The following is a 53,338-nucleotide window of genomic DNA, read 5'->3' as shown; positions in this document are numbered from 1 at the left end:
TAGTTAATGCTGTTGAAGTTTCACGGCCGTCCTGCATCTTACTTACCTTTTATATTTTCCTGTGTAAGAAGATCATAGGCAGATGCTATGAGTCAAGTCTGGCTGTAGGAAAAATCCTACTCCTGTGACTGGTCTCTTTGTTTGGGGGGTGAAAAAACTAAAGTAAGTTTGAGTAAGGTGTTTTAAGGGCGCAAGGGAGTGTCAGTAAGGCAGAATGAGGTATTTGCCCGGTTAAATGTTTATAATCGGCGCCTGAATGTTTAAGCGGAAATGTGATGTCGTGATGTTTGCCAAGTATGAGTTGGAATGTGTAACTGTGAAGGGTGTTGTTTTAATAATGATGCTTGTGTTTAGTGCAGGTCTCACCGGTTGTACTGCCAGTGACTGGATTCACGCCGCAGGTGGCGTGATGCAAGCTCAGGATGCGTACGATAAAAAAGCACGCGGTGACAGAATCAAAAGAGCCAATTCCGCTGCCGCGCGAGTCAGGCCTTAACTGGCAAATTTTCTGGCTGCAATCACACACATGATTACCGCCGCAGTCACACCAAACATGTCCATGCTGACGGTTTCATGCAGCAGTGTGGCGGCCAGCGCCAAACCAAAAAAAGGCTGCAGCAGCTGAAGCTGGCCCACTGCGGCGATTCCACCCTGGGCCAGCCCCCGGTACCAGAAGACAAAACCGATCAACATGCTGAACACAGAAATGTAAGCCAGGCCGGACCAGGCCGGGGCGCTGATGCCTGTGAACGAGGAGGGCGCCCATAACCATGCGAGGGGGGCCATCAGCGGTAGCGAGAGTACCAGCGCCCATGAGATCACCTGCCAACCGCCCAGCGTGCGCGACAGTTTGGCTCCCTCGGCATAGCCCAGGCCGCAAATCAGCACAGCCAGCAGCATCAAAATATCGCCTTCGGGTGCTGCGGTCAGCCCCTGGGAGAGGGCATAGCCGACCACAAAGGCGCTGCCCAGCATGGAGAAACACCAGAAGGCCGGCCGCGGCCGCTCCCCCCCTCGCAGTACTGCGAAAGCCGCTGTGGAAAGCGGTAACAGGCCAAGAAACACAATGCTATGCGCCGATGTCACATGCTGCAGGGCCAGCGCCGTCAGCAGGGGGAAACCGACCACCACGCCGGTTGCCACGATTAACAGTGGCAGCAGTTGGCTGCGTAGCGGTGGGCGAGCCTTGAGCAGGCCAAGCATGGCCAGGGCAAGCACACCGGCAATGCTGGCGCGCGCCAGCGTCAGAAAAACCGGGTCAAACTCCAGTACAGCCACCTTGGTCGCGGGCAGTGAGGCGCTGAAAATAACCACGCCGATAAACCCGTTGATCCAGCCGCTCAGGTTCTTTTGCGAAGTGGGGTTTTGCAGGTTGGAAGTGCGTTCCATGAAGTTTCACACTCAAGGTTGATTGCGCGATTGCATGCCGCACATCCTATGGCTGATGATTAATGACAATCAAAAAATTGTCATGGATACAAAGGCGTATGTCCCGATCCCGTTACAAATCCCTGGTTGACGCTTTTGCCGTCGATATCCGCTGCGGGCGCCTGTCTCCGGGGACGCGCCTGCCTACCCATCGCGAGCTTGCGGCGCGTGAAGGCCTGGCCCTGGTCACTGCCAGCCGGGTCTATGCCGAGCTTGAGGCCATGGGCCTGGTCAGCGGCGAAACCGGGCGCGGCACCTTTGTTCGGGAGACCTCGCTGCCGCCGGGGCATGGAATCGACCAGCCCGATGTGACCGCGGGGATGCTGGACCTCAACTACAATTATCCTTCGTTGCCGGGGCAGGCCGAGCTGTTGCGTACCGCTTTGCGTCAATTGGCGTTGTCCGGCGACCTTGAGTCATTACTGCGTTACCAGCCCCATGGCGGGCGCCTGCATGAGCGGGCATCGGTGGCCCGGCACCTGCTGGTCAGCGGGCTGAACGTACCGGCCGAACAAGTGCTGATCGTCAATGGCGCGCAACACGGGTTGACCGTGGCCCTGATGGCACTGCTCCAGCCCGGCGATGTAATTGCAGTGGATGCCTTGACCTACCCGGGTTTCAAGGCGCTGGCGCTCTCGCTGCACCTGGAAATACTGCCCATCCCTACCTCGGAAAGCGGGCCCGACCTTGATGCTCTCGCCAAGCTGTGTCGCAGCCGATCGGTGCGGGCGATCTACAGCATGCCCACGCTGCACAACCCGCTGGGCTGGGTAATGGGCCTTGAGCAGCGCAAGCAGTTGGTGGCAATAGCACGACAATTTGACCTGCATATTATTGAAGACGCGGCTTACGCCTTTCTGGTGGAAAACCCGCCAACGCCCCTTGCCGAGCTGGCGCCCGAAAGAACGGTCTATGTCTGCGGATTTTCCAAAAGTGTCGCCGCAGGATTGCGTGTGGGTTTTATGGTGGCGCCTGCGGCAAAGGTCAGTGCGCTTGAGCGAATTATCCGTGTCACGGCCTGGAATGCACCCGGCGTAATGACAGCCATTACCAGCGCCTGGCTCGATGACGGTACGGTCAGCCGCCTTGAGGTGCAAAAGCGTAAGGATGCACAAGCAAGGCAGCTTATTGCTGATGAGCTATTGGCTGGGCTGCACACAGTACGTCACCCATCGTCCTACTTTGTCTGGCTGCCCCTGTCTGAGGACGCCCGGGCCGATCAAGTCGCGGCGGCGCTGGAGCGTGAGCAGGTTTCGGTCTCCACAGCCCAGCCGTTTGCCACCTCGGCCCATGTGCCCCATGCAATCAGGCTGGCGCTGGGGTCGGTGGGCATGGCGGCACTGCGTGAAGGGTTGGAGAAAGTCAGGTGGGTGGTGGAGGCCCATGTCTGAGCCTCAAGGCATTTGGTACCGGGCTTAAATCCCCGACCGGCTCATCGGGCTGATCATCCGCACGCCCAAACTCAGGGCCTGGGTCACCAGTGCTCGCATATCGGCGGTGTTTTCGTTTTTGATGCATTGCGCCAGCTTTTCGCCGAGGGTAGGGGCGGTGTCTGTGCCTTCGGGGTAGGCGCGCAAGATCAGCAGCCCGCTGTTGGTCAGGACTACCTCGTAAAAGGCTACGCCTGACATGCCGTCAAAGTGGATATAGCCGATATCGGCCAGCCATTTGACGGTGGCCAGGAACAGGTTCTCTTCCTTTTCCAATGCCTCGGGGTTGCTGTCTGCGAGGTTTTTGTAGTCGATAAAACGTTCGGCGGTCAGGGTGATGGGCAGCGGGAAGTTGCGGTACAGGTGGCCCAGGATCAAACCGGTATAGCAGTCGAACAGTTCAATATTATTGGACGGCAGGGTGTTGATCGATTGGACGTTTTTGTCTTTGAGGTGACCGGCTAATCCTTTGAACATGCGAACCTCTGTCTGCTGTGTCTGTATGCCGTGACTGAATAATCGTACCCATTGGTATAGCACAGCCACGGACATGGAACCTGACCTGAGGCAATTGTTACAAGGTGATACCAGGCGCCCGGAAAATCTCTAAAAAATCAGATGGATATCTGGCTATTTAAAATCAGGCTGCTATTACTGTTGGGCGCGACGACGTGCGTAAAGCCGGTCCGGCACCCGCTTTGGCGGGGCTACTTATTGTCAGGAGGATAGATGTCAAAGCCTGCATGGATGCTTAACACCCTGGTGGCGGCTGCTTTGTTGACGGTGCTGGCAGCTCCGGCGTATTCAGCGCAGGATCGCACCCTGCAACTGGCCATTGGCGATGAGCCGACCGAAGGCTTTGACCCCATGCTGGGCTGGAGTCACGGCAGTTATCTGCTGTTGCACAGTCCCTTGCTCAAGCAAAACGAAGACTTGTCCTGGAGCAGCTTTCTGCTCAGTGATTATCAAAGCAGTGAGGGTGGCAAGACCTGGACCCTGAAGCTCAAGCCCGACTTGAAGTTCTCTGATGGCTCACCGTTGACGGCCAAGGATGTGGCGTACACCTACAACAATGCTGCAGCCAGCGGCGGCAAGGTCGATATGGGTAACTTCCTCAAGGCCGAGGTGGTTGATCCGCTGACGGTGCGTATTGAACTCAAGGCGCCGCAGAGCACCTTCGTCAATGTGCTTGGTTCGTTGGGTATCGTCTCGGCGGACAAGTACGACGCCAAAACCTACGCGCAAAAGCCGATTGGTGCCGGGCCTTACCGGTTGCTCAGCTACCAGCCGGGCCAGCAGTTGATTGTTGAGGCCAACCCGTACTACGCAGGGCAGCACAACGATTTCAACAAGCTGGTGTTTGTGTTCCTGGATGAAGACAGCGCTTTTGCCGCCGCGCAAAGCAAGCAGTTGGGGGTTGTGCGCATTGCACCTTCACTGGCGGTGACGCCTGCGGCGGGCATGAAACTGTGGGTACGCCCCAGCGTGGAAAACCGCGGCATCGTGATGCCGACCCTGCCGTCAGGCAAGAAAGACGCTCAGGGTTATGCCATTGGTAATGATGTGACTGCCGATATAGCGATCCGTAAAGCCATCAACTACGCCATCAATCGCCAATTGCTCGCCGAGCAGATTCTCGAAGGCCACGCCATCCCGGCCTATACCGGTGTTCAGGGCTTGCCGTGGGATAACCCGGATGCGGCTTTCAAAGATGGCGATATTGCTAAAGCCAAACAGATTCTGGATGCCGCCGGCTGGGTTGAAACCGCCAGCGGTGTCCGTGAGAAAAACGGTCTGCCGGCCAAAGTCACCCTATGGTACGCCAGCGGTGATGCCACCCGTCGTGACCTGGCCCAGGCCGTACGTTCGATGCTCAAGCCCGTCGGCATCGATGTCGACTTGAAGTCCGGCAGTTGGGAAACCGTCGAGCGCAATATGCACGCCAACCCGACCCTGTTTGGCTGGGGCAGCCTTGACCCGATGGAGCTTTACCACCACTACAGCAGCAAGGCCGCCGGGGTTGAGTACTACAACCCGGGGTATTACAACAATCCGCTGGTCGACCAGCATCTGCAGCAAGCGCTGGATGCGCCGACCTGGCAGCAGGCCGTGCCGTTCTGGCAGCAAGTGGAGTGGGACGGTAAAACCGGCGTCGGGGTCAAAGGCGATGCGGCCTGGGCCTGGTTGCTCAACGTGCAGCACACCTATCTGACCGATGAGTGTGTTGATCTGGGCAAGGGCGCGCCGGAAATCCACGGTTCCTGGTCGCTGCTCAATAGCGTCGATGGCTGGAAGTGGACCTGCCAGTGATACGCGGCTTGTCGCTGTACGTTGTGCGCATGTTGGCCCTGCTGCTGGTGACGGCAGCGGGGACTTTTGCTTTGCTCAGCTTTTCTCCGGTGGACCCGATTCGCGCCTATATAGGCAATGACCTGCTGCATGTGCCACCTGAACAGTACCCGTTGATCGCTGCGCGCTGGGGCCTTGATCTGCCATTGTGGGAGCGCTTTTTGCGCTGGTTCGGGCAAATGCTGCAAGGGGATTTTGGTTACTCGATGCTGTATAACGCGCCGGTTTCGCAAGTGATCGGCGAGCGTTTTGCCACCTCCTTTGCATTGCTGTTTTCGGCCTGGCTGTTTTCCGGCATTGTCGGCCTGGCCATGGGCCTGACGGCGGGGCGCTACTTGAATCGCTGGCCTGACCGGCTGATTTCGACTCTGTCCTACGTGCTGGCGTCCATGCCGACTTTCTGGATTGGCTTGCTGCTGCTGTCACTGTTTGCCGTAACCCTCAACTGGGCGCCGATCTGCTGCGCCTGGACTCCCGGCAGTAATGCCGAAACCGCGACTTGGGGCGACAAACTCAGGCACTTGATATTGCCGATGCTGGCGCTGGGTGTGCTCGGTGTCGGCAATATCGCCCTGCATACCCGCTCGCGGGTGGCCGAGGTGATGAACAGCGAATTTATCCGTTACGCCCATGCCCAGGGCGACAAAGGCTGGCCGCTGATCAACTTTCATATTCTGCGTCACGCTGTAACCCCTGCTTTGTGCCTGCAATTCGCCTCGGTGGGGGAGTTGATTGGTGGCTCGCTGCTGGCGGAAAAGGTGTTTGCTTATCCGGGCCTGGGGCAGGCCACGATTGATGCGGGGTTACGTGGTGATATTCCGCTATTGATGGGGATTGTGATGTTTTGCGCGGTGCTGGTGTTTACCGGCAACAGTATTGCCAACGCGCTGTTACTGCGCCTGAACCGAGGGGCGGCGCGCCAGCTATGACTTACGATCCAAATCGCGCTTTACTCAGGCTTTGCCTCTCATTGCTGATATTGCTGGGGCTGATTGCCTACGGTATCTCGATCATCAATATCGATGTCTCAATGGACCTGCTGGCCCGGCGCCTGCCGCCATCGGCCGAGTATTGGTTTGGCACCGACAGCCTGGGGCGCGATCTGTGGCTGCGGTGTTTTCAGGGGATGACCACCAGCCTGCAAATCGGCCTGACTGCGGCCTTTAGCAGCGGTTTTCTGGCGATGCTCGCGGCCAGTTTGTGCGCGGTGAACAAAACCCTGGATTACCTGATTCGCGGGCTGATCGACAGCATGCTGGCGCTGCCCCATTTGTTGCTGCTGGTGTTGATTTGTTTCACCTTGGGCGGCGGCAAGCAGGGGGTAATTCTGGCCGTGGCACTGACCCACTGGCCGCGGTTGGCGTTGATTTTGCGCGGCGAAATCCTGCGTATCCGCGAAACCGATTTTGTGATGCTCTCGCACAGGCTGGGCAACAGCAGTTTCTATCGCTGGCGCCATCATTTGCTGCCTTTGCTGTTGCCGCAGTGGATTATCGGCACCCTGTTGATGTTCCCCCATGCAGTCTTGCATTCGGCGGCGTTGAGCTTCCTGGGTTTTGGTCTGGCGCCCCATGATCCGTCATTGGGCCTGTTGCTGGCTGATGCGCTAAGGTACTTGAGCAGCGGCGCCTGGTGGCTGGCGTTGTTCCCGGGTTTGATTCTGGTGGGTCTGGTATTGGTCTTCGACCAATTTGCACGGGCATTGCAGCAGCTCTGGATAAGGATTACCTGATGCTGAAATTCGACCGGTTCGCGATTGACGTTGCCCACTACCATTGGCTGGGCCACAAAACCTGGCACCCGCTGCTGAGCAATATTTCCCTTGAAGTCCGGCCCGGCGAGCTGGTGGCACTGGTGGGGTCCAGCGGCGAGGGCAAAAGCCTGCTGCTGCAGAGCACCTTGGGCCTGCTGCCAGAGAGCATGCGCTGTCGCGGAGACATTGTGCTCGACGGGCAGGTGCTGGGTGATGCCGCCAAGGTCGATCAGCGCGGCAAAGCGCTGTGTTACGTACCTCAGGGGGTCAGCGCCCTGAATCCGCTGATCAAGGTCGGGCCGCAATTGATGCGCGCGGCGCGGCTGGGTGGGGTCCAGCTGGGTCTGGAGGATGTGGCAGAGCAACTGCAGCGCTACAACTTGCAGCCGGGGCTGGTGCAGGAGTTTCCGCGCACCTTGTCGGGGGGGATGGCCAAGCGTGTTCTGGCCTGTAGCGCGGCCCTGACCCATGCCCGTTACATCCTGGCTGATGAAATTACCGCGTGGCTGGATGACGAGCACGCCTGCCAGTTGCTGACCCATCTCAAGGGCTTTTGCCAGCAGGGGCGCGGGATATTGTGGGTGACCCATGATCTGGCACTCGCGGCGCGTTTTGCCGACAGTATTGCCGTGCTGCACCAGGGTGAGCTACACGAAACCCTGAGCGCTCAAGCGCTACGCGAGAACGGCGGCAGCCCGTGGTTGCGGTCGTTGTGGGCGGCGTTGCCCGAGCAGCAGTTCTTTGCCCGCCAGGAGCCAGAATATGCTTGAGGTTCGGCAACTCAGCATTGTTCAGGATGGCCAGAGGCTGTGGGACTCGGTGTCGTTTCAGGTCAGGCCGGGGGAGCGTCAGGGTATCTCGGCGCCCAGCGGTTTTGGCAAGACCACCCTGGGGCGGGTGCTGGCGCAATGGCAGTCGGCGACCTCGGGCAGTGTCAGCGTGGGCGGCAAACCGCTGTCGAAAAAGGGCTATTGCCCGGTGCAACTGGTGCCGCAGCATCCCGAACAGAGCTTCAATCCTTATCGCACCACGGGCGAAAGTCTGCGTGATGCCTGGTCACCGGATGCTACCTGGCTCGTTCGCCTGGCGGTAAATCCGCAGTGGCTGGCGCGCCGCCCGGACGAATTGTCGGGCGGGGAGCTGGCGCGTATCGCTTTGCTCCGGGCGCTGGATCCGCGCACACGCTACCTGATTGCCGATGAAGTCACGGCACAACTGGACCCGCATATTCAGGCGCAGGTCTGGCAAGTGTTGCTGGAGGAGGTCAGGCGACGTGAGCTGGGGCTGATTGTGTTCAGCCACAACAAGGCGTTGCTGGAGAAGGTGTGTTCGAGTATCTGGCACCCTGGCAAATATTTGTAGTCGTTGACGAGGAACGAAGGCTGCGATCGGCTGCGCAGCAGTCGTAAACCATGCTGCTCGAGGTTTCAGACAGATCACGCTTCTCGCAATTACGACGATTTCATCGTCGGACGTAGCCTCGCGGAGCTCGTCAACGACTACCGGGATTTTGCCTGCAGCCCATGCAACTCGCAGTATTCAGCCCAGCTCATACCGGCCATTTGCGCGACCTCGCGGTGTACTTCAAGGCGCTGGGCCTCGAATTCCTGCGCGGTTGCACTGGTCAGTTGCAGCGTCAATTCCCAAGCAAAAAAGCCCAGGCGTTCTGCCTCGGCCTCAAAGGCTTCATTCAAGCGTTCCTGACGATATTCCTTCATCGATTGGCCCACTGCGCGAGCGGCCAACGGGTTCAACGTTTCAAGCTCGGCGGCCAGTTCCGGGTGCTCGGCGAGAAAACGGTCCAGAGCTTTTTGATGGTTGGTTCCGGGTTCAGACACAACGATCTCCACGTAGTTTTTCAGGGGTGTCGAAATGCAGGGAGGGGCAGCCGGTGATGATGTACAGCACATCAATACCCAGCAGGGTGATGGCCGACAGATAATCGGCGCGGGGCAGGGTGATATCGCGTTCATAGCAGCTTTGGGCATGGCGCCCGACACCGCCAGCATCGGCCAACTGCGCCTGAGTCAGCTTCAGGCGTAAACGCTCTTTTTTCAGCCGCTCACCGTATGTGTTCATTTACGTCGCCCAAATCAGGCAATAGTGGTGATAAAAGAGTAAGGCAAATGGTGAAAGAGGGAAAGTTTTACAGCGCGGCAGAATGCCGTAGGGCACCCTGCCGTGGAGAATGCTTTACAACGCCGATTTTTTCTCGGCTTCCGGCAGGAACCAGTTCAGCAGCAAGGCACAGATACCGCCTGTGGCCACACCGGACTCCAGCACGTTGCGAAGGGCTGCGGGCATATGTGCGAGGAACTCCGGCACCTGCGACACACCCAGGCCCAGGGCCAGGGATACGGCAATGATCAGCAGGGCGCGACGGTCCAGGTTGATGCTGGCCAGGATATTGATCCCCGAGGCCGCTACGGCTCCGAACATCACCATGGCCGCACCGCCCAGTACCGGCTCCGGCACGGCCTGAATGGCACCGGCCACGCTCGGGAACAGGCCCAGCAGGATCAGCATGCCGGCAATCCATACGCCGATATGGCGGCTGGCAATCCCGGTGAGCTGGATCACGCCATTGTTTTGGGCAAACACCGAGCTTGGGAAGGTGTTGAAAATACCCGCCAGAAACGAGTTGGCACCGTTGACCAGCACGCCGCCCTTGATGCGCTGCATCCATATCGGGCCTTCTACCGGCTGGCGCGACACCTTGCTGGTGGCGGTCACATCACCGATGGCTTCCAGCGAGGTCACGAGGTAGATCACCAGCATCGGGATAAACAGCGCCCAGGAGAAGCCCAGACCGAAGTGCAGGGGCATCGGCACCTGGAACAGCTCGGCCTGGTGCATGCCGGTGAAGTCCAGGCGGCCCAGATAGCCGGCCAGGGCATAGCCCACGGCCAGGGCAATCACAATGGCGCAACTGCGCATCCACACCAGCGGGATGCGGTTGAGGATAACGATGATTGCCAGTACCACACCCGACAGCATCAGGTTTTCGCCATTGGCGAAGGTACCGTTACCCATGGCGGTGAAACCGCCGCCCATGCTGATCAGGCCGACCTTGATCAGGGTCAGGCCGATCATCAGCACCACGATGCCGGTGACCAGCGGAGTGATCATGCGTTTTACAAAGGGCAGAATCCGCGAGATGCCCATTTCGACGAACGAACCGGCAATCACCACGCCAAAGATCGCCGCCATCACGCCTTCAACCGGCGTGCCTTGCTTGACCATCAACGCACCGCCGGCAATCAGCGGGCCGACAAAGTTGAAACTGGTGCCCTGGACGATCAGCAGCCCGGCGCCAAAAGGGCCGAAGCGTTTGCACTGAACGAAGGTGGCGATGCCGGAGATGACCAGCGACATCGACACAATCAGGTTGGTATCGCGGCTGGACACACCCAGCGCCTGACAGATCAGCAGGCCGGGGGTGACGATCGGCACGATAATGGCCAGCAGATGTTGCAGGGCTGCCAGAAAGGCGATCCACGGCTTGGGACGGTCTTCAAGACCCAAGACCAGCTCGCTGGTCTGAGGCTCGGCTTCAAGCGGGGTTTTCAGAGAGGTCATGGCAAGCGCCCTGGAAAAAAGAGCGCGATTCTACTGGTCTTGGGCCATTACGCCCAGTGTTGGTTGCGTGTTAAAGCCACGATAGGGGCAGCCATATGTGCCAGGGTGGCAGATGCTGTGAACGTTTCAAATCCTGTGGGAGCCGGGCTTGCCCGCGATGCAGGCGCTGCGGTTTGGCAGGTGAACCGGTTTTGCCTGCATCGCGAGCAAGCCCGCTCCCACAGGTTTTGTGTTGCTCACACAGTCTGATGCATACAGGGTCAAATGTAGGAGCGGGCTTGCTCGCGATAGCATCACTGCGATTTACCTGGCAGATGCGTTGTGCATCGCAGGCAGGCCCGCTCCCAAACTGTTGTTAGTTGCTCTTACAAATGCAACGCATGCCCCAAAGCACGCAGCGCGGCTTCCTGCACGGCTTCACCCAGGGTCGGGTGAGCGTGAATGGTGCCGGCAATGTCTTCCAGGCAGGCGCCCATCTCCATGGACTGGCCAAAGGCCGTGGACAGTTCCGAAACACCCACGCCCACCGCTTGCCAGCCGATAATCAAGTGATTGTCGCGGCGTGCCACAACCCGCACAAAGCCGGTCCTGGACTCCAGGGTCATGGCCCGGCCATTGGCCGAGAACGGGAAACTGGCGCTGATAAAGTCCAGGCCCGCCGCTTCAGCCTCGGCCGGAGTCTTGCCGACTACCACAATCTCCGGATCGGTAAAGCACACTGCCGCAATGGCCGTTGGGCTGAACTCGCGCTGTTTGCCAGCAATGATTTCGGCAACCATTTCGCCCTGTGCCATGGCCCGGTGAGCCAGCATCGGCTCGCCGGTCAGGTCGCCAATCGCCCACACGTTGCGCATGCTGGTGTGGCAACGGTTGTCGACACGAATCGCCGGGCCGTTCATGGTCAGCGCCAGGGCTTCAAGGTTAAAGCCTTGAGTGCGCGGGCGGCGGCCGACGGCCACCAGCACCTGATCTGTTTCCAGGGTCTGGCTCTGGCCCATACGGTCACGCATCGACAGGGTCTTGGTGCTGGCCTGGAAGCCTTCGACGCTGTGCTCCAGATACAGGGTAATGCCCAATGCCTTGAGGGATTCGGCCACCGGCAGGGTCAGTTCCTTGTCGTAAGTCGGCAAGATCCGGTCACGGGCTTCAACCACGGTCACTTCGGCGCCGAGCTTGCGGTAGGCAATGCCCAGCTCCAGGCCGATATACCCGGCGCCAACCACGGTCAGGCGCTTGGGAATGGCTGTTGGCTGCAGGGCTTCGGTGGACGAAATAATCGCCCCGCCAATCGGCAGGATCGGCAGGTCAACGGTCTGCGAGCCGGTGGCCAGCAGCAGGTGTTCGCATTCGATACGTTGCCCGTCAACTTCCACGGCCTTGCCATCGAGGATTTTGGCCCAGCCGTGGATGACCTTGACGCCATTCTTCTTCAGCAGCGCGCCGACGCCGGAGGTCAGGCGATCTACGATGGTGTTTTTCCATTGCACGCTCTGGCCGATATCCAGGGTGGGTGCCTGGGTCTTGATCCCCAGCGGTGAGCCGTTGCTGTAACGCTGGGTGGTATGGAACTGCTCGGCAACGTGAATCAGCGCCTTGGACGGGATGCAGCCGACATTCAGGCAGGTACCGCCCAGCGACTGGCCTTCGATCAATACCGTCGGGATGCCCAGTTGGCCAGCGCGGATTGCCGCCACATAGCCGCCAGGGCCGCCACCGATAATCAGCAGCGTAGTGTGTTGGGTTGGCTGCATGTTCACTCCAGAAACAGGGTGGCAGGTTGTTCGAGCAAGCCACGCATGGCCTGGATAAATTGCGCCGCGTCCATGCCATCAACCACGCGATGGTCGAAGGAACTGGAGAGGTTCATCATTTTGCGGATCACGATCTGGCCTTTGACCACCATCGGCCGCTCGACAATGCGGTTGACACCAATGATCGCCACTTCCGGCAGGTTGACCACCGGGGTGCTGACGATACCGCCCAACGCGCCAAGACTGGTCAGGGTAATGGTGGAACCGGTCAGCTCTTCGCGGGTGGCTTTGCCCGTGCGCACGGCATTGGCCAGGCGGGCAATTTCATCGGCCGCGCCCCACAGGTTCAGGGTTTCGGCATGGCGAACCACTGGCACCATCAGGCCGCCGTCGCTTTGCGCGGCAACGCCGATATGGGCGGCGCCAAAGCGGGTGATGATTTGTGCTTCGTCGTCGTAACGTACGTTGATCTGCGGGAAGTCGCGCAGTGCCACGACCATCGCCCGTAGCAGAAACGGCAGCAAGGTCAGCTTGCCGCGGCTGTCGCCCCACTTCTGGTTAAGTTGGGCGCGCAGCTCTTCGAGGGCGGTGACGTCGACTTCTTCGACATAGCTGAAGTGGGCAGCGCGGCGCTTGGCGTCCTGCATGCGCTGGGCAATCTTGCGGCGCAGGCCGATCACCGGGATCTGCTGTTCGTCGTTGCGTTTGGCGTAACCGCTGGCTGGCGCGGTACTCGGGCTGGTGTCTTGGGCCAGGTAGGCGTCCAGGTCGTCATGCAGCACACGGCCAGCATGGCCACTGCCGACCACGAAGCGCAACTCGATCCCGGCATCCCAGGCACGCTTGCGCACGGCCGGGGAGGCCAGCGGGCGCTCGTTGGCTTCGCGGGCCACAGGTGCCGGGCGCTGAACTGCCGCCGCTTTGATCGCAGGGGCTGCAACCACTGCAACTTCAACGCGGGCTTGTGGCGCGGTTTTAGGCGCAGCAGCTACAGGTGCTGGCGCTGCGGCAGGCTGGGCGCTTTCACGCAGGTTGCCAGCCCCTTCGACTTCGATGCGGATCAGTTCGCTGCCCACCGCCATTACTTCGCCGGGCTGACCGCCCAGGGCCAGGACTCTGCCAGCCACGGGGGAGGGAATGTCCACGGTGGCCTTGTCGGTCATCACATCGGCCACCACCTGGTCTTCGCTGACCATGTCGCCGACTTTGACAAACCACTCCACCAGTTCAACTTGAGCAATGCCTTCGCCAATGTCCGGCATCTTGATAACGTGCGTACCCATTCAGACCTCCATAACCCGTTTCAAAGCTGCACCCACTCGCGCCGGGCCTGGGAAGTAGGCCCACTCCTGAGCATGGGGATACGGTGTATCCCAGCCGGTTACGCGCTCGATTGGCGCTTCCAGGTAGTGGAAGCAGTGCTCTTGCACCAGTGCGATCAGCTCGGCGCCAAAACCGCAGGTGCGGGTGGCTTCGTGCACGACTACGCAACGGCGGGTCTTCTTTACAGAGGTAACGATGGCATCCAGGTCCAGCGGCCAGAGGCTGCGCAGGTCGATGACTTCAGCGTCGATGCCGGTTTCTTCGGCGGCAACCTGCGCCACATACACGGTGGTGCCGTAGGTCAGGATGGTGACTTCAGTGCCGGGGCGCACAATGGCGGCGCAGTCCAGCGGTACCGTGTAGTAACCGTCAGGAACAGCGCTGGCCGGGTGTTTGGCCCACGGCGTAACCGGGCGATCGTGGTGGCCGTCGAAGGGGCCGTTGTACAGGCGTTTTGGCTCAAGGAAGATCACCGGGTCATCGTTTTCGATGGCGGCAATCAGCAGGCCCTTGGCGTCGTAGGGGTTGGATGGCATCACGGTGCGCAGGCCACAGACCTGGGTAAACATGGCTTCCGGGCTCTGGCTGTGGGTCTGACCGCCGTAGATGCCGCCACCGCAGGGCATGCGGATGGTCATCGGGGCGATAAACTCACCGGCCGAGCGATAGCGCAGGCGTGCAGCTTCAGAAACGATTTGGTCGGACGCCGGGTAGAAGTAGTCGGCAAACTGGATTTCGGCGACCGGGCGCAGGCCGTAGGCGCCCATGCCCACAGCGGTACCGACGATGCCGCTTTCCGAGATGGGGGCGTCGAACACCCGCGAGCTGCCGTACTTGGCCTGCAGGCCTTCGGTGCAGCGGAATACGCCGCCGAAGTAGCCCACATCCTGGCCAAACACCACCACATTATCGTCGCGCTCAAGCATGACATCCATGGCCGAGCGCAGGGCCTGGATCATCGTCATGGTGCTGGTACTCACGGCGTTCTCCATCTGAATTTTATTGTTGTCGTTCATCTGGTTATAACCCCAATTCCTGGCGTTGCCGACGCAAATGCTCGGGCATTTCCTTGTACACGTCTTCAAACATGCTGGCGGCGCTCGGTATCTGACCACCGGCCAGGGTGCCGAAACGCTCGGCTTCCTTTTGCGCGCCGATAATTTCGGCTTCCAGCTCGGCGCTGACCGCGATGTGCTCTTCTTCTGACCAGTTGCCGGTGGCAATCAGGTGCTGCTTGAGGCGAATAATCGGATCGCCCAGCGGGAAGTGGCTCCAGTCATCGGCAGGACGGTACTTGGAAGGGTCGTCGGATGTGGAGTGCGGGCCTGCACGATAAGTGACCCACTCGATCAGGGTCGGGCCCAGGTTGCGCCGCGCACGCTCTGCGGCCCAGGCGGAAGCGGCGTAAACGGCGATAAAGTCGTTGCCATCAACCCGCAGCGAAGCGATCCCGCAGCCCACGCCGCGCCCGGCGAAAGTGGTGGACTCGCCACCGGCAATGGCCTGGAAGGTCGAAATCGCCCACTGGTTGTTGACCACGTTGAGGATCACCGGGGCGCGGTAGACGTGGGCGAAGGTGAGGGCGGTGTGGAAGTCGGACTCGGCAGTGGCGCCATCACCGATCCAGGCCGAGGCGATTTTGGTGTCGCCCTTGATCGCCGACGCCATGCCCCAGCCAACAGCCTGTACGAATTGGGTGGCGAGGTTGCCGGAAATACTGAAAAAGCCGTAGTCACGTACCGAATACATGATCGGCAATTGCCGACCCTTGAGCGGGTCGCGCTCGTTGGAGAGCAACTGGCAGATCAGATCCACCAAAGGCACATCGCGGGCCATCAGAATGCTTTGCTGGCGATAGGTGGGGAAGCACATATCGTCGATATTCAAGGCCAGGGCCTGGGCGCTGCCGATGGCTTCTTCGCCAAGGCTCTGCATATAGAACGACATTTTTTTCTGGCGCTGGGCGACCACCATGCGGGTGTCAAAAATGCGCGTCTTGAGCATGGCGCGCATACCCGCACGCAATACCTCGGTCGACACGCCTTCAGCCCACGGGCCAAGGGCCTGGCCCTGATCGTCGAGCACGCGAATCAGGCCTTTGGCCAGGTCGGCGGTGTCGGCAGGTTCTACGTCCACAGGGGGTTTGCGCACCGAACCGGCATCGGTCAGGCGCAGGTAACTGAAGTCGGTCTTGCAGCCTGGGCGGCCAGACGGTTCGGGAACGTGCAGGCGCAGCGGTGCATATTCATTCATGGCTTTCTCTACGCTCGATCTTGTCGTGTTTATTAGGCGCGGGAGCTAGGTGGACGATCTGTCTGATAAAAGACTGGATTTTGTCCTACAACAATCATATTCCTGACAGTGAAGAATATTTCTCTGTAGTTCGTTGTGCTTTGCAGCATTTAAGGATAAGAATTCTGCATAAACATAAAAAACAGGTGTTTTTGTCTCATGCGCAAGCTAGATCGAACCGATATAGGGATTCTCAACAGCCTTCAGCAGAATGCGCGCATCACCAACGCGGACCTTGCGCGTTCGGTAAACCTGTCGCCAACGCCCTGTTTCAACCGGGTCAAAGCCATGGAAGAACGTGGCCTGATCCGCGAGCAGGTGACCTTGCTCGACGCCGATATGCTGGGGCTGCACGTCAATGTGTTTATCCATGTCAGCCTGGAAAAACAGGTCGAGGAAGCCCTGCAGCATTTTGAAGCGGCGATTTCCGATCGCCATGAAGTCATGGAGTGCTATTTGATGGCGGGCGACCCGGATTATCTGATCCGGGTACTGGTGCCCAGCATCCAGGCGCTGGAGCGTTTTATGATGGACTTTTTGACCAAGGTGCCCGGCGTGGCCAATATCCGCTCCAGCTTCGCGCTCAAACAGGTGCGCTACAAAACCGCGTTGCCGCTGCCCCCCGGAGGGCTGACCCTGGAAGAGTGATTTACACCCGCAGCCGCCAGCGCTCGTTGAAACGCAGATCGACCACGGCCAGTGGCTCTACGTCAATCAGGTTAAAGGACGCCGTGCTTGCGGCCAGCGCATGCAAAATGGCGGCGCGGATAACAAAGGGGTGAGTGACCACGGCAAAATGGCCTTCCTCGCGAAACTCATCGAGCCAGGCACTGACCCGCAGGCAGAGGTCTTGCACGGATTCGCCGCCGTGGGGCGCTGAATACGGGTTGTTGATCCAGCTGGTCAGGCCCTGGGGCATGCTCTGTTGCAGGTCTGACAGGCGCAGCCCTTGCCAGTCCCCAATATCGTAGTCCCCCAGCGCGGGAATGATTTCAATCTCGCCGCCCAGAGCCTGGGCGGTTTGCAAGGTGCGGGTTTCGGGGGCGCACAGGATGCGTACCGGCTTTTTCAGCCTTGCACTGATGTCAGCGACTAGCAGCAAGCCCTTCGGATCAGCTGGTTCATCCAGGGCAAAGCGGCCCAGACGCTGCGCTTCGGTGCGGGCATGACAAATAAAGCTGAGGCGGGTGGGCATGCTTAAGTCCTTGCAGGAGAGGCGTGGTATCTGGTTGCGGGTTACTGCGTGCGCTCGCCCTTCAAGTCAGTTTAGGCGAGTATTATGACCGCGTATTTCACTCTCAAGGTACTTTGCAATGTCTGCTGCTCTCTTGAAAAAACTCCTCAATACCGCTGCATTGTTGACACTGATGGCCGGTGCCAGTGCGGCGTTTGCCCATGCCCACCTCGAATCATCGACACCTGCGGCCGCTAGTACGGTCAACAGTGCCAGTGAATTGCGCCTGGTATTTACCGAAGGCGTGGAGCAGGCGTTTACCAAGGTTGTGATCAGCCATGACCAGACGCCGGTGGCGGTGAGCAGCATCAAGACCGAGCCTGCGAACAAGAAAGTTCTGATCGTTACTCCGGCGCAACCGCTGCCAGCAGGCACCTATCAGGTGAAGTGGAACGCAGTATCTGTGGATACCCACAAGAGTGCAGGCGATTACAGCTTTACGGTGAGCAACTGAGTTGACTGTCAGCGCCATGGTTGTCTGCCGGTTTGTGCATTTTAGTGTGCTGTTGCTGATGTTCGGGGCCTGTGCGTTCAGGCCCTTGTTACTTCGCGCCTGGCCATCTTTCGAGATTGATCGGCAACTGTGTCAGGTCAGTCGCATACTGGCGTGGCTGGGGTTGCTCAGTGGTTTGGCCTGGTTGCTGCTGACCACCCATTCAATGGCTGGCAGTTGGTCTGAAACGCTGGATCCAGCCACGCTGTGGCTGGTGCTGGGGAGTACTTTTTTCGGGCAGGTCTGGGCTTTTCATCTGCTGTTCTGCGGGCTGTTGCTGATCACCCTGCATGCCCGTACCGGGTTGAACATTGTCTGGTTGCTGAGCTTTCTGTTGCTGGCCACTCTGGCGCCGGTGGGGCACGGTGCGATGCTCGATGGCTGGCGCGGGCAACTGCTGATGCTCAACCAGTTGGTTCACCTGGTGTGTGTCGGGGCCTGGATCGGTGGGCTGTTGGGTTTGCTGATGATCCTGGTACGCCAGGCCGGGCAAGCGGTGGGCACGGTATTGCAGCGCTTCAGCAATTTGGGGTTTGTGCTGGTTGCCGGAATCATTCTGACCGGATTGATCAATACCCGGGTGTTGACTGGAGTGCTCTGGCCTACGCCTTTGTTTGAAGGTTTCGCACTGATCCTGCTGATCAAGGTGACATTGGTAGGCGTGATGCTACTGCTGGCACTGTTCAATCTGGTAATGAGCCGCTTGGGGCACCTTGCCGTTTTACGTAGCAGTGTGGCGCTTGAATGGCTTTTCGGGCTGATGGCCGTGGCCGCCGTTTCACTGTTGGGAACCCTGCCACCGTTGGTGGCGGGTTAAAAACCTTGTAATTGTGGGAGCGGGCTTGCCCGCGATTCAGGCGGAGCGGTCTGACAGGCAAACCGCGTTGTTGCCATCGCACGCAAATTTCATGCTTGCGGGGACTATTGTGGGAGCGGGCTTGCCCGCGATTCAGACGGCGCGGTCTTGCAGGCAAACCGTGGTGATGCCATCGCAGGCAAGCCACACACAGGTCTGCAGCGCTACTTGATTTAAAGCCCGTAAATGAGGCCTAGATCAACAAAAACACGCCTAGCAACCCACCAAACACCAACCATTTTTCTGCGTAGTAACGCGTGCGGTTGCGTTTTTTCAGTTCCTTGCCGCGCAGACGAATCTTGTATAACCGGGTAAATGCACGGTTCAGGGCGCCGGTTTTGTCGCTGGCATCGTTAGGTGAACTGGCAGACGCCATCACCGTGCGGCTAAACCACTGATTGAAGGCGCTGGCCCAGCGATATTGCATCGGGCGTTCGATATCGCAGAACAGGATGATGCGGTTTTTATCGGTGGTGTTTTCGGCGTAATGGATAAAGGTTTCGTCGAAAATCACCGCTTCGCCGTCACGCCACGCATAGTTTTTCCCGTCGACATTGATATAGCAGCCCGGGTCATTGGGCGTGTCCAGGCCCAAGTGGAAACGCAGTGAACCGGCATAAGGGTCGCGGTGGCGCACCAGCTTCGAGCCCGGCGGTAATTCGGCAAACATGGCGGCCTTGATCGTACCGATGCCGTTGAGCAATTCGATGGTTCGCGGGCACAACTCGACCGCTGAAGGATGATTATCGCCATACCATTTCAGATAAAAGCGCTTCCAGCCGCTTTTGAAGAAGGAGTTGAAACCTACGTCATTCGGCTGTTCGGATCGCTTGATTTCGCCTGCCTGCAGCAGGTTTCGCGCTTCTTCGCGAATCTCCTGCCAATGGTCCTGCAAGGGCTGCAACTCGGGGAAGTCGGCAGGTTTCAGATACGGCTGGCTGGGAACCTTGGAAAACAAGTAAAGAAAGCAGTTGATAGGCGCCAGAAAGGTCGAGTGATCGCTCAGTTGACGACCCAATTTATGGCGAACTTTGCCCCGCAGGTGCACATATGCAATGGACAAAACGTAGACAGCAATAATGATGAGTTTCAAAAGTATCGTCACAAGTCAGGAGAAACGCAGCCCTGCAAACACGCAACTGGCCCGATATTCCGCAGGAAATATCGGGCCGTGGTGTCGCTTTGTGGGAGCCAATGCGTAAGGTTAAAGCAGCACTTTGGGCATTTTCCAGCTTTTCATGACGTTTTTGTCATCTTTGCTTACAGTCTTTGGTCGTGTTGCGGGCAGGGCTCTGGTATGGAGAAAGGCCATTTATGCCTCGTCAATACAGCTTTTATTCATGATGGCATCGACTTCGGCGGCATTCGGTGCTGTGGCGGGGCCCTTGCGGGTGACGGCCAGTGCCGCTGCGGCATTGGCCCGCGCCGCGGCTTGCGGCGTGCTGTACCCGGCGGCCAATGCGGCAATCATCACCCCCGTGTGAGCGTCTCCAGCGCCGTTGCTGTCGATCGCCTGCACCTTGAACCCGGCAATATGCTGCTGGCCGTGTTCAGTGCTGATCCAGCAGCCCTGCGGGCCGTCGCGCACAACGATGACGCAGTCACCTGGCAGGCGGCCCGTCAGGGCGGCCATGGCGTCTGCCAGTGAGGTAGTGCTGGTGAAGCTCTGTGCTTCAGCGCTATTGCTGGTCCAGAGGTTCAGGCCCGGCAACAGGGCGTCAAGCAGCTGCGGTTCGATATCGGCCAGTAACGGGCCGGGGTCGAAGGACAGATGCACGTCGGCCGCCAGGCTCAGAATCCAGCTCAACAGTGGCCGGGCTTTATCGCTATGCAGCAGGCTGTAACCGCTGACATAGACGTAATCGTCCGGCTGGACGCTGACCTGTGCCAGATCGTCGGCAGACAACCCGCCTTCGGCGCCGATACAGGAAATAAAGGTGCGCTCGGCGCTGGCTTCGGTGAGCGCAACGCACAATCCGGTGTCCTTGCCCGGGTCGACGGGCAAGGTCATTTGTATGCCTTCGGCGTGCATCGCCTGACGCGCCAGGTCACCGAACTGGCCCTGACCATGGCGCCCCAGATACACACTCTGTAACCCGTTACGCTGGGCAGCGGCCATTACATTGAAGCCGCCGCCTGGGTGAAAGCTGGCGCTATGGGCCAGGGCATCGCCACCGGAACGGGGCAGGGTGTCCAGTGCCATGGCCAGGTCGACGATGACCTGGCCGGTATGCAGCAATCTAGCCATGCGAGGCATCCACTGCAGCGTGGCGACGGTCTTTGGCGCCACCCATCAGGGCATACAAACCACCCGCGACAACGAATGTCATGACCCAGCCAAGACCGTTATGGCCCAGCCATGAATCGGCCAGCGGCCCGACAAACCAGTCGGCATCCGAACTGCCGACCCGGGTAAAGCAGAATCCCAGCACCAATGCCACGGCCCAGGCACTCAATGCCCGCCATTCGATGCCGCCCTTGTACCAGTAGGCGCTGCTGGCGCTGACGTCGAGCAGGTCTTTGGCGCTGTAGTAGTGGCGGTGAATCAGGTCGACGACAAAGATCGCCACCCAGGCGGTAATTGGAATGGCGGTGAGTGAGATAAAGGTGATGAAAGGCCCGTAGAAGCTATCGGCAAACAGCATGAAGTAAATCGAGCCACAGAAAATCGCCACGATATCCACGACCACGGCCTGTACACGTTTGATCCTTATGCCCAGGGTCAAGGTAGTCAGGCCTGCGGAATAGACTGACAGATGATTGGACAGCAGCAAGCCGCCAAAAGCACTGAGCAGGTAGGGAACGGCCATCCAGGCAGGCAGCATGTTGCGGATTGCGGCAATAGGGTCGGTGGCGGAAGCCAGGTCGTGATTGCCGACCGACAGCAAGCCGCCCAGGGTGATCAGCAACACCAGCGGAATCCCCGCGCCCCAGGCCGCGGAGGCCACCAGTTGTGAGGCGCTGACACTGCGTTTCTGATAACGCGACATATCCGCCCCGGCGTTGGCCCAGCCAATACCGGTGCCGGCAGCCATGATGCCGATGCCGATTATCACCGCGCTCATGGGTGCAGGGCTGGCGCTAAACACACCTTGCCAATTAATGGTGGCGCAGAGAAAGCCGCCGACCAGTAAGTTCAGCGCACCAAACACATAGGTTGCCCACTTCTGGATGAGCACCAGCGTGGCATGGCCAAGGCCGGAAACTGCGAGGGTCAGCAGGGTGAAAATACCGATAAACACCAGGGTCAGCCCGGGCGCGCTTTTGGCGTCGGTTGGGGTGTTGAACAGGATCGTGCACAGCGACAGCAGCACGAAGGCAGCAGTGGTGGTATTGACCGTTTCCCAGCCGACACGTGAAACAAGTGAAACCAGTGTGGGGGCGATGTTGCCGCGTACACCGAAGATTGCCCGCGATAGCGTCAGGCTCGGCGCTCGCCCGCGTCGTCCAGCAATGGAGATAACGCCTACAACGGCGAAGGAGCCGGCTGCACCGATCAAGGCGACAATGACGACCTGCCAAATCGCTAACTGATGAAAGGCCACCAGCGTGGCACCCAGCGGTAAACCGAGAATGCTGATATTGGCCGCAAACCAGACCCAGAACAGTTGCAGCGGATTGCCATTGCACTCGTTTTCGGGGACTGGCTCTATGCCGCGTGTTTCCAGTTGCCCGGCACTGTGCCCGGCGTCAGGGGATGTCATGGAGTGTGGCTCCTGATGCGGTTGTTATCGTTGTACGCAGCGTATGTGTACACCTGGCCTCGGGTCTGAGGCCAGGTGTTTGCTGTCCATGGCAGGGTGTTATGTGTTGCGAAGTGTCAGCAGGTCGCGTACCAGCGGCTCCAGTTGCAGGCTGTTGACCTCGACGATCTGTTCGATCAGCGCCGCTGGCCAGTGTTCCAGCCCGCCGCAGGCGCCCAGCATGGCGCCGAGGATGGCGGCTATGGTGTCGGTATCGCCGCCAATGCTGGCGGCCATGCACAGGGCATCGAAACTGTTAAGGTCGCCGTTCGCTACACGTTGTGCGAGGGCAAAGGCGGCAACTACGGACTCTTGAGAGGCCACCGATGTGCCGATCACGTCATACAACAGGTCGCCGATATTGTCAGGGTTGCATTCGTGACTTGCGTGCCTGGCCCAGCGAATACGCGGGCCTATCCGGCCGCCAGCCACCCAGTGGCCATGGTGTTCCGCCATAAACGCCATTTCGGTGCCCGCATTGAGGGCGTGTTCAAGTTTTTTGCCATTGAGCCCGCTGGATATGACGGCGGCGACGGCGGCTGCGCTGGCAATCCCAAGGCTGGTGTTGTGAGTCACCTGGCACGCCTGAACAACCGCCTTGATAAAGCGTTCCGGCTGGTTGATATCGCTGGCGATGCCCACCGGGGCGATGCGCATGGCCGCACCGTTGGTGGTGCCATAACGGCCGGACTGTTCTGGGCTGTGGCCAGCGAGGATCATCTCGATCGCGCGCTTGGTCGACGGCCCCAGCAGATCCTGGGAGCCTTTGGCCTGCATGGTGGACTCCCAGGCAATCAGGCCCTGGGCAAGCAGGTGGGGGTCAATATTGCCCTGGCCTTCGACCAGTAGTTGCCCGACCAGAATGGCTTGCTCAGTATCATCGGTGATTGAACCGGCGATCATGCCCGGGGCAATGGGTTGATCGGCCGGGGCGTTTTCAAGCGTTGTAATGTGCCCGAAGCGGGTCAGAATTTGCCCGCGGCTGAACGACTGGGTGGGCATGCCCAGGGCGTCACCCAGTGCCAAGCCATAAAAAGCACCGAGCGCTCGATCCATCGATGTCATGTGGGTGTTCCAAACGAGTGGTACATACGAAAGTGCAGCGGATCGAGCCAGCTTTCGACCATTTCCATCAAGCGGCCCTGGCGGTCGTAAGTGGTGCGTAATGCCTTGAGAAAAACCGTTCCGGCCGGGCGCCCGAGCAAAAGGGCGTCTTCTTCGTTGAGCGGTTCGGCACCAATCCACTGGTCGCCCCTGTCGCCCACAAAGCCGTAGGCCGCCAGGGTTATAGTCAGTGAGTCATCAATCAGTCCTACCCTTGGCAAGCCTTCAAGGCCCCCGGTGGCAGGCATGAGCGAGCGCTCCAGAGAGATTGCCGTGCCATCATCTCGACGGCGGCGGCGCTCCAGAATGATAAATTGGCTCAAGCCAAATTGATGGAGCAGGTCTGGGCGCTCTATGGCCTCGAGGCGAAGCAGCTCTGTGTGAATCCGGGCTCCGGTACTGGCCAGGGCCTGGGTCCAGCCATTGTTCTGGTCTAGCGTTATACCGTCATAGGTGACGATGGCGCCGCCTTCGGTTTGCGTAGCAATATATTTTCGCCTTTCCAGTTCAGCCAGTGCTGCGCGCAACGTACTGGGGCTTACACGCAGTTCTTGAGCTAATTGGTCTTCTCCTGGCAGTAAATTACCGTCTGCCAGCAGACCGCTTTCGATACGGTGGACGAGTTCGTCGACCACCCGTTGTTGTTTGTTGAATCGAACCTGTTTGATCATGCCAAAAGTATTAGCTCAGCAATGCCGGTTCGGCAATGTGCGAACCCGGTTTTGGTCATAAATTTTTGGCGGTGACTTCACTTGAAGGGACAGGAAAGGTGCCTTGAGCCGGTGCTGTCATCACGGCTCAAGGCTGGCGCGTCAGCCACAGGCCTTGAGGTTGACCGGGCCAACGAACTCGTTGCCACGACCCATCACGCAGGCTACGGCCTGATTGCGCTGGCGCTCCCAGGCCTGGACCGGGTAGGTCTTGTTCCACGCCTCGTAGAGCTGGCGATCCTGTTTTGACAGACGCAAGTTGTACTGCTTGCTCATATAGAAGTAGGTGCGGGCAATCATGCCGCGAATGGAGGGCCGGGGCATGACCTTCTTGGACTTGAAATCCACCTGGGTCAGGCACGAGCCATATTGGCCCTTTTGCGCTGGCAGCCAGCCAAAACTGAAGTTGCTTCTGTCGCCGTTGACCTCGCCGATACTGGGCACCAGATTGTGCAGGTCCGCTTCCGCAACCTTGTACACCGGGTCGTTGCGGGTGCAGTTTTTACGTCCACCACTTTGCCAGCATTGGCGCTGATGGCCGATCTGCCAGGCGGGAACGATATGTTCCCACTCGATACGTGCGGCCCGGTTGGCATTTTTGCGCGGGATATAGCCACAGGCTTTCAGGTCAACGCGGTTGCCGGTGTATTTGCAGCCGCAGTAGAACTCGGTGGACTGCGGGGCGTAGAGCTTCCAGGCGACTTTCTTGGCTTCGCTGAAGGTTTGCGGGGCAGCAGCGTGTGCGCTTAAAACGGTAAAGAGACTGGCCAGTGCCAGTAAACAAACCCTCATCGATTCAATCTTCCTCAGGCACGGTCCAGAAAACGTTGATGGCACCGTCATCGCGATAGGCAATGGTGACGTTATCGTTTTCGGAAATTTCTTCGATCAGGCGTTCCCAAAACTCCGGGTTGTCGCCTTCGAGTCGTTCAAGCACGGCCATTTTGTCTTTTTGCGCTTTGGGCGAGCTGATGATTTTTTGAATACGCGTGCCGAAAATTTCGTAGGGGCTTGGGGGGGTCGGCGCTTTCGCCGCTTTTTTAGCCATGATTCGATCCTAGGTGTGCTGTATGCGCATACAGTATTTAACTGCGCCAGATTTGGCAACTGTTTGGTGCTTGGGCAAGCAAACCGGGGTTTGGTTCGGGCGTAAAAAAAAGCCGCCTCCCGGAGGGGAAGCGGCTTTCTTGAATCACAAGTGCTTGAAGCCTGGGGTTTAGTACTCCCAGAACATCCGCTGCAGCTCTTTGCTGTCCTGGGTTTTGGTCAGTGCGACCATGGCCAGGATGCGGGCTTTCTGCGGGTTCAGGTCGTGGGCCACTACCCAGTCATTTTTGTCGTCTGGCTGTTCTGCGTTACGCAGTACGAAGCCGCCGTTGTTGACGTGGGAAGAGCGAATGATTTGTACGCCATCCTTGCGCAGTGCTTGCAAGGTTGGCACCACACTCGAAGCCACTGAACCGTTGCCGGTACCCGCGTGGATGATGGCCTTGGCGCCGGATTGGGCCAGTGCCTTGTAGGCAGTGTCGTCAACGTTGCCGTAGGAGTAGGCGATGCCTACGTTTGGCAGGCTCTTGATGTCTTTAATGTTGAACTCGGAATCCATGGTGTGGCGCTTGGCAGGCAAGCGGAACCAGTAGGATTTGCCTTCAACCACCATGCCCAGCGGGCCCCATGGGCTTTTGAAGGCTTCGGTCTTGATGTTGATCATTTTGCTGACATCACGGCCGGACTGGATTTCGTCGTTCATGGTGACCAGCACGCCTTTGCCACGAGCGTCTTTGCTACCGGCAACTGCGACGGCGTTGTACAGGTTGAGCATGCCGTCAGCCGACATGGCAGTGCCCGGGCGCATGGAACCTACCACGACGATCGGCTTGTCGGTTTTTTCAACCAGGGTCAGGAAGTACGCGGTCTCTTCCAGGGTATCGGTACCGTGGGTGATCACGATGCCATCGACATCATCGCGATCGGCCAGCTCGGCAACCCGGCGGCCCAACTGCAGCAGGTTTTCGTTGGTGATGCTCTCGGATGCAATTTGCATCACTTGCTCACCGCGAACGTTTGCCAATTGGCTGAGTTCGGGAACACCGGCAATCAGTTTGTCGATGCCGACTTTGGCTGCGGTGTAAGTGGCGCTGTTTGCCGCACTTGCGCCCGCGCCGGCAATGGTGCCGCCAGTGGCCAGAATGATTACGTTGGGTTTGCTGGCAGCTTCTTGTGCCTGGGCTGCTGGCAGTGCCAGCAGAAGGGCCAGGGCGCCTGGAATAATGGTTTTCAACACAGCATTTTTCATTGTTTTATCTCTTATTAGTGAGTGTGCCGATGTATGCACACCGTGCACGGCACGAACCATCCTTTGGCTGCGCGCGGTGTGAGGGGAAGCACTATCCATGCCATCGCTCGCGACTCTATATGAAGAGTATAAGCTAATGATTTATAGGGAAATATTTCTCTAGATGGATTGTTCGTTTTGACCCTGGACGGTTTCCCGAACAAAAGCGCATTTTCTGTTCGGAGATTCGAATGCGCATTGATCGAGTATCGGCTGTTTTTCACGTTGACAAATAACAGGCGGTTTTCCATAGTGAGGATCAAGCAAACGTTTGCGCGGCGTTTTTGTGAGCCTGTTCCGGCAGGTTCTCAAGCATGACCTATTGCCAGTTACACGGCTGTTGGCACTCAGGCGTAGCGCGGGCAGGACGTTGCTCACAATAATCATAAGATCGGAGTTACTTCCATGAAGCTGCCATTTGCTGGACGCCTTCTCGCTGTCGCCATGCTGGCTGCGGCATCCCTTACGCTCCCTCTCGCTCATGCGGACACCCCGCAAAAACCCAAAGTCGGGCTGGTGATGAAATCGTTGGCCAACGAGTTCTTCGTCACCATGCAAAAGGGCGGTGAGGACTATCAAAAAGCCAATGCGGCCAGTTTTGACCTGGTCTCCAATGGCATCAAGAATGAAACCGACACCGCCGGCCAGATCGACATCATCAATCAGATGATCATCGCCAGGGTCGATGCGCTGGTTATTGCCCCCGCGGATTCCAAGGCTCTGGTTTCAGCCATCAAAAAAGCCAAGGATCGCGGGATTGTGGTGGTCAATATCGATAACCAGCTGGATCCTGAAGTGCTGAAAAGCAAAGGTATCGAAGTGCCATTTGTGGGGCCCAACAACCGGCAGGGTGCCCGCGAAGTGGGTGAGTACCTGGCGACCAAACTGCAGGCAGGCGATGAAGTGGGGATCATCGAGGGCGTCTCGACCACCACCAATGCTCAGATGCGCACCGCAGGTTTCAAGGATGCAATGACCGCTGCCGGTATGAAAATCGTGCCGGTGCAGTCAGGTAATTGGGAAATCGACGGCGGCAACAAGGTCGCAGCAGGCATGCTCAGCGAGTACCCCAACCTGAAGGCCATCCTGGCAGGCAACGACAGCATGGCGCTGGGCGCGGTTTCAGCAATCCGTGCCGCAGGCAAGGCTGGCAAGGTCCAGGTCGTCGGCTACGACAATATCGATGCAATCAAGCCGATGCTCAAAGATGGCCGGGTACTGGCAACGGCTGATCAGGCTGCAGCCAAGCAAGCCGTTTTTGGTATTGAAACCGCGCTCAAACTGGTCAAAAAAGAGCCGGTCGAGAACCTTAAGGACGGTGTCATCGATACCCCTGTGCAACTGGTCATTAACAAGTAACCCAACTCGCTGTCGCAGGCACTTGCCCGATTGGGCAGGTGCCCGGAGAAATGTCATGTCTGCACCTGATGCCAGCGTGGTCCTCACGGTCAGCGGGATTGGTAAAACCTATACACAACAGCCGGTACTGGCAGGCATTGATTTGTCGCTGTATCGCGGCGAAGTGCTGGCCCTGACCGGGGAGAATGGCGCCGGAAAAAGTACCCTGTCGAAGATCATCGGCGGTCTGGAAGTGCCGACCCTGGGGCAAATGCAATTCAATGGCCAGGCTTACACCCCCGGCAGCCGATCGCATGCCGAGAAGCAGGGAGTGCGCATGGTCATGCAGGAGCTGAACCTGCTGCCCACCCTGACCGTGGCGGAAAACCTGTTTCTGGATAACCTGCCCGGGCATCTGGGCTGGATCAACCGCAAGCAATTGCGTAAAGCGGCGATTGAGGCCATGGCTCAGGTTGGCCTGGAGGCGATAGATCCGGACACCCTGGTCGGTGAGCTGGGCATTGGCCATCAGCAGATGGTCGAGATCGCCCGCAACCTGATTGGCGACTGCCATGTGCTGATTCTGGATGAACCCACCGCGATGCTCACGGCCCGTGAAGTCGAGATGCTCTTTGTGCAGATCGAACGGCTGCAGGCGCGTGGCGTGGCGATTGTGTACATCTCGCACCGGCTTGAAGAGCTGGCCCGTGTGGCGCAGCGCATTGCCGTGTTGCGAGATGGTTGTCTGGTGTGTGTCGAGCCGATTGCCGATTACAGCAGCGAGCAACTGGTTAATCTGATGGTGGGGCGTGAGCTGGGTGATCAGTTGGACTTGGGCGCACGCACCTTGGGGGACGTGGCGCTCAAAGTTTCTGCGATCAGTCGCTCGGACAAGGTGCGAGATGTCTCTTTCGAAGTCAGAAAAGGCGAAATTTTCGGTATTTCCGGGCTGATCGGGGCAGGGCGTACAGAGCTGCTGCGTTTGATCTACGGCGCGGATTTACCCGACAGCGGCACCGTTGCCGTCGGCGCGCCGGCGCAGGTGGTCAGCATTCGCTCGCCAGCCGATGCGGTTAAGCAGGGTATTGCCCTGATTACCGAGGATCGCAAGGGCGAAGGGCTGCTGCTGAGCCAGTCGATCAGCGCCAATATCGGCCTGGGCAATATGCATCAGGTCTCCAGGGGCGGTGTGGTTGACGGTCAGCAGGAGGCAGCACTGGCCCGGCGCCAGATCGACGCAATGGGCATTCGCAGCAGCGGCCCGGAGCAAGTAGTCTCGCAACTTTCCGGTGGCAACCAGCAGAAGGTGGTCATTGGCCGCTGGCTGGAGCGCGACTGTACGGTGCTGCTGTTCGACGAGCCCACGCGCGGGATCGACATCGGTGCCAAGTTCGATATTTACCGGTTGCTGGGCGAGTTGACACGTAAGGGCAAGGCGCTGGTGGTGGTGTCGAGCGACCTGCGTGAGTTGATGTTGATCTGTGACCGCATCGGTGTGCTGTCTGCGGGGCGTCTGATCGATACGTTTGAACGTGACAGCTGGAGCCAGGAGCAGTTGCTGGCCGCGGCCTTTGCCGGTTATCAAAAAAGAGATGCGCTGCTCACAGAAGCGGCGCCACAGGAAACCCTATGAAAACCACCCTCGCGCCGCGAAAAAACGCCCACAATTACTATGGCATGGGCACTTACCTGGGGCTGGCGGGCGCCTTGCTGGCCATGATCATTCTGTTTTCCAGCCTGAGCGATCACTTTTTCTCCTATGACACGTTAAGCACTCTGGCCAATCAGATCCCGGATCTGATGGTGTTGTCGGTGGGCATGACCTTTGTACTGATTATTGGCGGTATCGATCTGTCGGTAGGTTCGGTGCTGGCCCTGGCGGCATCCACCGTCAGCGTCGCGATTCTGGGCTGGGGCTGGAGCATCTTGCCTGCCGCCCTGCTGGGCATGGGCTGTGCGGCGCTTGCCGGAACCATTACCGGCTCCATCACGGTGGCCTGGAAAATCCCCTCTTTTATTGTCTCGCTGGGGGTACTGGAAATGGCCCGGGGCGCGGCCTACCAGATGACAGGCTCACGCACGGCCTATATCGGTGACGCTTTCGCCTGGCTTTCAAACCCGATTGCCTTCGGCATTTCCCCCGCGTTTATCATCGCCTTGCTGATTATCGTGGCTGCCCAGGCGGTGCTCACCCGCACGGTGTTTGGCCGTTATCTGATCGGCATTGGCACCAACGAGGAGGCCGTGCGCCTGGCAGGTATCAATCCAAAGCCCTACAAGATTCTGGTCTTCAGCCTGATGGGCTTGTTGGCCGGGGTGGCGGCACTGTTCCAGATCTCGCGCCTTGAAGCGGCAGATCCGAATGCCGGCTCTGGCCTGGAGTTGCAGGTAATTGCGGCAGTGGTGATTGGTGGTACCAGCCTGATGGGCGGGCGTGGTTCGGTCATCAGTACGTTCTTTGGGGTGCTGATTATTTCGGTACTGGCTGCAGGGCTGGCGCAAATCGGCGCGACGGAACCGACCAAGCGTATTATTACCGGTGCTGTCATTGTGATAGCAGTGGTATTGGACACATACCGCAGTCAACGTGCACAGCGACGGAACTGAGCAATGGCAACGATTAAAGATGTCGCGGCAATGGCAGGCATTTCCTATACAACGGTTTCCCATGTTCTGAACAAGACCCGCCCGGTGAGCGAACCGGTGCGGCTCAAGGTTGAGGAGGCCATTGCTCGCCTCGAATATGTCCCCAGTGCGGTGGCGCGCTCGCTCAAGGCCAAGACCACAGCCACTATCGGTTTGTTAGTGGCCAATAGCCTGAACCCCTACTTTGCCGAGCTGGCGCGAGGTATCGAGGACTACTGCGAGCGCAACAACTATTGCGTGATCCTGTGTAACTGCGACGACGACCCGGAAAAACAGAGCAGCTACCTGCGGGTGTTGCTTGAAAAACGGGTAGATGGCCTGGTGGTGGCTTCCGCCGGCGGTGATATGGGAATGGCCGGCGGGCTGGTCGGGGTGCGAACGCCAATGGTCATAGTCGACCGCAGTCTCGAGGGTGTAGAGGCTGATCTGGTGTGCATCGATCACGAATTGGGCGCTTACCTGGCTACCCGGCACTTGCTCGACCTGGGCCATCGTGCCATTGCCTGTATTGGCGGGCCGGCAATCACTCGTGTTGCGCAGTTGCGTATGGCCGGTTATCTGCGGGCTTTGGCCGAGGCGGGGGTTACGGCGCCCGGGCACTGGATGGTCGAGAGCGATTTCAGCAGTGTTGGGGGCTATCAGGCGGCAGTCGGGCTTCTGGAACACAACCCGCCATCGGCGATATTTGCCTGCAACGACATGATGGGTATCGGTGTGTTGCGCGCAGCTGCAGAGCGCAATATTCGTGTGCCGCAGCAGTTGTCGGTGATCGGTTTTGATGATGTGCAGATGAGCCGCTATGTGTACCCGTCGCTGACGACTGTCGGGCAGTCAATTGTGCAATTGGGCGAAATGGCCGCGCAGTTGCTGTTGCGCCGTATCGCATCGCCCGGACGTGCGGTGGAACAACGCATCGTCAAGCCCGAGATTGTGTTGCGCGAGTCCACCCGGGCTTATGTCGATGCAGCGTTCAAGTATCCCCAATCAATCACCGGATGAGTGTCGACACATGCAAGCAAATGTAGTGGTGGTTGGCAGCCTGAACATGGACCTGGTGACGCGTACGCAGAGGTTGCCGCGCCCGGGAGAAACGGTGTTCGGACAGTCCTTTGCGACGGTTCACGGAGGCAAGGGGGCCAATCAGGCGGTGGCAGCGTCACGTCTGGGTGCGGCTGTGGCCATGGTCGGATGTGTTGGCAGTGACGCCTATGGCTTGCAACTGCTCGACGGGCTGAAGGCTGACCGCATTGACTGTCAGGCCGTGCGTAGCGTACCGGGCAGTGCCAGCGGCGTAGCACTGATCACGGTTGCTGCTGACGGTCAAAACAGCATTGTGGTGGTGGCAGGCGCCAATGGCTGCCTGGAGCCTGAAGATATCAAGGCCGTTGATCAGGTTTTGCGAGGCGCCCAGGTGCTTGTTTGCCAACTTGAAGTGCCGATGCAAACGGTAGGTTATGTGCTCGGTCGCGGGCGCGAACTGAATAAAACCGTGATTCTCAACCCGGCCCCGGTCAGTGGCCCGTTACCAGGGCAGTGGTACGACGCGATCGATTACCTGATACCGAATGAGAGTGAGGCCTGGGCCCTGAGTGGCGTGGTGGTTGACTCTCTTGAGTCGGCAGAGCTTGCTGCCCGCCAGTTGCTCCAGCTGGGCGCGCGCAAGGTTATTGTCACCCTGGGTGCCCAGGGCGCGCTGTTTGTCAGTGCGCAGCGTGTTGCGCACTTTGCTGCGCCCAGGGTTGAAGCGCTCGATGCTACGGCGGCGGGCGATACATTTGTCGGAGGCTTTTCTGCCGCGCTGGCGGCGGGGATGGCTGAAGATGACGCTATTCGCTTTGCACAGGTTGCAGCAGCGTTATCGGTAACCCGTGCCGGTGCTCAACCATCCATTCCTGCGTTGCATGATGTTCAGGGTTTTAGCGCACCATGAAAAAAACACCACTGCTCAATATTGCCCTGTCGCGGCTGGTTGCTTCGCTGGGGCATGGCGATATCGTTGTGATCGCCGATGCCGGTTTGCCTGTGCCCAAAGGGGTTGAGCTGATTGATCTGGCCCTGACCCAGGGCGTGCCGGATCTTGCCAGTACGCTACGTACCCTGCTCAGCGAGATGCAGGTGCAAAACCATGTGCTGGCCCACGAGCTGTTGCTGGCACCATGCCCTGCGCTGTCATGCATTGAGGCGCTTGCCGGAAAAGGGGAGTTGGGTTCGCAGAGCCTGCTTTCCCATGAGGCTTTCAAGGAACTGTGCCTACGTGCAAAAGCGATTGTTCGCACAGGTGAGTGCCAGCCGTACTGCAATATTGCCCTGGTATCAGGCGTAATCTTTTAGATAAACACTACATGGAGTTGGTTATGCCGCTTTTTACCCGTTTGTTTCAGCCGTTGATCAGGAGTGTGGTTCTTTTGTCCGCCATTACGATGTCGAGTGTTCACGCAGCAGACAAGATTGATCTGATTATCGATACCGACCCTGGCGCGGATGATGTTGTGGCGCTGCTGCTGGCGCTGGCGTCACCCGAGCAGTTGAATGTGCGGGCGATTACCACCGTGGCAGGCAATGTGCGGCTGGACAAGACCTCGCGTAATGCCCGCCTGGCGCGGGAGTGGGCAGGGTGCGAAGACGTTCCGGTCTATGCCGGGGCACCAAAGCCGCTGGTACGTACCCCGATTTACGCCGAAAACATCCATGGCCAGGAGGGGGTGACCGGTGTGCCGGTGCATGAGCCTGCCAAAGGGCTTGAGTCGGCCAATGCGGTTAACTACCTGATTGATACCTTGCGTGCGGCCAAGCCGGGCAGCGTGACTATTGCCATGCTCGGCCCGCAGACAAACCTGGCCTTGGCCTTGATCCAGGCGCCCGATATCACCAAGGGCATCAAGGAAGTCGTCGTCATGGGCGGGGCCCATTTCAATGGTGGCAATATTACGCCGGTCGCCGAATTCAATCTCTATGCCGACCCCCATGCTGCAGAGGTTGTTTTGAACAGCGGTGTAAAACTGACCTATGTGCCCCTTGATGTCACCCACAAGATCCTCACCAGTGAGGCGCGCCTCAAGCAGATCGCTGCGTTGGGCAATACGGCCGGCAAACTGGTGGGCGATATTCTCAATGAATACGTGAAAGGCGACATGGTGCATTACGGCTTGCCGGGCGGGCCGGTGCACGATGCCAGTGTGATTGCCTACCTGCTCAATCCCGGGTTGTTTTCCGGGCGCGAAGTCAATCTGGTCGTGGACACCCGTGAAGGCCCCACTTTTGGCCAGACCATCCCGGACTGGTACAACACCCTCAATCAGCCGAAAAATGCCTTTTGGGTCGAAAGCGGCGACGCCCAGGGCTTTTTTGATGTGCTGACGGCGCGCTTGGGTCGCTTGAAGTAAGTTGAGCTCGCCCAGGCTCAGGTCAGTTTCGCTGGCTCAGTTTGTCGGTACTTTTCGAAAACCTGGCTGACAAAGGCTCGGGCAGCCTCTGTGCCGAGCTCTTTGACTAAAAGGTCGATGCCGATGATGGCCAGCTCTTCAGGGCTGCCCGGGCTGTAAGAGCACTGTCCTTGATGCCACTTGGCCTTGATATCTGCGTCGATGCTGACTGTTGTCATTGGAGGCTCAGTAAGAGGGGAAAAGTGAAAGGGCGATTTTAGCAAAAAGTCGCCCCGATGCTATCAAGAGACCCCAGTTAATCGTGTCATGGGTATTTTGATGTCTGAATTTGCCCATCCAGGCCTTGGCGCGTGCCACACTTGCATTTTTTTTCAGAGGTGCACGGACCATGCAAATTGATTTGAACGATCCTGAAGGGCTTACCCTTGCTTCGGTACGCCAGATGCTGGCTTCGGCCAGTGACGATGCTCATACGCAATTGCGGGTGAGTCGCGCAGGTTTTGCCTTCATTTCTTCTGGTGTGGTTGGTGGTGCCGATATTGACGGGCTGCTCTTTCGCCTGGAAACCTGGGCGGCAGGCTCGGGTTACGTCGGGAAGGTTGCGGCCAGTGATGAGGTCTGGGTGATGCAGATTTTTAATGCCTTGAAAGACAACTGGCCTAATCCGCCATTTGACTACATTGATGTGTACTGATTCTTACACATATTTGGCAATGATTAGAGGCGTGCGCTAAATGCCTGCTCGGGCAAACTGCCTGCGCGCAGGTCAAACAGAGGGTGCTGTCAGGCGCCATGCAACCTATGTGCGAAAAAGCTGTCGCAAAGGTTCAGACTTTTTACCTTAAGGAGGCTTCATGTCTTGGAAGCTAGTGTCATTGGGTTCGTTGTTGGCGGTCGTAGCGCTGTCCGGATGCAGTACGTCAGGTTCGGGCAGTGAGCCTGCAGCCGAGGCAGGGCATAGCCGCTGTAATGCCAATGCAGCCGCCTTTGTAATCGGCAAGAAGGCATCGGCCGAGCTGCTGGAGCAGGCTCGCGTCAAAGCCGGTGCGCAGAATGCGCGGGTCTTGATGCCCCACGACGTCATGACGCTCGAGTACCGCTCGGATCGTTTGAACCTGAACACGGATGACCAGGCGGTCATTACCCGCGTGAACTGCGGCTAGCGTTGTATCAGGACATAAAAAACCCCGTCACATGGACGGGGTTTTTTTGTTCGAAGGAGATTTACTCCGGACGAACCTGTGCAGCTTGCATACCCTTTTGGCCTTTCTCAGCCACGAAGGAAACGGTCTGGCCTTCTTTCAGGCTTTTGAAACCGTCGCTTTCGATAGCTTTGAAGTGTACGAACAGGTCGTCACCGCCACCTTGAGGAGTGATGAAGCCGAAGCCTTTTTCATCGTTGAACCATTTTACGGTGCCGGTTTGGCGATTAGACATGGTGTATCTCCAAGAAACTTATATTTTCAGTAGTACTGTGCTGCTCAGGCCAACTGGGCACACCGAGCTATCATAGTCGAAATGTGCGCTTTGGAACCCCCCCTGAACCACAGTTTGCTGCGATGTTAGCTTTGGTCTGTTGCTGGAAACGCTCGAAACCCCCGGATTACGGGGGCTTTAGGGTTTAAAAAGCTTGGAAAAAAAGCACTCGTGAATGAATATTTTTTACGCAAAAAATGGTTTCAGGCCATTTTTACCCTGAATCAGGCCCGAATTCGCTCTGCGTCAGGGGCTATTTTTTCGCCCGGCAAGCCTGGATTGCGTCCAGAGCCTTGGTTCGAAGCTCTGCACTTGGCTGGGTAGTCTTGCTCATCAGTTGGGTGATTTCGGCAGTTGTGAACTTTTCGGACAGTTTGTCCGCGCCGCATGCACAGTGTTGTTGGGCGGTCTTTACGTCGACACTTTGGCTTGCCGCAGCTACGCAGTCCTTCATGTAGTCGTTTTTCGCACCGGCTGGCCAGTTGTCGGCCTGGGCGCTCAGAGGTAACAGCATTGCCAGGGGTGCTGCGAGGGCGAGTAAGCGGATCGTGCGCATAAATTGCTCCTTGTAAGCAGTAAAACCGAGTGTGTATCACTGAGTATGTGAAAGGTTAGTGCAGCTCAAGTTCACCACTTTGTAAAAAAGCCCGCTTTATTTTGCATGCGGGGCAGGGTGCGTAACAGGCAGCGTACATCTGTGCTAGCATGCCGCCCTTGGCTTTTTCTGCGTTTGCATGCTCGCTGAGTTGCAATCCAGAGCCATCAACCCTATTTATTTGAACTCCAGTCACTCTGGTTCGGTTTCCGGTTGGCCGCAAGGCTCCTGCCACTGTGAGGCAGGCATACCACCGAATCGCGTACTGGCTCATCCCAACCCACGTGACCTTTGGTAGGGGTCACCACTAGGAGAGGAGGCGCCATGCCAACTATTACTCTTCCCGACGGCAGTCAACGTTCTTTCGATCATCCAGTATCTGTAGCCGAGGTAGCCGCTTCTATTGGCGCGGGCCTGGCCAAAGCTACCGTGGCCGGCAAGGTTAACGGCAAGCTGGTTGATGCCTGTGACCTGATCGAGCACGACGCCACCTTGCAAATCATCACACCCAAGGATGAAGAGGGGCTGGAAATCATTCGTCACTCTTGCGCCCACTTGGTCGGCCATGCGGTTAAGCAACTGTTCCCTACGGCCAAAATGGTCATCGGTCCAGTTATCGACGAAGGTTTTTATTACGATATCGCCTATGAGCGTCCGTTCACTCCGGATGACATGGCCGCTATTGAAAAGCGCATGCAGCAGTTGATCGAAAAAGATTACGACGTCATCAAGAAAGTGACGCCGCGTGCCGAAGTGATCGAGTTGTTCGCCGAGCGCGGTGAAGACTACAAGCTGCGTTTGATCGAAGACATGCCGAACGAACAGGCCATGGGTTTGTACTTCCATGAAGAGTACGTCGACATGTGTCGCGGGCCTCACGTCCCGAACACGCGCTTCCTGAAGTCGTTCAAGCTGACCAAACTGTCGGGCGCCTACTGGCGTGGCGATGCCAAAAACGAGCAATTGCAGCGTATTTACGGCACAGCCTGGGCTGACAAGAAGCAGCTGGCAGCCTACGTTCTGCGTATCGAAGAAGCTGAAAAGCGCGATCACCGTAAAATCGGCAAGCGCCTTGGCCTGTTCCATACCCAGGAAGAAGCGCCGGGCATGGTGTTCTGGCACCCGAATGGCTGGACCCTGTACCAGGTACTTGAGCAGTACATGCGCAAAGTACAGCGCGACAATGGCTACCTGGAGATCAAGACTCCTCAGGTGGTTGATCGCAGCTTGTGGGAAAAGTCCGGGCACTGGGCCAACTACGCCGACAACATGTTTACCACTCAGTCGGAAAGTCGCGACTACGCGATCAAGCCGATGAACTGCCCTTGCCACGTGCAAGTGTTCAACCAGGGGCTGAAAAGCTACCGTGAGCTGCCGATGCGCCTGGCCGAATTCGGTGCCTGCCACCGTAACGAGCCGTCGGGTGCCCTGCACGGCATCATGCGCGTACGTGGCTTTACCCAGGACGATGCGCACATCTTCTGTACTGAAGAACAGATGCAGGCCGAGTCCGCTGCCTTTATCAAGCTGACCCTGGATGTCTACGCCGACTTCGGCTTCAAGGATATCGAACTGAAGCTGTCGACTCGCCCTGAAAAGCGTGTGGGCTCCGATGAGCTGTGGGATCGCGCCGAAAGCGCACTGGCTTCTGCCCTTGACAGCGCGGGTCTGCCGTACGACTTGCAGCCGGGTGAAGGTGCCTTCTACGGACCGAAGATTGAATTTTCTCTGAAAGATTGTCTGGGTCGTGTCTGGCAGTGTGGTACCCTGCAGCTCGATTTCAACCTGCCGATCCGTCTTGGCGCAGAATATGTGTCCGAAGACAACAGTCGTAAGCACCCGGTTATGCTGCACCGTGCGATCCTTGGGTCGTTCGAACGTTTTATCGGTATTCTGATCGAACATTACGAAGGTGCGTTCCCTGCGTGGCTTGCGCCGACACAGGCAGTGATCATGAATATCACTGACAAACAGGCAGATTTTGCTGCTGAAGTTGAAAAAACTCTCAATCAGAGCGGATTTCGTGCCAAGTCTGACTTGAGAAATGAAAAGATCGGCTTTAAAATCCGCGAGCATACTTTGCTCAAGGTTCCTTATCTCTTGGTTATCGGAGATCGGGAAGTCGAGATGCAGACTGTCGCTGTGCGTACACGTGAAGGTGCTGACCTGGGCTCGATGCCCGTCGCGCAATTCGCTGAATTCCTCGCACAAGCGGTTTCCCGGCGTGGTCGCCATGATTCGGAGTAATTATTATTAAGCGTGAAATGAGACAAGATAAACGAGCTGCACCGAAAGCCCCGATCAACGAGAATATCTCGGCACGCGAGGTTCGGTTAATTGGGGCTGAAGGCGAGCAGCTTGGGATTGTGTCAATTGAAGACGCGCTTCTTAAAGCTGAAGAGGCCAAACTGGACTTGGTGGAAATTTCCGCTGATGCAGTACCCCCAGTTTGTAAGCTGATGGACTACGGCAAATCTATCTTCGAAAAGAAGAAACAGGTTGCTGCTGCAAAGAAAAACCAGAAACAGATTCAGGTTAAAGAAATCAAGTTTCGTCCAGGGACGGAGGAAGGGGATTACCAGGTAAAACTGCGCAACCTGGTACGTTTCCTGAGTGATGGGGACAGGGCCAAGGTATCGTTACGATTCCGCGGCCGTGAGATGGCCCACCAGGAGCTGGGTATGGAACTGTTGAAGCGGGTTGAAGCTGACCTTGCGGAATACGGTACCGTCGAACAGCATCCTAAGATGGAAGGACGCCAGCTGATCATGGTCATCGCCCCGAAAAAGAAGAAGTAATCAATTGGGCACGGCAGGCCTTCTGATTATGTTTATCAACTGAATGCGGAGTATCCGAACATGCCAAAGATGAAGACTAAAAGTGGTGCTGCTAAGCGGTTTCTGAAAACTGCTAACGGTATCAAGCACAAGCACGCTTTCAAGAGCCACATCCTGACCAAAATGTCGACCAAGCGTAAGCGTCAACTGCGCGGTAGCAGCTTGCTGCATCCGTCTGACGTGGCAAAAGTCGAGCGCATGCTGCGCCTTCGTTAATTTTTGGTTAAGACTAGAGGAAGTAACTCATGGCTCGTGTAAAGCGTGGCGTTGTCGCCCGTAAACGTCACAAAAAAATTCTGAAACTGGCTAAAGGCTACTACGGCGCACGCTCACGCGTATTCCGTGTTGCCAAGCAAGCGGTAATCAAGGCAGGCCAATACGCCTACCGTGACCGTCGTCAGAAAAAACGTCAGTTCCGCGCTCTGTGGATCGCTCGTATCAACGCTGGTGCACGTATCAACGGTCTGTCTTACAGCCGTTTCATCGCCGGCCTGAAAAAAGCTTCCATCGAGATCGACCGTAAGGTTCTGTCTGATCTGGCAGTGAACGAAAAAGCGGCGTTTGCTGCGATTGTCGAGAAAGCTAAAGCCACTCTGGCTTAAGTACCCCCGACAGTCACTTGGGCTTGCCTGTGTAAGCCCAGGTGCTAAACGTCATAAATAGGGGAAGAGCCTTCAAGCTCTTCCCCTATTTTGTATCTGGAGTCTGTACATGGAAAACCTGGATGCGCTGGTCTCTCAAGCACTAGAGGCTGTGCAAAGCGCTGAAGATATCAATGCCCTGGAGCAAATCCGGGTTCAATACCTTGGCAAAAAAGGTGAATTGACTCAGGTGATGAAGACCCTGGGGAATTTGCCGGCTGAAGAGCGTCCGCAAGTCGGTGCGCTGATCAACGTTGCCAAGGAGCGTGTCACAGAGGTTCTCAATGCGCGCAAGGCACTGTTTGAAGAGGCCGACCTGGCCGCCAAACTGTCTGCCGAGTCCATTGACGTAACCCTGCCTGGCCGTGGCCAGACCTCAGGCGGTCTGCATCCGGTGACCCGGACTCTGGAACGTATCGAGCAGTTCTTCACCCATATTGGCTACGGCATTGCCGAAGGCCCTGAGGTCGAAGACGACTACCACAACTTCGAGGCGCTCAACATCCCAGGCCATCACCCGGCCCGGTCGATGCATGACACCTTCTATTTCAATGCGAACATGCTGTTGCGCACCCATACCTCTCCGGTACAGGTCCGCACCATGGAATCCAAAAAGCCGCCGATCCGCATCGTCTGCCCAGGCCGTGTGTACCGTAGCGACTCCGATATTACCCATTCGCCGATGTTCCACCAGGTCGAAGGCCTGCTGGTCGATCGCGATATCAACTTCGCGGACCTGAAAGGGACCATCGAAGAGTTCCTGCGGGTGTTCTTCGAGAAAGAACTGGCCGTGCGCTTCCGTCCGTCCTACTTCCCGTTCACCGAGCCTTCCGCAGAAGTGGATATGGAATGCGTGATGTGCAGCGGTAAAGGCTGTCGTGTCTGCAAGCAGACCGGCTGGCTGGAAGTCATGGGCTGCGGCATGGTCCATCCGAACGTACTGCGCATGTCCGGGATCGATCCGGAAGAGTTTTCGGGCTTTGCCTTCGGCATGGGCGTTGAGCGTCTGGCCATGCTGCGTTACGGCGTGAACGACTTGCGTCTGTTCTTCGACAACGACTTGCGGTTCCTCGCGCAATTTCGCTAGTCGTAACGAATTCTTAGGAGAGCAGGATGAAATTCAGTGAACAATGGCTGCGTGGTTGGGTAAACCCGCAGGTAGGTCGCGACGAGCTGGTTGCCCGTCTGTCGATGGCCGGTCTTGAGGTCGACAGCGTTACGCCGGCCGCCGGTGTATTCAGTGGCGTGGTGGTGGGCGAGGTGCTGAGCACCGAGCAGCACCCGGATGCCGACAAATTGCGTGTATGCCAGGTCAGCAATGGCGCAGAAACCTTCCAGGTCGTTTGCGGAGCGCCTAACGTGCGTCCAGGCCTGAAGATCCCGTTCGCCATGATCGGTGCCGAACTGCCAGGCGACTTCAAGATCAAGAAAGCCAAGCTGCGTGGCGTCGAGTCCAACGGCATGCTGTGCTCGCAAGCAGAGCTGCAAGTGGGTGAAGGCAATGACGGCCTGATGGAGCTGCCGGCCGATGCGCCAGTGGGTCAAGACATCCGTGTCTACTTGGACCTGGAAGACGCCAGCATCGAAGTTGACCTGACTCCCAACCGTGGCGACTGCCTGTCGCTGGCCGGTCTGGCCCGTGAGGTCGGCGCGTTGTACGCAGCACCGGTGAGCCGTCCTGTAGTGGCGGTAGTTCCGGCTGTGCATGACGAAGTCCGCTCTGTCGAAGTGCTTGCTCCTGCCGCTTGCCCGCGTTACCTGGGGCGTGTGATCCGCAATGTCGACCTGTCCCGCCCGACGCCGCTGTGGATGGTTGAGCGCCTGCGTCGCGCCGATGTGCGCAGCATCGATGCCGCTGTCGACATCACCAACTATGTGATGCTGGAGCTGGGTCAGCCATTGCACGCGTTTGACCTTGCCGAAATCAATGGCGGCATTCGCGTACGCATGGCTGAAGAAGGCGAGAAGCTGGTACTGCTCGACGGCCAGGAAGTTACCCTGCGCAGCGACACGCTGGTGATTGCAGACCATACCCGCGCCCTGGCCATTGCCGGCGTAATGGGTGGCGAGCACAGCGGTGTGACCGACACGACCCGCGACATCTTCCTTGAAAGCGCTTTCTTTGATCAGATCGCTGTCGCTGGCAAGGCTCGTTCCTACGGCCTGCACACTGACGCATCGCACCGCTACGAGCGTGGCGTGGACTGGAAACTGGCCCGTGAAGCCATGGAGCGCGCCACTGGCCTGCTGCTGGAAATCACTGGCGGCGAAGCCGGCCCGATCATCGAAACCGTTAACGAACAGTACCTGCCATCGATTGCGCCGATCACCTTGCGTGCCGCGCGTATCAGCCAGATGCTGGGCATGGAAATGGACTCGGCCGAAATTGAGCGACTGCTCAGTGCCCTGGGCCTGACCGTTGCCGCTGAAGGGGCAGGGCAGTGGCGCGTAGAGGTGCCAAGCCATCGCTTCGATATCAGCCTGGAAGTTGACCTGATCGAAGAACTGGCGCGTCTGTACGGCTACAACCGCTTGCCGGTTCGTTACCCGCAGGCCCGCCTGGCACCGCAAGCCAAGGCCGAAGCGCGTAGCGACCTGCCTGAGCTGCGTCGCCTGCTGGTAGCCCGTGGTTACCAGGAAGCGATCACTTACAGCTTTATCGACCCGAAACAGTTCGAACTGTTCAGCCCGGGCGTTGAGCCGTTGCTGCTTGCCAACCCGATCTCCAACGACATGGCTGCCATGCGTGCCTCGCTGTGGCCCGGCCTGGTCAAGTCGTTGCAGCACAACCTCAATCGCCAGCAAGATCGTGTTCGTTTGTTTGAAAGTGGTCTGCGTTTTGTCGGCCAGCTGGAAGGTCTCAAGCAAGAGCCGATGCTGGCGGGTGTTGTCTGCGGCAGCCGCTTGCCCGAGGGCTGGGCCCAGGGCCGCGATGTGGTTGACTTCTTCGACGTCAAGGCTGATGTAGAAGCTGTGCTGGGTTTTGCCGGTGCACTGGATGCATTCACCTTCGTGCCGGGCAAGCACCCTGCGCTGCACCCGGGGCAGACCGCGCGCATTGAGCGTGATGGTCGCGAAGTTGGCTTTGTTGGTGCCATCCACCCTGAATTGTCAAAACACCTGGGTCTTGACCGTCCAGTGTTCGTTTTCGAGCTGGTTCTGGCCGAAGTGGCACTGGGTAAAATGCCTAAATTCCACGAGTTATCGCGTTTTCCTGAAGTGCGACGTGATCTTGCGTTGTTGGCGGATCGTGATGTTGCAGCCAGTGCGGTACTGGATGTAATTCGTGAAAATGCAGGCGAGTGGCTCACAGACCTAAGGCTATTTGACGTTTACCAGGGTAAAGGTATTGATCCGCATAGAAAAAGCCTTGCAGTTGGCTTGACCTGGCAGCATCCATCGCGCACTCTTAATGACGATGAGGTGAATACCACGACACAAAACATCCTCACCTCGCTTGAAAAAAGGTTGAACGCCACGTTAAGGAAGTGACGTATGGGGGCTCTGACGAAAGCTGAAATGGCGGAACGTCTTTATGAAGAGTTGGGCCTGAACAAACGAGAAGCCAAAGAATTGGTGGAATTGTTTTTCGAAGAAATCAGGCACGCTCTTGAAGACAACGAGCAAGTCAAATTGTCCGGTTTTGGCAATTTTGACCTGCGTGACAAGCGACAGCGGCCTGGCCGCAATCCGAAAACGGGAGAAGAAATCCCGATCACGGCTCGCCGTGTGGTCACTTTTCGTCCAGGGCAGAAGTTGAAGGCCCGAGTAGAGGCTTATGCTGGAACCAAGTCATAACGACGAGCTCCCGCCGATCCCTGGCAAACGCTACTTCGCCATAGGCGAAGTCAGCGAGCTATGTGCGGTAAAGCCGCACGTGCTGCGCTATTGGGAGCAAGAGTTTCCTCAACTCAACCCTGTGAAGCGTCGCGGAAATCGCCGGTATTATCAGCGCCAGGATGTGCTGATGATCCGGCAAATTCGTGCTCTTCTTTATGATCAAGGGTTCACCATCGGAGGGGCGCGCTTGCGACTTTCCGGTGATGAAGCCAAAGACGACACCACGCAATACAAGCAATTGATCCGTCAAACCATCTCCGAATTGGAAGATGTTTTGCTGGTTCTCAAGAAATAATCGAAGCTTTAAAAATACTTCCGTATTTCAAAAGCTTAAGGTATATTTCTCGACGTTCTAGCAAGTTTTAACGCCTAGTCGGGGCGTAGCGCAGTCCGGTAGCGCACTAGCATGGGGTGCTAGGGGTCGAGTGTTCGAATCACTCCGTCCCGACCATATTTTTCAATGACTTAGCCCAACTTTCGCGAGTTGGGCTTTTTCATGTGCGTGACTTTTGCGTGACTTCTCCAAATTTTAAGCCTGCCTTCTCTTCAGAATCGTCAGCACCGGCCCACGTGAGTCAGTTGCTGACACCTTATTTGCAGCTTCTATCAGATGCCCCAGCTCGGCGCCGGAGTAGTGACTGGTGATGCTGCCGTTCTTGTGCCCGAGCAATGCCTTGCGGTCTTCCTCGGTTACGCCTGCTGCCCGAAGCCGCCGGCCAAACGTGTGTTTCAAGTCGTGAATCCGGATCGACTGATAGCCAGGGTGAGCGGGGCGAAGATTTTCCTCCTGCCAGAGTTTCGCCGCTCTCACCCGCGCCTTCTTCCAAGCTGAGTCATTCATCCGGTGCATTGCGGTGCCGTTGTAGGGGAATACCCATTCCTTGCTGATACCGCGCTGCTTCTCAATGATCGACTTGGCCACGTTGTTGAGCACCACCAGGCGCTCATCACCGTTCTTCACTCCCGACCGCTCATGCCGGCCGCCAAAATCTGCGGGTATCAGAAACACACTGGTACCCAGCTCCGGTACCGCAATTTCCCAATCCCATTTCAACTTGCACACCTCCTGCTCGCGACAGCCCGTGTTCACCTTGAACAAGGCCATCGTCTGCAAGTGGGCGGGCAACTCGCCAAAAAGAATCGACTGCTCTTCCCAGGACATAGGATAGGGCTTGCGGCTCGATTTCTTCTCTTCCAGTTTTGTGAGCATTGGCACGCTGTCCAGCCACGGCCGCCGCTCATCATCCCGCCACTTGCGTGCGCACAACGTCAAAACCCGTACTACACGCTCAATCGAAATGTTCACAGTTCGGTTGGCCACACCTTTCTTGATCTTCCCGTCTGGCAGCTTGTAGGTTGCCAGGCGGTCTTTGATGAAGGGCTCAAGCGCCTGGTCATCAATGTGAGTCAAAGGCATATCACCGATAAAGGGGTCGAGCTGCGAAAGGTGGTGAGCTGACAACTTTATCGATGGCTGATCGCGAATCTCCAGAAGGAAACGCATGGCTGCGTCCCGCCACGTTCTCACCTGTCTGACGCCATACACCTTCTGCTGCCGGATCTGTTCCAGCCTGTGGATCAGGTACCGCTCTGCTTCTTCCCGTTGACTAGTTCCAGTACTTTCGTAAAGTCGTTCGCCGTTGATTTTCTTGTCGATATGCCAGAGCCCGTTCCTTTGGGAAAGGCCCGTGATGGTTTTGCGCGCCATGTTGATTCTCCGATCTGACGCTCGCTGCGGGGCAATTGTTGCTCCGATGCGCCATTTTTATCAATTGCCCTGGATTCGACGTAGGAAGAGGCCCACTCATCGAGCTCCAGCCGGTCAAAGCCAACACCGCGCTCGCCAATAGGAAACTCACTGACGTAGGGGCGGACTATTTCGTTAAACAGGGCCAGGTTCATGCTGAGGTAGTCCGGTGCTTCACCGGCGCGCATGAACCGCGGTTGGATCAAGCTTTTACGGGCTACATTTTTGGCTGCCATACATCACCTCCCCACCGGCGGTGTTTTGCGAATTACATAAATGACGATTGAGGCGCCTGCAACCATCCACAGCGCGGTACCGCTAAATGCGCCGAAAAGCGCGATATCTGAGTCATGGTTCATCAGTGCCGGCATGACGAAGAAGAACCAGGCAACGCTCGCGATTAGGTAGAGCGTGGCAAACAGCAGGAACAGGCAAAGTCGCCCGGTGCTGATTGAAGGCATAGAGGAATCCTCCCCGCCGATTGCCGGCAGGCTGGTTGAGTTGAGAAGTTTGGGTTTACAGCTGCCGCTTGAAGTCAGTGCAGCGCACGATGACCGTGCTGGTGTCGCGCTGAATCGGCGGCATAGCCTTGAAGGGAAGGGCGCTGCAGTCGCGGCGGGCGTGCTGGCAGGCGCAGCACATGCGGCCTTTGGGATGGTGGGTCATGGCGTTACCTGCTGGCTACCGAAGCGCCCCAGTAGCTCTTGCTCAAGCTGCGCAGCAAGGGCGTCGTAGTCGTCGATCCGAGCTGTTCGCATAGACTTGTTTTGCTCGTCAAAGCCGCTCGGAACGCCGTGTTCTTCCCACCATTTGCGGGCAAAACGGAACACGTCCATGGTCGCTTCGGTGTGATATGCGTAGGCATTGCCTGGGCGCCCATGCCATTGCAAAGCACCGATTCCAATAAGGGCTTTCAGGCGGCGCGCAAGATGACCCTTACTCAGCGATATGCCGAGGGCTCCGCGACCGACCATGCTCAAGTATTGGGAGTAAAAACGATCCTGATCGCTGTCACCTTTGAGCCCTTTGCTGCCACCAATGTAGTTGTCGATCACACCCCTGGCGGTTCTTTTGACCTGCGCCCGCCAGATGGCTTGCAGTATTTCTGCGTCGGTTACCTTCATGGCTTAACCCTCCGTGCCGATGAGATAAGTCGGCTCAGTAGCTTCTGCCAGCCACTGACGCAGACACCCGCACTCAGCGTACGGAGGATCTTCGTCTACCCACTGCTTATTGAGTTTCGCTTCATCGACCAGCTCAACGTCCCAGTCCACGTAGCTCGACGGGTCGTCACCGTTCATTTCAGCCAATACTTTGCGGGCTTCGTCTTCATTGGTGGCGGCGACATAATCTGAATCGCCGACTTGGTAGCACTTCAAGGCTGTTTCTTCAGGCATGACTTCGTCCTTGCCGCTGCAGCGGCTGGTTTGTGAGTGGGGACGTGGCTAATTAGTAGGTTTGTGCTGATTTCAGCGTCCGATGTAAGTCAAACAGTCATGAGATATGTTGGTATCGAGGCAGAATGATATTGAAATGCCATCCTTCTGCTTTAAACTCTCTTCTTCACGAAAGAGAGAACAAACATGGACGCACACAAGATTGATGCTTTAAAGCTAGAAGCGCAGCGCGTTGCCCTAGAACGCTTCGGTGCTACTTCATCTGCTGAGATCGAATCGATTCTTGCGGTGCTGTCTTACGAGCAGACCTTGTTCCAAAAACATGGCAAGCGACAGCGAGCTGCTTACACATGGCGCATGCTGCAGGAGCACGGAATCATTGCAGGCGTCGAAAGAGTCGTAACTAGGGAGGCTGAAACGCAAGGCTACAAAGCTCTCACCAGCCTTGGCTTGAAGGAGTTTGCTTTTGAGGCCGTTGTGTCTAGGCACCCGGGTATTTTCTCTCCTAAGGCGGTAGAGAGTTCAAAATCACGTATACGTGATTTTGAAGAGGACTTAGCCTCGCCACATAATTACTGGTGGGTAAACCATAAACAGACCTTTAAAGCCGAGTTTGACGGCGGCTATATTTGGTCGCCGAAAGCCAATGCAAATGGTGCTCGCAACAAAACATATGACAATCTGACTCAAGTGGAGCCCGGAGATATTGTTATCTCTTACGCGGATGGGCTTATCAAGGCAATCGGTGTTGTCAGCAAGCGTCACTCTGAGTCTTTAAAGCCAGAGGCCTTTGGGTTGGCAGGTGCCAACTGGGCTGATAGCGGGTGGTTGGTGCCAATAGAATGGACTTCGTTGCCTTTGCCTGTTGCGCCTAAAGCACACATTGCCCATATCCAACCGTTACTGCCGCAGAAGCATTCTCCTTTGCAGGCTAATGGTAATGGGAACCAGGGTTGCTACCTTGCTGCTATTTCTCCAGTGCTAGGCCGTTTGATTCTTAATATAACCGGGGAACTGAGCCCTGATGCGGTAGAGGCTGTTCAGGACGCTACGCAACAGATAGAGACAGACCTCGCTGAAATTGAAATCCTGACTGCTGAAGAAATTCCTGAGGCAGAGAAGGATCAACTGATTCGGTCTCGTCGCGGGCAGGGGGTTTTTCGGCAGCGAGTTTTGCTGATCGAGTCGCAGTGCCGGCTCACAGGTGTTGCCGATCAGAGCTTTCTGATCGCCAGTCATATTAAGCCGTGGAAAGACTGTGCCAATGCTGAGCGACTGGATGGAAGCAACGGCCTGATGTTGGCTCCTCATATCGACAAGCTATTTGATCGTGGATGGATTTCTTTTAACGACAAGGGTGACCTGCTTTTTGCCCCAGGTGCTGAAAATGTCATGGCAGCATGGAATATCGACGCAATCAAAAATGTTGGTCAATTCCGCCCTGAACAATTCCACTACCTTGCTTACCATAGAAGCAAAGTTTTTAAGGGGGGCAAGGCCTGAAAGACCGTAACCGTCCGCCCAGTACCCACTCCTGAACGCCCTCAAAACTCTCCAAGATAGTGCCCACTATTTTTTTAGTGGACACTACATTGGCTACGTCTCTTTATCCGCGTCGACCCGGTCGGCGACCCAACTTCCCAGCGGAGTTCAAACGTCAGGTCGTTGAAGCAACGCTTCAGCCTGGCGCATCCGTATCGATCATTGCTCGTGAGCATGACGTCAATGCCAATCTGGTATTTCGATGGCGCCAACAATATCAAGACGGGGTGTTCGGCCCGGTAAGTCACGCAGCAACGCTGCTGCCTGTCCAAGTAATCGAGACGCCCGCCGATGTACCTCCAGCCGTTTTGCCGCAGATCGAACCCGTTTCCGAGATCGTTATTGAGACAGGAAAAGTCAGGCTGCGCATCATTGGCGCTCCCGATCCACAGACGGTGCAACTCGTCTTGCAGCAGTTACTGCGATGATTGCCCCACCTGCAGGTACTCGTATCTGGATCGCCGCCGGCGTTACGGACATGCGCCGTGGATTCGATGGACTGGCAGCCCTGGTGCAAACTCAGCTGGAAGCAGATCCGTTCTCTGGCCATATTTTCGCTTTCCGTGGGCGGCGTGGCGATCGAATCAAGCTGCTGTGGTGGGACGGTGACGGGCTGTGTTTATTCTGTAAACGCCTGGAGCAAGGGCGCTTTGTCTGGCCGCAGGCGAGCAGTGGCAGCGTGTCGCTCACGACTGCGCAGTTGTCGATGCTTTTAGAAGGGATTGATTGGCGTAGGCCAATTCGCACTGCCCCTGTCTTTGTGGTCTGACTGACTGCGCTGACAAAAATCAGTAGCATCCGGGCATGACTGACGCGACCGACTCCTTGCCCAATAATCTTCAGGTCTTGAAGGCTCTGATCGCTGCCCAGCGCGCAGAGATTGAGCGCCTGAAGATGATGATCGCCAAGCTTCGTCGCACGCAGTTTGGTCGCAGTTCTGAGCAACTGGACACAATGATCGACCAGCTTCAGTTAGGTCTTGAAGAGTTGCAGATCAGTCAGGCCGAACTGACGCCTCCAATCGAACCGACACCTCGCGCAGTCTCTCGGCGCAAGCCATTACCTGAGCACCTGCCACGCGAAATCCATATGCATCAACCTGACTCGCAATGCGGCGGTTGCGGTGGTGCGCTGCGTTATTTGGGTGAGGACGTGGCAGAAATGCTGGAGTACGTGCCGGCCCGGTTCAAAGTAATTCGGCACGTGCGGCCCAAACTGGTCTGTGGCTGCTGCGAGCATATAGCCCAAGTTCCCGCGCCCAGTCGACCTATTGCTCGCGGCCTTGCCGGGCCTGGGCTGTTGGCGCACGTGCTGGTGTCGAAATTTGTCGATCATTTGCCGTTGTACCGCCAGTGCGAGATCTACGCCCGCGAGGGCGTAGATCTGGAGCGCTCCACGCTCGCCGACTGGGTGGGTCAGTGCAGCCAGTTACTTCGGCCGTTGATCAACGCGCTTGAACGTCACGTGATGAGCGGCCATAAAGTTCATGCCGACGACACGCCAATTGGCGTGCTTGCGCCGGGCAACGGCAAAACCAAAATAGCTCGCTTGTGGACATACGTGCGAGACGACCGGCCTGCCGGTTACACAACACCTTCAGCTGTCTGGTTCGCCTATTCACCGGATCGTAAAGGCCAACATCCGCAGACTCACCTCAAGGACTTCAGCGGCATTTTGCAAGCTGACGGCTACGCAGGGTTTGCTCAGTTGTATGCGACGGGCGCGATTCAGGAAGCCGCATGCTGGGCCCATGCCCGCCGCAAGTTTTATGACGTATATAAAGACCTTGCCTCACCACTGGCCGGCGAAGCGTTGCAGCGAATTGCTGCCCTGTATGCCATCGAAAGCGAGATTCGCGGGCAACCACCAAACCTGCGAAGAACTGTTCGGCAAAGCCGGGCAAGCCCATTGCTGAAGCAATTAGAGGCCTGGCTCAACCAGACGCTGGCTCAAGTGTCGAAAAAATCGACATTGGGCGGTGCAATCCTTTATGCGCTCAATCGGTGGCAGGCGCTGACGCGCTATTGCGATGACGGCCGCATCGAAATCGACAACAACGCGGCAGAGAGGGCGCTGCGCGCCGTCGCTTTGGGTCGCAAGAATTATTTGTTCGTCGGCTCGAATGCTGGCGGTGAACGAGCGGCGGCTATTTATAGCTTGGTCGGTTCGGCGAAACTCAACGGTCTGAACCCGCAAGCTTATTTGACACATGTCCTGGAGCGCATCGCTGACCACCCGATCAACCGCGTCGACGACCTGCTGCCCTGGAACGTTTCTCTTAACTCTGTCGAACACTACGAGGCTGCTTGACCCATGCCAAAAACCTCTCGTCTGGCCCTGCTTAAAACCGACCAAGCTCTAATACTACACATCGAATTCAAGTGGATAAAACCATCAATCTGGCGGCGGGTAGCGGTGTCTGAAAACATCACATTGTGCAAGTTGCACCGTGTTATTCAGGCCGTATTTGGCTGGAGCGACACGCACCTGCACGAATTTGAAATTGATGGCGAAAGTTATGGTGTACCGGATCCGGGATGGGGCCCGGAGGTGGTTTCAGAGCAGCGCAAAAAGCTTATTAGCGTGTTGAACGGGAAGAAGACGTTTCGCTATGTCTATGACTTCGGTGACAACTGGGAGCTGCGCATTAAAATCGAAAAAGCCTTGCCTGCGATTATTTTCCCGCAAGTGCCGTACTGCATCGATGGTGCCAATGCACGCCCGCCGGAAGATATTGGAGGGGCACCTGGGTATGAAGATTTCCTGGCTGCATTGGCGGATCCAAATCACCCTGAGCACGACGCAATGTCGGAGTGGTATGGGGATGATGGGTTTGATCCGACGATGTTTGACTGCGACTGGGTCAATCAATGGTTGAAGCAGGCGAAGGTCTGATCAGCAAGAGGGTGTTGGGCGGACGGTTACGAATGTTCTTTTCCGGTGTTGGCGAACGTGACGATCAGATCGTTCAAGTGATGGTTGTTGTCCAGCACCTGGCGCAGCATGTATGCGCTGGTCCGCCCGCCGGAGAAGCTCACGACGGTCGTCCCTGAGATTTTATAAGGCGACATGGGATCCTCGCCGGCTGGCGTGATTCGTAGAAGTGGGGTATTTGTGTTCGGCCCGACATGGAGTCGGAATGGAGTAACTAATGACCCAGGATGAATTTGTTCGGCGTGCATTTAATGCCGCTGCTGCGATGTCGAGCGAGCCTGCATGGGCAAATCATGTCATTGCTGTAGATGACCGCTTCATACGCCTAAAGAATGGCAAGAATGTGAATGCAGCCTGTCTGGAGCGCATGTATCCAGACCTACTTGAGGTCAATCTAGCGGCGTCATCTGCGAACCCGATCATCATGGAAGCAACCAAAGGGCAGGGTTGCGTGAATGTCCCGATGCGCGAGATTGCGAGGCGCATCAGAGTTGGAGCTGGCATGCCTACCTGATATGGGGTATCACGGGTGACTGGTATGGGGCCGGATCAAGGAGATTTATATGGTTGACGTTGTTGAAATTGTTCTTGAGCTTGAGGCGTCAGGTTTCATCAATGGCGGGACGATCACTCGCGGGCGAGTTGTTCGGCGCATCCCAAGTGGAGAACTGATCTGCCAAGTAGATGGTGGTGTTAGGGGTGTTGCAGAGCCTAGTGCGGCCTTTGAAACGGTTGAAGACGCCCGTGATGCGATAATTTCCTACTGGGGTCAGTGCAATAAAGCGCTTGAATCCAACTTTTGGAAACCGAAAGCGCGGTAGATAGACGTCTTTCAGGCGCCGGCACTCATCAAGTGCGCGGCGTATCGATAGGTGTCAGGCAGAGGCACGCTTGAGCTGATCAGCGAGCTGAGTTGGCAGGCCGCGCAAAATAAGAGTTCCTGCCTCCTGGTCGAACTCGATCTTGGAGCCAAGCAGGTGCTGCTCGAAGCTGATTGACATACCTTCAGCCCGCCCGGTGAAGCGTCGGAACTGGTTCAGGGTGCGCTTATCGGCTGGAATCTCCGGCAACAGGCCGTAGTCCTTGTTACGGATGAAGTCGTAGAAGGCTTTCGGCCGGTCTTCGTCGATCAGCTCAGACAGTTCGTTGAGAGTGATCGGTTCGCCAATCTTGGCCTGGGCCATTGAGTAGCTGACCAGCGCCTGAGTCTTTTCGCGGGCGCTGTCTTCGTGCAAACCCTCAGCAGTTACAAAGTCGCTGAATGCCTTGAGCAGAGTTCGGGTTTCACCTGGCCCGTCGACGCCTTCTTGGCAGCCGATGAAGTCTCTGAAGTAGTCGGTTGCTTTGCGGCCCTTCGAACCTTTTAGGTACGAAATGTACTGCCGCGACTTCGGGTTGATGCGCCATTCCGAGATATTGATCCGGGCTGCCAGGCTGATGTTGCCGAAGTCCAGATGCTTGGAAGGCGTGACGCTGAGGTCAGCATTCACGGTGACCCCTTCGCTGTGCTGGAGCAGGCCAACTATCAGGTAGTCGGTCAGGCCTTGCTGGTAGTGGGCCAGCAGAACATGCCCACCAACACTCAGGTTTGATTCTTCCATGAGCTTTTGTAGGTGCTCGACAGCAGTGTGGCTGAACTCAATAAATTCGCCGCCATCGATGTAGGTCTGCAACCAGCCGCTGAAAGGGAAGGCGCCAGAGTGAGCATGAAAGAAGCCCCAGGCCTTGCCCGTCTTGGCGTTGTAGGCAACGTTCAGATCGTGCAGCAGGTTTTCAGTGGCCTGCGATTCGGCCAGTTCGGTGCCGCTGACGTGCAAAACTGCGGGGGAGCCATCTGGCTTCTTGTCGATCTGGTGGATGATGCTGTGGCGAATAGGCATGGGTTTACCTCGGGATGGCGCCGCCGTCCGCGACCGGATGCAGCGTAGTTATTTATCGTTTGTGACATTCAGGCGTGACAGTCACAGAAGGCGGATGAACTCCGCCAATTGCTGATCAGTTGTAGAAGTTCAGACTTGATCTGACAGTTACCGGATTTGCGGTCATGACTGTCAGGTCAAATTCAGTTGATCATCTTGGCCTGCCAGATTTTCTTTCCATCCTCAAATGTCTCAGCCGGCGTCCGGCCACAACACATTTTTCCCTGATGAGTCCGTTCATCATTGTAGTGGGTCATCCAGTGGTCAAGATCGACCTGCAACTGCTCCATGCTTTGGTAGATCTTTTTCCGGAAAGTGACCTGGTAAAACTCTTGCAATATCGTCTTGTGGAAGCGCTCGCAGATACCGTTGGTTTGCGGTGAGGCCGCTTTCGTCCGAGTGTGTTCAATGTCGTTCATGGCCAAGTAAAGCTGGTAATCATGCTGCTCTAGCTTGCCGCAATACTCCGTTCCACGATCTGTCAGAATCCGCAGCACAGGGACGTTTTGCTCTGTGAAGTACGGCAGCACTTTGTCGTTCAACAGGTCTGCGGCTGTGATTGGCGTCTTCGTTGTATAGAGTTTGGTAAACGCGACTTTACTGTAAGTATCAACGAAGGTCTGTTGATAAATACGGCCTACGCCTTTCATAGTGCCGACGTAA

63 protein-coding genes, 1 tRNA gene and 1 pseudogene (1 of these 65 cut by a window edge) are annotated in these 53,338 nt (G+C 57.2%); 34 read left to right on the top strand and 31 right to left on the bottom strand.

Features of this window, described 5'->3' with window-relative positions; genetic code table 11:
- Together ACZRMH_RS18705 and ACZRMH_RS18700 are read right to left on the bottom strand one after the other, a co-directional pair.
- A protein-coding gene (locus tag ACZRMH_RS18705) for a winged helix-turn-helix domain-containing protein (RefSeq protein WP_464014689.1) crosses the window boundary here: on the bottom strand, positions 1–37 show its 5' end (the start). The gene continues 842 nt to the left of window position 1, outside the view; only the first 37 of its 879 coding nucleotides appear in the window; its start codon is at positions 35–37; its stop codon lies beyond the left edge, outside the window.
- Between the two features lie 455 nt (positions 38–492).
- Positions 493–1,389 (bottom strand): DMT family transporter, encoded by an 897-nt coding sequence (locus ACZRMH_RS18700; protein ID WP_464014688.1) that lies wholly within the window; start codon positions 1,387–1,389, stop codon positions 493–495.
- Positions 1,390–1,487: 98 nt separating this feature from the next.
- Here ACZRMH_RS18700 and ACZRMH_RS18695 point away from each other — a divergent pair, with 98 nt between their 5' ends.
- Positions 1,488–2,819 (top strand): aminotransferase-like domain-containing protein, encoded by a 1,332-nt coding sequence (locus ACZRMH_RS18695; protein ID WP_464014687.1) that lies wholly within the window; start codon positions 1,488–1,490, stop codon positions 2,817–2,819.
- Between the two features lie 24 nt (positions 2,820–2,843).
- Here the strand turns inward: ACZRMH_RS18695 and ACZRMH_RS18690 are convergent, their stop codons facing one another.
- On the bottom strand, positions 2,844–3,335 hold the full coding sequence (locus ACZRMH_RS18690; RefSeq protein WP_464014686.1) for a hypothetical protein: 492 nt from the start codon (positions 3,333–3,335) through the stop codon (positions 2,844–2,846).
- A 252-nt stretch (positions 3,336–3,587) separates the two neighbouring features.
- Between ACZRMH_RS18690 and ACZRMH_RS18685 the strand changes: the two genes are divergently transcribed.
- Genes ACZRMH_RS18685 through ACZRMH_RS18665 form a run of 5 tightly spaced genes read left to right on the top strand, consistent with a single transcriptional unit; the run spans position 3,588 to position 8,322 of the window.
- A complete protein-coding gene (locus ACZRMH_RS18685; RefSeq protein ID WP_464014685.1) occupies positions 3,588–5,168 on the top strand; it encodes an ABC transporter substrate-binding protein in 1,581 nt (526 codons plus the stop codon).
- Between the two features lie 8 nt (positions 5,169–5,176).
- The gene (locus ACZRMH_RS18680; RefSeq protein WP_464014684.1) at positions 5,177–6,136 is read left to right on the top strand and encodes an ABC transporter permease; all 960 of its coding nucleotides are present in this window, start codon (positions 5,177–5,179) and stop codon (positions 6,134–6,136) included.
- Positions 6,133–6,939, top strand: coding sequence for an ABC transporter permease (locus ACZRMH_RS18675; protein WP_464014683.1), 807 nt, complete (start codon positions 6,133–6,135; stop codon positions 6,937–6,939). The genes ACZRMH_RS18680 and ACZRMH_RS18675 overlap by 4 nt, the downstream gene beginning before the upstream one ends.
- Positions 6,939–7,730, top strand: a complete 792-nt coding sequence (locus ACZRMH_RS18670; protein ID WP_464014682.1) for an ATP-binding cassette domain-containing protein — start codon at positions 6,939–6,941, stop codon at positions 7,728–7,730. Before ACZRMH_RS18675 ends, ACZRMH_RS18670 begins: the two co-directional genes overlap by 1 nt.
- Positions 7,723–8,322, top strand: a complete 600-nt coding sequence (locus tag ACZRMH_RS18665; RefSeq protein WP_464014681.1) for an ATP-binding cassette domain-containing protein — start codon at positions 7,723–7,725, stop codon at positions 8,320–8,322. Before ACZRMH_RS18670 ends, ACZRMH_RS18665 begins: the two co-directional genes overlap by 8 nt.
- 137 nt (positions 8,323–8,459) lie before the next feature.
- On the opposite strand, the gene ACZRMH_RS18660 is transcribed toward ACZRMH_RS18665, so the two are convergent.
- From ACZRMH_RS18660 to ACZRMH_RS18630, 7 genes are all read right to left on the bottom strand, one after another.
- Complete coding sequence (locus tag ACZRMH_RS18660) at positions 8,460–8,798, bottom strand: DUF6388 family protein (RefSeq protein WP_464014680.1); 339 nt, start codon at positions 8,796–8,798, stop codon at positions 8,460–8,462.
- Complete coding sequence (locus ACZRMH_RS18655; protein WP_464014679.1) at positions 8,791–9,039, bottom strand: helix-turn-helix domain-containing protein; 249 nt, start codon at positions 9,037–9,039, stop codon at positions 8,791–8,793. Before ACZRMH_RS18655 ends, ACZRMH_RS18660 begins: the two co-directional genes overlap by 8 nt.
- A gap of 114 nt (positions 9,040–9,153) precedes the next feature.
- The gene (locus ACZRMH_RS18650; RefSeq protein ID WP_464014678.1) at positions 9,154–10,539 is read right to left on the bottom strand and encodes a nucleobase:cation symporter-2 family protein; all 1,386 of its coding nucleotides are present in this window, start codon (positions 10,537–10,539) and stop codon (positions 9,154–9,156) included.
- A 365-nt stretch (positions 10,540–10,904) separates the two neighbouring features.
- Positions 10,905–12,290 carry a dihydrolipoyl dehydrogenase gene (gene lpdA, locus ACZRMH_RS18645; protein WP_464014677.1) on the bottom strand — a complete coding sequence of 462 codons (1,386 nt, stop codon included), beginning with the start codon at positions 12,288–12,290 and terminating at the stop codon, positions 10,905–10,907.
- Between the two features lie 2 nt (positions 12,291–12,292).
- Positions 12,293–13,573 carry a dihydrolipoamide acetyltransferase family protein gene (locus ACZRMH_RS18640; protein ID WP_464014676.1) on the bottom strand — a complete coding sequence of 427 codons (1,281 nt, stop codon included), beginning with the start codon at positions 13,571–13,573 and terminating at the stop codon, positions 12,293–12,295.
- Positions 13,574–14,629, bottom strand: a complete 1,056-nt coding sequence (locus tag ACZRMH_RS18635) for an alpha-ketoacid dehydrogenase subunit beta (RefSeq protein WP_464014675.1) — start codon at positions 14,627–14,629, stop codon at positions 13,574–13,576.
- A gap of 4 nt (positions 14,630–14,633) precedes the next feature.
- Positions 14,634–15,866 (bottom strand): thiamine pyrophosphate-dependent enzyme, encoded by a 1,233-nt coding sequence (locus ACZRMH_RS18630; protein ID WP_464014674.1) that lies wholly within the window; start codon positions 15,864–15,866, stop codon positions 14,634–14,636.
- Between the two features lie 198 nt (positions 15,867–16,064).
- Here ACZRMH_RS18630 and bkdR point away from each other — a divergent pair, with 198 nt between their 5' ends.
- A complete protein-coding gene (gene bkdR / locus ACZRMH_RS18625; RefSeq protein WP_016781430.1) occupies positions 16,065–16,553 on the top strand; it encodes a Bkd operon transcriptional regulator BkdR in 489 nt (162 codons plus the stop codon).
- A 1-nt stretch (position 16,554) separates the two neighbouring features.
- Here bkdR and ACZRMH_RS18620 read toward each other — a convergent pair whose 3' ends face one another.
- The gene (locus ACZRMH_RS18620) at positions 16,555–17,100 is read right to left on the bottom strand and encodes a histidine phosphatase family protein (RefSeq protein WP_464014673.1); all 546 of its coding nucleotides are present in this window, start codon (positions 17,098–17,100) and stop codon (positions 16,555–16,557) included.
- Between the two features lie 118 nt (positions 17,101–17,218).
- On the opposite strand from ACZRMH_RS18620, the gene copC reads away from it, so the two are divergent.
- Both copC and copD read left to right on the top strand, forming a co-directional pair.
- Positions 17,219–17,593, top strand: coding sequence for a copper homeostasis periplasmic binding protein CopC (gene copC / locus ACZRMH_RS18615; RefSeq protein WP_464014672.1), 375 nt, complete (start codon positions 17,219–17,221; stop codon positions 17,591–17,593).
- Positions 17,594–17,609: 16 nt separating this feature from the next.
- Positions 17,610–18,449: a copper homeostasis membrane protein CopD gene (gene copD, locus ACZRMH_RS18610; protein ID WP_464014727.1), complete on the top strand. Its 840-nt coding sequence runs from the start codon at positions 17,610–17,612 to the stop codon at positions 18,447–18,449.
- 232 nt (positions 18,450–18,681) lie between these two features.
- Here the strand turns inward: copD and lpxO are convergent, their stop codons facing one another.
- The 8 genes from lpxO to ACZRMH_RS18570 all read right to left on the bottom strand — a co-directional run bounded on the left by lpxO (position 18,682) and on the right by ACZRMH_RS18570 (position 26,341).
- Entirely contained in the window at positions 18,682–19,581 is a 900-nt protein-coding gene (lpxO, locus tag ACZRMH_RS18605; RefSeq protein ID WP_464014671.1) for a lipid A hydroxylase LpxO, read from the bottom strand.
- Positions 19,582–19,800: 219 nt separating this feature from the next.
- Positions 19,801–20,736 carry a PfkB family carbohydrate kinase gene (locus ACZRMH_RS18600; protein ID WP_464014670.1) on the bottom strand — a complete coding sequence of 312 codons (936 nt, stop codon included), beginning with the start codon at positions 20,734–20,736 and terminating at the stop codon, positions 19,801–19,803.
- On the bottom strand, positions 20,729–22,192 hold the full coding sequence (locus ACZRMH_RS18595) for a purine-cytosine permease family protein (RefSeq protein WP_464014669.1): 1,464 nt from the start codon (positions 22,190–22,192) through the stop codon (positions 20,729–20,731). The genes ACZRMH_RS18600 and ACZRMH_RS18595 overlap by 8 nt, the downstream gene beginning before the upstream one ends.
- A gap of 99 nt (positions 22,193–22,291) precedes the next feature.
- Entirely contained in the window at positions 22,292–23,296 is a 1,005-nt protein-coding gene (locus ACZRMH_RS18590) for an ADP-ribosylglycohydrolase family protein (RefSeq protein ID WP_464014668.1), read from the bottom strand.
- Positions 23,293–24,006 carry a GntR family transcriptional regulator gene (locus tag ACZRMH_RS18585; protein ID WP_464014667.1) on the bottom strand — a complete coding sequence of 238 codons (714 nt, stop codon included), beginning with the start codon at positions 24,004–24,006 and terminating at the stop codon, positions 23,293–23,295. Before ACZRMH_RS18585 ends, ACZRMH_RS18590 begins: the two co-directional genes overlap by 4 nt.
- Before the next feature lie 141 nt (positions 24,007–24,147).
- Positions 24,148–24,837 carry an endonuclease gene (locus tag ACZRMH_RS18580; protein WP_464014666.1) on the bottom strand — a complete coding sequence of 230 codons (690 nt, stop codon included), beginning with the start codon at positions 24,835–24,837 and terminating at the stop codon, positions 24,148–24,150.
- Between the two features lie 4 nt (positions 24,838–24,841).
- Complete coding sequence (locus ACZRMH_RS18575) at positions 24,842–25,093, bottom strand: DUF1654 domain-containing protein (protein WP_464014665.1); 252 nt, start codon at positions 25,091–25,093, stop codon at positions 24,842–24,844.
- Positions 25,094–25,261: 168 nt separating this feature from the next.
- A complete protein-coding gene (locus ACZRMH_RS18570; RefSeq protein ID WP_464014664.1) occupies positions 25,262–26,341 on the bottom strand; it encodes an asparaginase in 1,080 nt (359 codons plus the stop codon).
- A 444-nt stretch (positions 26,342–26,785) separates the two neighbouring features.
- Here ACZRMH_RS18570 and ACZRMH_RS18565 point away from each other — a divergent pair, with 444 nt between their 5' ends.
- Genes ACZRMH_RS18565 through ACZRMH_RS18535 form a run of 7 tightly spaced genes read left to right on the top strand, consistent with a single transcriptional unit; the run spans position 26,786 to position 33,747 of the window.
- Positions 26,786–27,739 (top strand): substrate-binding domain-containing protein, encoded by a 954-nt coding sequence (locus ACZRMH_RS18565; RefSeq protein ID WP_464014663.1) that lies wholly within the window; start codon positions 26,786–26,788, stop codon positions 27,737–27,739.
- Between the two features lie 55 nt (positions 27,740–27,794).
- Positions 27,795–29,351, top strand: coding sequence for a sugar ABC transporter ATP-binding protein (locus tag ACZRMH_RS18560; protein WP_464014662.1), 1,557 nt, complete (start codon positions 27,795–27,797; stop codon positions 29,349–29,351).
- Positions 29,348–30,325: an ABC transporter permease gene (locus ACZRMH_RS18555; RefSeq protein ID WP_464014661.1), complete on the top strand. Its 978-nt coding sequence runs from the start codon at positions 29,348–29,350 to the stop codon at positions 30,323–30,325. Before ACZRMH_RS18560 ends, ACZRMH_RS18555 begins: the two co-directional genes overlap by 4 nt.
- A 3-nt stretch (positions 30,326–30,328) precedes the next feature.
- Positions 30,329–31,363, top strand: a complete 1,035-nt coding sequence (locus ACZRMH_RS18550) for a LacI family DNA-binding transcriptional regulator (protein ID WP_464014660.1) — start codon at positions 30,329–30,331, stop codon at positions 31,361–31,363.
- Between the two features lie 10 nt (positions 31,364–31,373).
- Entirely contained in the window at positions 31,374–32,294 is a 921-nt protein-coding gene (rbsK, locus tag ACZRMH_RS18545; RefSeq protein ID WP_464014659.1) for a ribokinase, read from the top strand.
- A complete protein-coding gene (gene rbsD, locus ACZRMH_RS18540; RefSeq protein WP_464014658.1) occupies positions 32,291–32,695 on the top strand; it encodes a D-ribose pyranase in 405 nt (134 codons plus the stop codon). The genes rbsK and rbsD overlap by 4 nt, the downstream gene beginning before the upstream one ends.
- A gap of 23 nt (positions 32,696–32,718) precedes the next feature.
- Entirely contained in the window at positions 32,719–33,747 is a 1,029-nt protein-coding gene (locus ACZRMH_RS18535; protein ID WP_464014657.1) for a nucleoside hydrolase, read from the top strand.
- Positions 33,748–33,764: 17 nt separating this feature from the next.
- Here ACZRMH_RS18535 and ACZRMH_RS18530 read toward each other — a convergent pair whose 3' ends face one another.
- Entirely contained in the window at positions 33,765–33,965 is a 201-nt protein-coding gene (locus ACZRMH_RS18530; RefSeq protein ID WP_464014656.1) for a hypothetical protein, read from the bottom strand.
- A gap of 170 nt (positions 33,966–34,135) precedes the next feature.
- On the opposite strand from ACZRMH_RS18530, the gene ACZRMH_RS18525 reads away from it, so the two are divergent.
- Together ACZRMH_RS18525 and ACZRMH_RS18520 are read left to right on the top strand one after the other, a co-directional pair.
- Positions 34,136–34,441, top strand: coding sequence for a hypothetical protein (locus ACZRMH_RS18525; RefSeq protein WP_464014655.1), 306 nt, complete (start codon positions 34,136–34,138; stop codon positions 34,439–34,441).
- 160 nt (positions 34,442–34,601) lie between these two features.
- Complete coding sequence (locus tag ACZRMH_RS18520) at positions 34,602–34,910, top strand: I78 family peptidase inhibitor (RefSeq protein ID WP_464014654.1); 309 nt, start codon at positions 34,602–34,604, stop codon at positions 34,908–34,910.
- A 61-nt stretch (positions 34,911–34,971) separates the two neighbouring features.
- Here ACZRMH_RS18520 and ACZRMH_RS18515 read toward each other — a convergent pair whose 3' ends face one another.
- Both ACZRMH_RS18515 and ACZRMH_RS18510 read right to left on the bottom strand, forming a co-directional pair.
- Complete coding sequence (locus ACZRMH_RS18515; protein ID WP_003179963.1) at positions 34,972–35,184, bottom strand: cold-shock protein; 213 nt, start codon at positions 35,182–35,184, stop codon at positions 34,972–34,974.
- A gap of 292 nt (positions 35,185–35,476) precedes the next feature.
- Positions 35,477–35,779, bottom strand: a complete 303-nt coding sequence (locus ACZRMH_RS18510) for a hypothetical protein (RefSeq protein WP_464014653.1) — start codon at positions 35,777–35,779, stop codon at positions 35,477–35,479.
- Between the two features lie 363 nt (positions 35,780–36,142).
- On the opposite strand from ACZRMH_RS18510, the gene thrS reads away from it, so the two are divergent.
- From thrS to ACZRMH_RS18465, 9 genes are all read left to right on the top strand, one after another.
- Positions 36,143–38,065 (top strand): threonine--tRNA ligase, encoded by a 1,923-nt coding sequence (gene thrS, locus ACZRMH_RS18505; protein ID WP_464014652.1) that lies wholly within the window; start codon positions 36,143–36,145, stop codon positions 38,063–38,065.
- Entirely contained in the window at positions 38,065–38,616 is a 552-nt protein-coding gene (gene infC / locus ACZRMH_RS18500; protein ID WP_169916631.1) for a translation initiation factor IF-3, read from the top strand. The genes thrS and infC overlap by 1 nt, the downstream gene beginning before the upstream one ends.
- A 60-nt stretch (positions 38,617–38,676) precedes the next feature.
- On the top strand, positions 38,677–38,871 hold the full coding sequence (rpmI, locus tag ACZRMH_RS18495; protein ID WP_002553160.1) for a 50S ribosomal protein L35: 195 nt from the start codon (positions 38,677–38,679) through the stop codon (positions 38,869–38,871).
- Between the two features lie 29 nt (positions 38,872–38,900).
- Positions 38,901–39,257, top strand: coding sequence for a 50S ribosomal protein L20 (rplT, locus tag ACZRMH_RS18490; RefSeq protein WP_003442184.1), 357 nt, complete (start codon positions 38,901–38,903; stop codon positions 39,255–39,257).
- A gap of 109 nt (positions 39,258–39,366) precedes the next feature.
- The gene (pheS, locus tag ACZRMH_RS18485; RefSeq protein ID WP_464014651.1) at positions 39,367–40,383 is read left to right on the top strand and encodes a phenylalanine--tRNA ligase subunit alpha; all 1,017 of its coding nucleotides are present in this window, start codon (positions 39,367–39,369) and stop codon (positions 40,381–40,383) included.
- A 26-nt stretch (positions 40,384–40,409) separates the two neighbouring features.
- Entirely contained in the window at positions 40,410–42,788 is a 2,379-nt protein-coding gene (gene pheT, locus ACZRMH_RS18480) for a phenylalanine--tRNA ligase subunit beta (RefSeq protein WP_464014650.1), read from the top strand.
- 3 nt (positions 42,789–42,791) lie between these two features.
- The gene (gene ihfA, locus ACZRMH_RS18475) at positions 42,792–43,094 is read left to right on the top strand and encodes an integration host factor subunit alpha (RefSeq protein ID WP_002553164.1); all 303 of its coding nucleotides are present in this window, start codon (positions 42,792–42,794) and stop codon (positions 43,092–43,094) included.
- Positions 43,075–43,431 carry a MerR family transcriptional regulator gene (locus ACZRMH_RS18470; protein ID WP_464014649.1) on the top strand — a complete coding sequence of 119 codons (357 nt, stop codon included), beginning with the start codon at positions 43,075–43,077 and terminating at the stop codon, positions 43,429–43,431. Before ihfA ends, ACZRMH_RS18470 begins: the two co-directional genes overlap by 20 nt.
- 79 nt (positions 43,432–43,510) lie before the next feature.
- Positions 43,511–43,587 (top strand) — tRNA-Pro (locus tag ACZRMH_RS18465).
- A 78-nt stretch (positions 43,588–43,665) separates the two neighbouring features.
- Here the strand turns inward: ACZRMH_RS18465 and ACZRMH_RS18460 are convergent.
- From ACZRMH_RS18460 to ACZRMH_RS18435, 6 genes are read right to left on the bottom strand one after another with little or no spacing between them, the layout of a single operon-like run.
- Complete coding sequence (locus tag ACZRMH_RS18460) at positions 43,666–44,829, bottom strand: tyrosine-type recombinase/integrase (RefSeq protein WP_464014726.1); 1,164 nt, start codon at positions 44,827–44,829, stop codon at positions 43,666–43,668.
- Positions 44,715–45,119 (bottom strand): hypothetical protein, encoded by a 405-nt coding sequence (locus tag ACZRMH_RS18455; RefSeq protein ID WP_464014648.1) that lies wholly within the window; start codon positions 45,117–45,119, stop codon positions 44,715–44,717. Before ACZRMH_RS18455 ends, ACZRMH_RS18460 begins: the two co-directional genes overlap by 115 nt.
- Positions 45,120–45,122: 3 nt before the next feature.
- The gene (locus tag ACZRMH_RS18450) at positions 45,123–45,344 is read right to left on the bottom strand and encodes a hypothetical protein (protein ID WP_464014647.1); all 222 of its coding nucleotides are present in this window, start codon (positions 45,342–45,344) and stop codon (positions 45,123–45,125) included.
- A gap of 55 nt (positions 45,345–45,399) precedes the next feature.
- On the bottom strand, positions 45,400–45,549 hold the full coding sequence (locus ACZRMH_RS18445; RefSeq protein ID WP_464014646.1) for a hypothetical protein: 150 nt from the start codon (positions 45,547–45,549) through the stop codon (positions 45,400–45,402).
- On the bottom strand, positions 45,546–46,007 hold the full coding sequence (locus ACZRMH_RS18440) for a hypothetical protein (RefSeq protein WP_464014645.1): 462 nt from the start codon (positions 46,005–46,007) through the stop codon (positions 45,546–45,548). The genes ACZRMH_RS18445 and ACZRMH_RS18440 overlap by 4 nt, the downstream gene beginning before the upstream one ends.
- Before the next feature lie 3 nt (positions 46,008–46,010).
- A complete protein-coding gene (locus ACZRMH_RS18435) occupies positions 46,011–46,280 on the bottom strand; it encodes a hypothetical protein (protein WP_464014644.1) in 270 nt (89 codons plus the stop codon).
- 186 nt (positions 46,281–46,466) lie between these two features.
- Here ACZRMH_RS18435 and ACZRMH_RS18430 point away from each other — a divergent pair, with 186 nt between their 5' ends.
- From ACZRMH_RS18430 to ACZRMH_RS18410, 5 genes are all read left to right on the top strand, one after another.
- Complete coding sequence (locus ACZRMH_RS18430) at positions 46,467–47,783, top strand: HNH endonuclease (protein ID WP_464014643.1); 1,317 nt, start codon at positions 46,467–46,469, stop codon at positions 47,781–47,783.
- A gap of 89 nt (positions 47,784–47,872) precedes the next feature.
- On the top strand, positions 47,873–48,250 hold the full coding sequence (gene tnpA, locus ACZRMH_RS18425; RefSeq protein ID WP_464014642.1) for an IS66-like element accessory protein TnpA: 378 nt from the start codon (positions 47,873–47,875) through the stop codon (positions 48,248–48,250).
- Positions 48,247–48,591 carry an IS66 family insertion sequence element accessory protein TnpB gene (tnpB, locus tag ACZRMH_RS18420; RefSeq protein ID WP_464014641.1) on the top strand — a complete coding sequence of 115 codons (345 nt, stop codon included), beginning with the start codon at positions 48,247–48,249 and terminating at the stop codon, positions 48,589–48,591. The genes tnpA and tnpB overlap by 4 nt, the downstream gene beginning before the upstream one ends.
- 35 nt (positions 48,592–48,626) lie before the next feature.
- Positions 48,627–50,132, top strand: coding sequence for an IS66 family transposase (gene tnpC, locus ACZRMH_RS18415; protein ID WP_464014640.1), 1,506 nt, complete (start codon positions 48,627–48,629; stop codon positions 50,130–50,132).
- 3 nt (positions 50,133–50,135) lie between these two features.
- The gene (locus tag ACZRMH_RS18410; protein ID WP_464014639.1) at positions 50,136–50,717 is read left to right on the top strand and encodes a plasmid pRiA4b ORF-3 family protein; all 582 of its coding nucleotides are present in this window, start codon (positions 50,136–50,138) and stop codon (positions 50,715–50,717) included.
- 32 nt (positions 50,718–50,749) lie between these two features.
- Here ACZRMH_RS18410 and ACZRMH_RS18405 read toward each other — a convergent pair.
- A pseudogene (locus tag ACZRMH_RS18405) lies at positions 50,750–50,893 on the bottom strand (phosphoadenosine phosphosulfate reductase domain-containing protein); the annotation flags it as partial.
- A gap of 80 nt (positions 50,894–50,973) precedes the next feature.
- On the opposite strand from ACZRMH_RS18405, the gene ACZRMH_RS18400 reads away from it, so the two are divergent.
- Together ACZRMH_RS18400 and ACZRMH_RS18395 are read left to right on the top strand one after the other, a co-directional pair.
- Positions 50,974–51,270 (top strand): hypothetical protein, encoded by a 297-nt coding sequence (locus tag ACZRMH_RS18400; RefSeq protein WP_464014638.1) that lies wholly within the window; start codon positions 50,974–50,976, stop codon positions 51,268–51,270.
- A 49-nt stretch (positions 51,271–51,319) separates the two neighbouring features.
- Positions 51,320–51,577, top strand: a complete 258-nt coding sequence (locus ACZRMH_RS18395; protein WP_464014637.1) for a hypothetical protein — start codon at positions 51,320–51,322, stop codon at positions 51,575–51,577.
- Between the two features lie 54 nt (positions 51,578–51,631).
- Here ACZRMH_RS18395 and yejK read toward each other — a convergent pair whose 3' ends face one another.
- Both yejK and ACZRMH_RS18385 read right to left on the bottom strand, forming a co-directional pair.
- A complete protein-coding gene (gene yejK, locus ACZRMH_RS18390) occupies positions 51,632–52,636 on the bottom strand; it encodes a nucleoid-associated protein YejK (protein WP_464014636.1) in 1,005 nt (334 codons plus the stop codon).
- Positions 52,637–52,818: 182 nt separating this feature from the next.
- The coding region (locus ACZRMH_RS18385; protein WP_464014635.1) for an integrase core domain-containing protein at positions 52,819–53,338 on the bottom strand (520 nt) is incomplete at its 5' end.

The organism is Pseudomonas sp. B414, from assembly GCF_055408445.1.
The sequence above is the reverse complement of the archived record's forward strand: the minus strand, read 5'-3'. Positions and strand labels throughout refer to the sequence as shown.

What these genes read in the sequence shown, in the direction of transcription:
- ACZRMH_RS18630 (WP_464014674.1), bottom strand. Translation starts at nt 15,866, where the DNA reads ATGAATGAATATGCACCGCTGCGCCTGCACGTTCCCGAACCGTCTGGC.
- bkdR (WP_016781430.1), top strand. Translation starts at nt 16,065, where the DNA reads ATGCGCAAGCTAGATCGAACCGATATAGGGATTCTCAACAGCCTTCAG.
- tnpC (WP_464014640.1), top strand. Translation starts at nt 48,627, where the DNA reads ATGACTGACGCGACCGACTCCTTGCCCAATAATCTTCAGGTCTTGAAG.
- yejK (WP_464014636.1), bottom strand. Translation starts at nt 52,636, where the DNA reads ATGCCTATTCGCCACAGCATCATCCACCAGATCGACAAGAAGCCAGAT.
- ACZRMH_RS18400 (WP_464014638.1), top strand. Translation starts at nt 50,974, where the DNA reads ATGACCCAGGATGAATTTGTTCGGCGTGCATTTAATGCCGCTGCTGCG.
- ACZRMH_RS18510 (WP_464014653.1), bottom strand. Translation starts at nt 35,779, where the DNA reads ATGCGCACGATCCGCTTACTCGCCCTCGCAGCACCCCTGGCAATGCTG.
- ACZRMH_RS18520 (WP_464014654.1), top strand. Translation starts at nt 34,602, where the DNA reads ATGTCTTGGAAGCTAGTGTCATTGGGTTCGTTGTTGGCGGTCGTAGCG.
- ACZRMH_RS18560 (WP_464014662.1), top strand. Translation starts at nt 27,795, where the DNA reads ATGTCTGCACCTGATGCCAGCGTGGTCCTCACGGTCAGCGGGATTGGT.
- ACZRMH_RS18430 (WP_464014643.1), top strand. Translation starts at nt 46,467, where the DNA reads ATGGACGCACACAAGATTGATGCTTTAAAGCTAGAAGCGCAGCGCGTT.
- ACZRMH_RS18700 (WP_464014688.1), bottom strand. Translation starts at nt 1,389, where the DNA reads ATGGAACGCACTTCCAACCTGCAAAACCCCACTTCGCAAAAGAACCTG.
- ACZRMH_RS18655 (WP_464014679.1), bottom strand. Translation starts at nt 9,039, where the DNA reads ATGAACACATACGGTGAGCGGCTGAAAAAAGAGCGTTTACGCCTGAAG.
- ACZRMH_RS18650 (WP_464014678.1), bottom strand. Translation starts at nt 10,539, where the DNA reads ATGACCTCTCTGAAAACCCCGCTTGAAGCCGAGCCTCAGACCAGCGAG.
- rpmI (WP_002553160.1), top strand. Translation starts at nt 38,677, where the DNA reads ATGCCAAAGATGAAGACTAAAAGTGGTGCTGCTAAGCGGTTTCTGAAA.
- pheT (WP_464014650.1), top strand. Translation starts at nt 40,410, where the DNA reads ATGAAATTCAGTGAACAATGGCTGCGTGGTTGGGTAAACCCGCAGGTA.
- copD (WP_464014727.1), top strand. Translation starts at nt 17,610, where the DNA reads ATGGTTGTCTGCCGGTTTGTGCATTTTAGTGTGCTGTTGCTGATGTTC.
- ACZRMH_RS18450 (WP_464014647.1), bottom strand. Translation starts at nt 45,344, where the DNA reads ATGCCTTCAATCAGCACCGGGCGACTTTGCCTGTTCCTGCTGTTTGCC.
- ACZRMH_RS18685 (WP_464014685.1), top strand. Translation starts at nt 3,588, where the DNA reads ATGTCAAAGCCTGCATGGATGCTTAACACCCTGGTGGCGGCTGCTTTG.
- ACZRMH_RS18635 (WP_464014675.1), bottom strand. Translation starts at nt 14,629, where the DNA reads ATGAACGACAACAATAAAATTCAGATGGAGAACGCCGTGAGTACCAGC.
- ACZRMH_RS18665 (WP_464014681.1), top strand. Translation starts at nt 7,723, where the DNA reads ATGCTTGAGGTTCGGCAACTCAGCATTGTTCAGGATGGCCAGAGGCTG.
- ACZRMH_RS18445 (WP_464014646.1), bottom strand. Translation starts at nt 45,549, where the DNA reads ATGACCCACCATCCCAAAGGCCGCATGTGCTGCGCCTGCCAGCACGCC.
- ACZRMH_RS18690 (WP_464014686.1), bottom strand. Translation starts at nt 3,335, where the DNA reads ATGTTCAAAGGATTAGCCGGTCACCTCAAAGACAAAAACGTCCAATCG.
- ACZRMH_RS18695 (WP_464014687.1), top strand. Translation starts at nt 1,488, where the DNA reads ATGTCCCGATCCCGTTACAAATCCCTGGTTGACGCTTTTGCCGTCGAT.
- ACZRMH_RS18570 (WP_464014664.1), bottom strand. Translation starts at nt 26,341, where the DNA reads ATGAAAAATGCTGTGTTGAAAACCATTATTCCAGGCGCCCTGGCCCTT.
- ACZRMH_RS18640 (WP_464014676.1), bottom strand. Translation starts at nt 13,573, where the DNA reads ATGGGTACGCACGTTATCAAGATGCCGGACATTGGCGAAGGCATTGCT.
- thrS (WP_464014652.1), top strand. Translation starts at nt 36,143, where the DNA reads ATGCCAACTATTACTCTTCCCGACGGCAGTCAACGTTCTTTCGATCAT.
- ACZRMH_RS18565 (WP_464014663.1), top strand. Translation starts at nt 26,786, where the DNA reads ATGAAGCTGCCATTTGCTGGACGCCTTCTCGCTGTCGCCATGCTGGCT.
- rbsK (WP_464014659.1), top strand. Translation starts at nt 31,374, where the DNA reads ATGCAAGCAAATGTAGTGGTGGTTGGCAGCCTGAACATGGACCTGGTG.
- ACZRMH_RS18590 (WP_464014668.1), bottom strand. Translation starts at nt 23,296, where the DNA reads ATGACATCGATGGATCGAGCGCTCGGTGCTTTTTATGGCTTGGCACTG.
- ACZRMH_RS18530 (WP_464014656.1), bottom strand. Translation starts at nt 33,965, where the DNA reads ATGACAACAGTCAGCATCGACGCAGATATCAAGGCCAAGTGGCATCAA.
- ACZRMH_RS18675 (WP_464014683.1), top strand. Translation starts at nt 6,133, where the DNA reads ATGACTTACGATCCAAATCGCGCTTTACTCAGGCTTTGCCTCTCATTG.
- ACZRMH_RS18585 (WP_464014667.1), bottom strand. Translation starts at nt 24,006, where the DNA reads ATGATCAAACAGGTTCGATTCAACAAACAACAACGGGTGGTCGACGAA.
- ACZRMH_RS18410 (WP_464014639.1), top strand. Translation starts at nt 50,136, where the DNA reads ATGCCAAAAACCTCTCGTCTGGCCCTGCTTAAAACCGACCAAGCTCTA.
- rplT (WP_003442184.1), top strand. Translation starts at nt 38,901, where the DNA reads ATGGCTCGTGTAAAGCGTGGCGTTGTCGCCCGTAAACGTCACAAAAAA.
- ACZRMH_RS18440 (WP_464014645.1), bottom strand. Translation starts at nt 46,007, where the DNA reads ATGAAGGTAACCGACGCAGAAATACTGCAAGCCATCTGGCGGGCGCAG.
- ACZRMH_RS18470 (WP_464014649.1), top strand. Translation starts at nt 43,075, where the DNA reads ATGCTGGAACCAAGTCATAACGACGAGCTCCCGCCGATCCCTGGCAAA.
- pheS (WP_464014651.1), top strand. Translation starts at nt 39,367, where the DNA reads ATGGAAAACCTGGATGCGCTGGTCTCTCAAGCACTAGAGGCTGTGCAA.
- copC (WP_464014672.1), top strand. Translation starts at nt 17,219, where the DNA reads ATGTCTGCTGCTCTCTTGAAAAAACTCCTCAATACCGCTGCATTGTTG.
- tnpB (WP_464014641.1), top strand. Translation starts at nt 48,247, where the DNA reads ATGATTGCCCCACCTGCAGGTACTCGTATCTGGATCGCCGCCGGCGTT.
- rbsD (WP_464014658.1), top strand. Translation starts at nt 32,291, where the DNA reads ATGAAAAAAACACCACTGCTCAATATTGCCCTGTCGCGGCTGGTTGCT.
- lpdA (WP_464014677.1), bottom strand. Translation starts at nt 12,290, where the DNA reads ATGCAGCCAACCCAACACACTACGCTGCTGATTATCGGTGGCGGCCCT.
- ihfA (WP_002553164.1), top strand. Translation starts at nt 42,792, where the DNA reads ATGGGGGCTCTGACGAAAGCTGAAATGGCGGAACGTCTTTATGAAGAG.
- ACZRMH_RS18395 (WP_464014637.1), top strand. Translation starts at nt 51,320, where the DNA reads ATGGTTGACGTTGTTGAAATTGTTCTTGAGCTTGAGGCGTCAGGTTTC.
- ACZRMH_RS18525 (WP_464014655.1), top strand. Translation starts at nt 34,136, where the DNA reads ATGCAAATTGATTTGAACGATCCTGAAGGGCTTACCCTTGCTTCGGTA.
- ACZRMH_RS18435 (WP_464014644.1), bottom strand. Translation starts at nt 46,280, where the DNA reads ATGCCTGAAGAAACAGCCTTGAAGTGCTACCAAGTCGGCGATTCAGAT.
- ACZRMH_RS18455 (WP_464014648.1), bottom strand. Translation starts at nt 45,119, where the DNA reads ATGGCAGCCAAAAATGTAGCCCGTAAAAGCTTGATCCAACCGCGGTTC.
- ACZRMH_RS18550 (WP_464014660.1), top strand. Translation starts at nt 30,329, where the DNA reads ATGGCAACGATTAAAGATGTCGCGGCAATGGCAGGCATTTCCTATACA.
- ACZRMH_RS18515 (WP_003179963.1), bottom strand. Translation starts at nt 35,184, where the DNA reads ATGTCTAATCGCCAAACCGGCACCGTAAAATGGTTCAACGATGAAAAA.
- ACZRMH_RS18535 (WP_464014657.1), top strand. Translation starts at nt 32,719, where the DNA reads ATGCCGCTTTTTACCCGTTTGTTTCAGCCGTTGATCAGGAGTGTGGTT.
- ACZRMH_RS18555 (WP_464014661.1), top strand. Translation starts at nt 29,348, where the DNA reads ATGAAAACCACCCTCGCGCCGCGAAAAAACGCCCACAATTACTATGGC.
- ACZRMH_RS18580 (WP_464014666.1), bottom strand. Translation starts at nt 24,837, where the DNA reads ATGAGGGTTTGTTTACTGGCACTGGCCAGTCTCTTTACCGTTTTAAGC.
- ACZRMH_RS18670 (WP_464014682.1), top strand. Translation starts at nt 6,939, where the DNA reads ATGCTGAAATTCGACCGGTTCGCGATTGACGTTGCCCACTACCATTGG.
- ACZRMH_RS18620 (WP_464014673.1), bottom strand. Translation starts at nt 17,100, where the DNA reads ATGCCCACCCGCCTCAGCTTTATTTGTCATGCCCGCACCGAAGCGCAG.
- ACZRMH_RS18575 (WP_464014665.1), bottom strand. Translation starts at nt 25,093, where the DNA reads ATGGCTAAAAAAGCGGCGAAAGCGCCGACCCCCCCAAGCCCCTACGAA.
- ACZRMH_RS18600 (WP_464014670.1), bottom strand. Translation starts at nt 20,736, where the DNA reads ATGGCTAGATTGCTGCATACCGGCCAGGTCATCGTCGACCTGGCCATG.
- ACZRMH_RS18595 (WP_464014669.1), bottom strand. Translation starts at nt 22,192, where the DNA reads ATGACATCCCCTGACGCCGGGCACAGTGCCGGGCAACTGGAAACACGC.